The 45,493-nt window shown below is 71.9% G+C and carries 30 protein-coding genes; 23 read left to right on the top strand and 7 right to left on the bottom strand.

Annotated features, from left to right (window positions below):
* The 3 genes from OTB19_RS29310 to OTB19_RS29300 form a co-directional block, all read right to left on the bottom strand.
* A partial coding sequence (locus OTB19_RS29310; RefSeq protein WP_267801549.1) for an amino acid adenylation domain-containing protein occupies positions 1-7,516 on the bottom strand: 7,516 nt, incomplete at its 3' end.
* Positions 7,513-8,754 carry an aromatic ring-hydroxylating oxygenase subunit alpha gene (locus OTB19_RS29305; RefSeq protein ID WP_267801548.1) on the bottom strand — a complete coding sequence of 414 codons (1,242 nt, stop codon included), beginning with the start codon at positions 8,752-8,754 and terminating at the stop codon, positions 7,513-7,515. The genes OTB19_RS29310 and OTB19_RS29305, both read right to left, overlap by 4 nt.
* Positions 8,755-9,181: 427 nt before the next feature.
* Positions 9,182-10,426, bottom strand: coding sequence for an NAD(P)/FAD-dependent oxidoreductase (locus tag OTB19_RS29300; RefSeq protein ID WP_267801547.1), 1,245 nt, complete (start codon positions 10,424-10,426; stop codon positions 9,182-9,184).
* A gap of 869 nt (positions 10,427-11,295) precedes the next feature.
* On the opposite strand from OTB19_RS29300, the gene OTB19_RS29295 reads away from it, so the two are divergent.
* Complete coding sequence (locus OTB19_RS29295) at positions 11,296-11,706, top strand: VOC family protein (RefSeq protein ID WP_267801546.1); 411 nt, start codon at positions 11,296-11,298, stop codon at positions 11,704-11,706.
* Between the two features lie 112 nt (positions 11,707-11,818).
* Here the strand turns inward: OTB19_RS29295 and OTB19_RS29290 are convergent, their stop codons facing one another.
* A complete protein-coding gene (locus OTB19_RS29290) occupies positions 11,819-12,829 on the bottom strand; it encodes a polysaccharide deacetylase family protein (RefSeq protein WP_267801545.1) in 1,011 nt (336 codons plus the stop codon).
* A 203-nt stretch (positions 12,830-13,032) separates the two neighbouring features.
* On the opposite strand from OTB19_RS29290, the gene OTB19_RS29285 reads away from it, so the two are divergent.
* On the top strand, positions 13,033-14,658 hold the full coding sequence (locus OTB19_RS29285) for a putative glycoside hydrolase (RefSeq protein WP_267801544.1): 1,626 nt from the start codon (positions 13,033-13,035) through the stop codon (positions 14,656-14,658).
* An 88-nt stretch (positions 14,659-14,746) separates the two neighbouring features.
* Here the strand turns inward: OTB19_RS29285 and OTB19_RS29280 are convergent, their stop codons facing one another.
* Complete coding sequence (locus OTB19_RS29280) at positions 14,747-15,409, bottom strand: deoxynucleoside kinase (protein WP_267801543.1); 663 nt, start codon at positions 15,407-15,409, stop codon at positions 14,747-14,749.
* Positions 15,410-16,385: 976 nt separating this feature from the next.
* Between OTB19_RS29280 and OTB19_RS29275 the strand changes: the two genes are divergently transcribed.
* The 21 genes from OTB19_RS29275 to OTB19_RS29175 all read left to right on the top strand — a co-directional run bounded on the left by OTB19_RS29275 (position 16,386) and on the right by OTB19_RS29175 (position 44,102).
* Complete coding sequence (locus tag OTB19_RS29275) at positions 16,386-17,915, top strand: sugar transferase (protein WP_420716934.1); 1,530 nt, start codon at positions 16,386-16,388, stop codon at positions 17,913-17,915.
* 73 nt (positions 17,916-17,988) lie between these two features.
* Positions 17,989-19,305: a nucleotide sugar dehydrogenase gene (locus tag OTB19_RS29270; RefSeq protein WP_267801542.1), complete on the top strand. Its 1,317-nt coding sequence runs from the start codon at positions 17,989-17,991 to the stop codon at positions 19,303-19,305.
* Positions 19,295-20,563, top strand: coding sequence for a glycosyltransferase family 4 protein (locus tag OTB19_RS29265; protein ID WP_267801541.1), 1,269 nt, complete (start codon positions 19,295-19,297; stop codon positions 20,561-20,563). The genes OTB19_RS29270 and OTB19_RS29265 overlap by 11 nt, the downstream gene beginning before the upstream one ends.
* Complete coding sequence (locus OTB19_RS29260; protein WP_267801540.1) at positions 20,556-21,923, top strand: Wzz/FepE/Etk N-terminal domain-containing protein; 1,368 nt, start codon at positions 20,556-20,558, stop codon at positions 21,921-21,923. The genes OTB19_RS29265 and OTB19_RS29260 overlap by 8 nt, the downstream gene beginning before the upstream one ends.
* A complete protein-coding gene (locus OTB19_RS29255; protein ID WP_267801539.1) occupies positions 21,920-23,443 on the top strand; it encodes a Wzz/FepE/Etk N-terminal domain-containing protein in 1,524 nt (507 codons plus the stop codon). The genes OTB19_RS29260 and OTB19_RS29255 overlap by 4 nt, the downstream gene beginning before the upstream one ends.
* A gap of 3 nt (positions 23,444-23,446) precedes the next feature.
* On the top strand, positions 23,447-25,381 hold the full coding sequence (gene asnB, locus OTB19_RS29250; protein ID WP_267801538.1) for an asparagine synthase (glutamine-hydrolyzing): 1,935 nt from the start codon (positions 23,447-23,449) through the stop codon (positions 25,379-25,381).
* Positions 25,382-25,397: 16 nt separating this feature from the next.
* Positions 25,398-27,602 carry a bi-domain-containing oxidoreductase gene (locus OTB19_RS29245; protein WP_267801537.1) on the top strand — a complete coding sequence of 735 codons (2,205 nt, stop codon included), beginning with the start codon at positions 25,398-25,400 and terminating at the stop codon, positions 27,600-27,602.
* The gene (locus tag OTB19_RS29240) at positions 27,599-29,551 is read left to right on the top strand and encodes a heparinase II/III family protein (protein ID WP_267801536.1); all 1,953 of its coding nucleotides are present in this window, start codon (positions 27,599-27,601) and stop codon (positions 29,549-29,551) included. Before OTB19_RS29245 ends, OTB19_RS29240 begins: the two co-directional genes overlap by 4 nt.
* Positions 29,552-29,601: 50 nt before the next feature.
* The gene (locus tag OTB19_RS29235) at positions 29,602-31,086 is read left to right on the top strand and encodes a right-handed parallel beta-helix repeat-containing protein (protein WP_420716935.1); all 1,485 of its coding nucleotides are present in this window, start codon (positions 29,602-29,604) and stop codon (positions 31,084-31,086) included.
* A 1-nt stretch (position 31,087) separates the two neighbouring features.
* Positions 31,088-32,422: an O-antigen ligase domain-containing protein gene (locus OTB19_RS29230; protein ID WP_267801534.1), complete on the top strand. Its 1,335-nt coding sequence runs from the start codon at positions 31,088-31,090 to the stop codon at positions 32,420-32,422.
* Between the two features lie 2 nt (positions 32,423-32,424).
* Positions 32,425-33,693, top strand: a complete 1,269-nt coding sequence (locus tag OTB19_RS29225) for a glycosyltransferase (protein WP_267801533.1) — start codon at positions 32,425-32,427, stop codon at positions 33,691-33,693.
* Positions 33,690-34,925, top strand: a complete 1,236-nt coding sequence (locus tag OTB19_RS29220; protein WP_267801532.1) for a class I SAM-dependent methyltransferase — start codon at positions 33,690-33,692, stop codon at positions 34,923-34,925. The genes OTB19_RS29225 and OTB19_RS29220 overlap by 4 nt, the downstream gene beginning before the upstream one ends.
* Positions 34,922-35,752, top strand: coding sequence for a glucose-1-phosphate cytidylyltransferase (locus tag OTB19_RS29215; protein ID WP_267801531.1), 831 nt, complete (start codon positions 34,922-34,924; stop codon positions 35,750-35,752). Before OTB19_RS29220 ends, OTB19_RS29215 begins: the two co-directional genes overlap by 4 nt.
* Positions 35,749-36,396: a PIG-L deacetylase family protein gene (locus OTB19_RS29210; RefSeq protein WP_267801550.1), complete on the top strand. Its 648-nt coding sequence runs from the start codon at positions 35,749-35,751 to the stop codon at positions 36,394-36,396. The genes OTB19_RS29215 and OTB19_RS29210 overlap by 4 nt, the downstream gene beginning before the upstream one ends.
* 3 nt (positions 36,397-36,399) lie before the next feature.
* Positions 36,400-37,425, top strand: a complete 1,026-nt coding sequence (locus tag OTB19_RS29205) for an NAD-dependent epimerase/dehydratase family protein (protein ID WP_267801530.1) — start codon at positions 36,400-36,402, stop codon at positions 37,423-37,425.
* A complete protein-coding gene (locus OTB19_RS29200) occupies positions 37,422-38,696 on the top strand; it encodes a DUF4910 domain-containing protein (RefSeq protein ID WP_420716933.1) in 1,275 nt (424 codons plus the stop codon). Before OTB19_RS29205 ends, OTB19_RS29200 begins: the two co-directional genes overlap by 4 nt.
* A 5-nt stretch (positions 38,697-38,701) precedes the next feature.
* On the top strand, positions 38,702-40,009 hold the full coding sequence (locus tag OTB19_RS29195; RefSeq protein ID WP_267801528.1) for a hypothetical protein: 1,308 nt from the start codon (positions 38,702-38,704) through the stop codon (positions 40,007-40,009).
* Positions 40,006-40,953, top strand: coding sequence for a glycosyltransferase family 2 protein (locus tag OTB19_RS29190; RefSeq protein WP_267801527.1), 948 nt, complete (start codon positions 40,006-40,008; stop codon positions 40,951-40,953). The genes OTB19_RS29195 and OTB19_RS29190 overlap by 4 nt, the downstream gene beginning before the upstream one ends.
* Positions 40,950-42,194 (top strand): polysaccharide pyruvyl transferase family protein, encoded by a 1,245-nt coding sequence (locus OTB19_RS29185; protein WP_267801525.1) that lies wholly within the window; start codon positions 40,950-40,952, stop codon positions 42,192-42,194. The genes OTB19_RS29190 and OTB19_RS29185 overlap by 4 nt, the downstream gene beginning before the upstream one ends.
* Positions 42,191-42,742: a dTDP-4-dehydrorhamnose 3,5-epimerase gene (gene rfbC, locus OTB19_RS29180; RefSeq protein ID WP_267801523.1), complete on the top strand. Its 552-nt coding sequence runs from the start codon at positions 42,191-42,193 to the stop codon at positions 42,740-42,742. Before OTB19_RS29185 ends, rfbC begins: the two co-directional genes overlap by 4 nt.
* Positions 42,743-42,749: 7 nt before the next feature.
* Positions 42,750-44,102 carry a glutamate-1-semialdehyde 2,1-aminomutase gene (locus OTB19_RS29175; RefSeq protein WP_267801522.1) on the top strand — a complete coding sequence of 451 codons (1,353 nt, stop codon included), beginning with the start codon at positions 42,750-42,752 and terminating at the stop codon, positions 44,100-44,102.
* Positions 44,103-44,114: 12 nt separating this feature from the next.
* Here OTB19_RS29175 and OTB19_RS29170 read toward each other — a convergent pair whose 3' ends face one another.
* A complete protein-coding gene (locus OTB19_RS29170; RefSeq protein WP_267801521.1) occupies positions 44,115-44,795 on the bottom strand; it encodes a phosphatase PAP2 family protein in 681 nt (226 codons plus the stop codon).
* Between the two features lie 158 nt (positions 44,796-44,953).
* Positions 44,954-45,493: amino acid ABC transporter ATP-binding protein (locus tag OTB19_RS29165; RefSeq protein WP_267801520.1), on the bottom strand; the 540-nt coding region annotated here is incomplete at its 5' end.

Raw genomic sequence — 45,493 nt, 5'->3', positions numbered from 1 at the left:
CCGCACTGCCCTTGATCACACCCCGGATCCGGTCACCGTCCCGCACCGCGGCCCGGAGCGGCTTCACCACCACCGTCACCACACCCTCACCCGGCACGAACCCGTCCGCCCCCGCATCGAACGGCCGCAGGGCGTTGGACGGGGAGAACGAGCGCAGGCGCGAGCCCAGTTGGAAGTACTGGGGTGACATGGCCAGGTGCACGCCGGCCACGACGGCCTGCTCGCACTCGCCGTCGCGGATGCTGCGCACCGCCGTGTGCAGGGCGACCAGCGACGACGAACACAACGTGTCGATCGTCATGCTCGGCCCGTGCAGATCGAGGAAGTAGCTGACCCGGTTCGCCAGGATCGCGTTGTGGTTGCCCAGGCCCGCCGCCGTCTGCACGACGTCCCCGACGACCGTGTCGCGGTAATGCTGATAGCTGGCGCCCACGAACACGCCGGTGGAGCGTTGAGGTTTCCCCGCCAGACCGGCGTCCTCCAGGGCCCGCCAGGCGGACTGCACGAGGTGGCGCTGCTGGGGATCGATCCATGCCGCCTCCGCCGGTGACAACCGGAAGAACCCGGGGTCGAAGTCGGCCAGCCCTTGGACGAAGCCCGCGCGCCTGAGGTAGACGGTGCCGGGTTCGCCGTCCGTTCCGTAGTACGCGTCGATGTCCCAGCGGGACTCCGGCACCTCGGTCAGGCAGTCCTCGCCCTCCACGAGGACTCGCCACAGCTCCTCGACGCTCTCGGCGTTCGGGAACACTCCGTCGAAGCCGACGACGGCGATGTCGTGCAGGTCCGCGTCGGTGGATGCCGGGTACCCCGGCTGCGCGTCCGTGGGAACCAGGTCCCGGCTCGGTTCAACGACCGGGGCCGGGGCGGGGGCCGAAGTCGCGAGGGGGACGGGCGCCGGGGCGGGCTCCGCGTGTTCCTCGGGGAGGGGCGTCTGCGGTGGCTCGCCCACGTGCGGGGGGCTTGCGTCGGCGGGTGCCGAGGTGACTCCGTACTCGTCCCTCAGTTCGGCGACCAGCCGGTCGACCGTGCCGACCTCCAGGACGAGCGTCACGGGGATGTCCACGCCCAGCTTGACCCGGATGTCCTGGGCCAGCGACACCGCGAGCATCGAGTCGAGCCCCTGCTCCTGGAGCGGACGGTCCGTTTCCAGTGTGTCGACGTCCAGCTCCAGGGCGGCCGCCACCCAGCGGGCCAGCGTCGCGTCGAGACCGCCGGCGGTCGGGCGGCCGGGGGCCGGCGCGGGACGGTGGCCGTTGGACGCCGCGGTGGAGGCCGGGGCCGGGTTCCGCGCCGGGACCGGTGCGGGACGGTGGCCGCCCCGCGCGTCGCCGCCCGCGCCTCCCGGCGATGGTGCCGGGGCCAGCCGCTTCCAGGTGATCCCGCGGGCCTCCAGTACGGGTTCGTCGCCGTCGAGGACCACCAGGCTCGCGGTCAGCAGCCCGGAGTCCGGTCCGCTGTCCCGGTCGCGCCGGGCGTAGACCCGGGCGGTGTCGGGAAGTCGGCCGAGGACGGTGAGCCGCTCGACGGTGAACGGAACGTACAGTCCCTGCGCACCACACGCGGCGAGCGCGATCTGGAAGGCCCCGTCCAGGAGCCGGGCGTCCACGGCGCCGGTGGTCCGCCCGACGCCGCGCAGCACACCGGTGGCCTGCCCGGGGGCCACGGAGAGCGCGGTCACGGTCCGGAAGCCGGCCCCGTAGCCGAGCCCGGCGCGTTCGAAGGCCTCGTACATCGTGGCGAGCGCGACGGGGGTGAAGCCGTCCGCGCCGGACGGAGCGGTGAGGGAGGGTTGTTCGGGCGCGGTCACCACGGTGTTGGCCACCAGCGCTCCGGTGCCGTCGCGAAAGGCGATCGCGTCGTCGTCCCGCTCGGCGGTGAGGGTCGCGGGGGTCTCGACGGCCGCCCGGAAGGTGAGGTCCCGCAGCGCGAACCGGTCGCGGCCGAGCAGTTCGGCGATCTTGCCGGGGTATCCGGCGCCGGGCAGTGTCGGCTTGCCGAGGACCACGTGCTCGGCGGCCTCCGGATGCTCCGTCCACGTGTTCCTCGTCCGGCCGGGCGCGGCCTCGCGCACGGTGGCGTTCGGCGCGGGGGCGTTCGACACCGGGGCGTTCGACTGCTCGGCGGGCTCCAGCCACAGGTACTTCTCGGCGTGCGGCCGGGTCGGGAAGCGCACGCCCGCCAGGCGTCGCGGTCCGGCGGGCAGGTCGGCGCCGCCGACGAACGCGCGGGCCGCCGCGTCGAGCGTCCGGCGGTCGGTGCCGGCGTCGAGGGACTCGTCGTGGGTGCGCGCCGCCCGGGAGGCCACGCCCACGTGGAGGGAGCGGGTGTCGGCCACCCCGGCCAGGAACAGCCTTACCTTGTCCTCCAGTTGCTCCACGCTGTCCGCCACGCAGGCCAGCCGGTGGGCTCCCGCCGGGCGCTGCCGGCTCGCCTCGCTCAGTGCGTCCAGGGAGGGGCAGTAGGAGGAGCGCAGCATCAGCACGAGTCGGTGGGCCAGCGTGCGCAGCGCCTCGTCCGAGCCCGCGGAGAGGACCAGCAGCCGCGGGCCGGTCTCGTCGTGTTCCGGTGCGGTGGCCGGGCCCGCCTCGACGACGACATGGGCGTTCGCGCCGCCGAAGCCGAAGCTGCTGACGCCCGCGACGCGCGGGCCGCTCCCCCACGGCCGGGGCCGGTCGGCCACGAACAGGGGTGAGGTGTCGCAGTCGAAGGACGTGTTGGGGGTGCTGAAGTTCAACGACGGCGGGATGTGGCCCGCTTGGAGCGTCAGGATCGTCTTGATCAGTCCGGCGATGCCCGCGGCCGGCTCCAGGTGGCCGATGTTGGTCTTCACCGAGCCCACGGCGACGGGTTGCCGGCCGGTCGGGCCGCCCAGGACCGCGTGCAGGGCTTCGAGTTCGATGAGGTCGCCGAGCTGGGTGCCGGTGCCGTGCGCCTCGATGTAGCCGATGTCGGCGGCGGTGCGCCCGGAGCCGGCCAGCGCCTTGCGCAGGACCGCTTCCTGAGCCGGCCTGCTGGGGGCCGTGAGGAAGCCGGCGCTGCCCCCGGTGTGGTTGACGGCGGTACCGCGGATGACGGCCAGGACGGGGTCGCCGTCGCGTTCGGCGTCGGCGAGGCGCTTGAGGATGACGGCGCCCGCGCCCTCTCCTCGTACGTAGCCGTCGGCGCCGTCGTCGAAGGCGCGGCACGTCCCTTGCGGGGACAGCATCCCGTTGCGGACGAAGGAGCGCGTCTTGGCCGGGGTGAGGACCAGGTTGGCTGCCCCGACCACGGCGGCGTCCACGTCGCCCGCCCGAAGGTGCATGGCCGCCTGGTGCAGGGCGACGAGGGAGGACGAGCAGGCCGTGTCGACGGCGAAGCTCGGCCCGGACCAGTCGAAGACGTGTGACAGCCGGTTGGCGAGCATGGAGGGGGCGGTGCCCGTCGCCACGTGCGGGTCGTCGTGCCCGATGCTCCGTGCCACCAGCTCCGGGAAGTCGCTCGCGATGGCGCCGACGAAGACGCCGGTGGCGGCGCCGAGGGAAGTGTGGTCGTGGCCGCCGCTCTCCAGTGCCTCCGCCGTCACGCTGAGCAGGATCCGCTGGAGGGGATCCATGCGGCGGGCCTCGCGGTCGGTGAGTCCGAAGCGGGCGGCGTCGAAGTACTCGACACCGTCGACCCAGCCCATCCGTACGTCGTCGGCGCCGGTCTCGGCCCACAGGTGGGCCCAGCCTCGCTTGCCGTCCGGGGCGTGCCCGACGCTGGACACCCCGTCGACGAGGTTCTGCCAGAACTCGTCCGGAGTGGCGGCTCCGGGGAACCTGCACGCCATGCCGATGACGGCCAGGGCGCCGTCGTCGGCGGCCGGCCGGGTGGGCTCCGCGGGCGCCGGCACCGCGGACACGACGGGGGTGGGCCGCGCGGGTACGGTCGCCTCCCGCTCGCTCGTGAGGGGTTCCGTCGCGAGGGGCTCGGGACGCGCCGCCTCCGGGGCGGTCGTGACGGGTCCTTCGGTCTCCGGGCGGCCTTGCAGCGGTACCACTCCCTCCGCGCCCAACAGCCGGGCCAGTTTCACCGGGGTGCCGGAGGCGAAGATCGACGGGGCGGTGATGTCGGCGCCCAGCTCACGGCCGAGGCCGACGGCGGCGGACGTGACGTTGACCGAGTCGCCGCCCAGGTCGAAGAAGTTGGCGTGCACGTCGAAGGCGGGAAGGTCCAGGGTGGCCGCGAACACTCCCGCGATCGACTCGGCGAGCGCTTCCGCGGTCATCGGGGCCGTCGCCGGCTCCGAGGGGTCCACGGACGCCACGGGCTCCACGGTCTCCACGGACTCGCCGGTCGCCACGGACTCCACGGGCGCTGTCTCAGCGGAGACGGACCCGGTGGCGGAGGGGATGATGGTGTCGCGCGTCGGCAGCGGCAGCCGGGCGCGGGCCACCTTGCCGTTGTCGGTCAGCGGCATGGCGTCGAGGTCGACGTAGGCGTCGGGCACCATGTAGCCGGGCAGGGAGGCGCCGACGAACGCGTCGAGTCGGGACTTGGTCGGCGTGTCCTCGCCCACCAGGTAGGCGGTCAGCCTCGGTTCGCCCCGTCCCTCGAACCGTGCCGCGACGACCACGGCGGCGGTGATGCCGTCGAACTTCTCCAACACCCGCTCGATCTCGGCGGGTTCGATGCGGTTGCCGCGCACCTTCACCTGGGCGTCGGTGCGGCCGAGCCACTCGATCGCGCCGTCGGTGTGCAGGCGGACCTCGTCGCCGGTCCGGTAGAGCCGTACGCCGGTCACGGGGTGGACGGTGAACACGTCGTTCGTGAGGTCCGGCCGGCCGGCGTACCCCCGGGCCAGGCCGGTGCCCGACAGGTACAGCTCGCCCGTGGATCCGGCGGCGCACGGCTCCAACCGCCCGTCGAGGACGTGTAGTTCCGTGTGGGGCAGGGGCTCGCCGAGCGGAACGAAGGAGCCCACCGAGGTGACCCGGTGGCACGCGGTCCAGATCGTCGCCTCGGTCGGGCCATACAGGTTCCACAGGGTGCGGGCCGCCGCGTGGAGCCGCTCGGCGGTGGCCGGCGGCAGCGACTCGCCCCCGGACAGGACGGTCAGCCGTTCGTCGGGGGTCCAGCCGGTGCCCAGCAGCAGGCGCCACAGGCTGGGCGTCGCCTGGGCCACGGTCACCTCGGCGGTGAGCTCGGCCAGACGGTACGGGTCTCCCGCGATCTCCCGCGAGGCCAGGACCACGGTCGCACCCGCCGTGAGCGGGAGGAAGAGCTCCAGCAGGGAGATGTCGAAGGCCACGGTGGTGTGCGCGAGCACGGTGTCGTCGGACGACACTCCGAGGCGTTCGCCGATCCCGGTGAGGAAGTTGGCCAGCGCCCCGTGCTCGACCTCCACGCCCTTGGGGTTTCCCGTCGAGCCGCTGGTGAAGAGGAGGTAGGCGAGGTCGGAGGCGGTGACCTTCGGCGGCACGGCCTGCGCCGAACCGTCCGCGTCGGGTAGGCGCCGCGCCGGGCCCAGGGACGCGCCCAGGGCGTGGGTGCGGTCGTCGGTGACGATGAGGTCGCACCGCGAGACCCCCACGTACCGCCGGAGCCGGTCCACGGGGTATCCGGGGTCCAGGGGCAGGAAGGCCGCACCGGCGCGCAGGATTCCGAGCAGGGCCGGGAGCAGCGCGATGTCCCGCTCCATGAGGACGGCGACCACCGAGCCCGACTCGATGCCCTCGTCGTGCAGGCGGGCGGCGACGGCGTCGGCCCAGGCGTCCAGTCCGGCGTAGTCCAGCGTGCGGGCGCCACTGCGGACGGCGGTGGCGCCGGGCCGGTCGGCGGCGACGGCGGCGAACAGGTCCAGGAGCGTTCCGGACGCGGCGGGGGCGTCTGAGGTGTCCGGCAGGGCCGCGGCCGGTGGTGCGTGGTGCTCCTCGATCCGTGCGTCCGGGCTTCCCTCCGCGCGGGGTGCGGGGTGCGGCTCGTCGCCGTGGAGCAGGGCGGTCAGGACCAGGTCCTCGACCTGCTCGGTGAAGTCCAGGGCCGCGTCCGCGTCCATCGCGGTCTCGCGGACGAAGATCGTGGGCGGCCCGTCCTTCAGGCACAGCAGGGCCATCTCGGTGTGCGGTTCGGAGGACGCCTCCTCCCCCGCGTCGCGGTCCAACACCATGACGCGGGTGAAGTCCGGCTCGTCGGAGCCGAGCGGCCGTCCGGCCAGGCCGAGCCGGAGTTCGAGGTCGCCGGCGTAGCCCTGGTGGGCCGCGGCCTCGTCCAGCTTGCCCTGGAGGGAGCGGGTGGTGTCGCCGTCGAAGCGCACGGGGAAGCGTGCGGCGGCGATGCCGTGGGTCCGCTCGGCGAGGACCCGCGCGGACGACGGCGACCAGGCGAAGTCGAAGACCTGCTCGCCGGTGCGCTCGGCGACGACGGTGAGGAAGGCGCGGACGACCGCGATCGCCTCCTCCCGCGAGGCGGGGGTGAACGCCAGCTCGTGGCGGCTGTAGTGGGCCGCCGCGGCGGAGAAGTCGTCGGCGGGCAGCGGGGCGGGGCGCAGCCGCTCCAGCCGTGCGCGCCACCACGGCTCGTGGGGCCGCAGCACCTTCTGGGCGGCGGCGATGTCCGCCAGCCGCTGCTCCGAGGCCGCCGGCAGTGGCGCCCCCGGGGTGATCCCGAGCCGCTGCGCGGCCGCCTGGCCGCTCAGCGCGCTCCCGTCGACGGCGGTCCAGTCGCTCAGCACGAGGTCGGCGTCCGGGGCCGCCAGGGTGATGGCGGACGTGGTCACCGACTGCACGGTGGTCCCGGTACGGGTGTCCTCGCGCGGGATCAGCCTGATCTGCCGGGTGAACACCGCACCCTGCTCGGTGACGAGGGTCGCCACCCCGAGCGGGTTCGGGAAGGAGCCGTAGTCCAGGGCCTTGGAGAGCCGTTCGGCCTCGGCGGCGGACGTGCCGGCGTGGATGATGCCGCCGGACGCCATGCGGTCGGACCGCCGGTAGAACCGCCGCTCGCGGTCGCCCGTGTCGAGCGGCTCGGGCAGGGTGCGCGCCACCACGTGCGGGACGAGGTCGGCGAAGAGCTCGATGCCCACCTCGGCCGTCTCGTACGTCAGGGACAGGGCGGTGGAATGGTCGCGGATCGGGAACCAGCGCTCCAGCAGCACGCCGCCGGCGTCCACGGCCTCCGTCATCCGGTGCCAGGTGGCCGCGTGTCGGGACGCGCCCTCGTACAGCGCCCAGGCCGGGACGTGGCTGCCGGAGTAGCGGGGCAGCGGCCCGTCGTGGAAGTTGATCGCGGCAATCTTCGGCAGGTCGAGGACCGGGGCGGGCAGGATCCGGAAGTTGACCATGCTGAAGAGGTAGTCGAACGGCCGCGCGGAGAGCGTCCGCGCCAGGTCCGCGTGGGGGTCGAGTACGGGGATCCCCTGCGTGTCGGCCCAGGCCGTCACGGCGGGGTCGTCGCTGAGGACGCCCTCGATCCGCACGCCGGAGTCGAGGAGTTGTGCGGCGCACCGGGTGAGGACCCGGGTACCGCCGATGAGGTAGCAGTTGGCTGTCGTGCTCACTCTGCGGCCTTCCCGGACTCGGCGGTGTCCTCGTCGCGGACGGCGGTGGGCTCCCCCTGGGCGGCGGGGTCCTCGCCGTGCGCGAGGGTGGCCGGGGCGGCGGCGCATTCACGGGCGACCCAGGAGTCGATCTGGGAGACGACCTCCTCGTCGAGCGAGAGCTGGCCGGGCGTCCACAGCGGGTTGGACAGGCCGCGGTGCGTGCGCTCGCACATCTCCCAGTCCTCGTAGTTCGCCTTGTCCCACAGGGCGAACACGGCCTCGTGGGAGAAGTCGCTCTTGGCGGTCTCGGAGGGGTGGAAGAGCCAGAAGTGCCGGACGAAGCAGGTGCCAGGGCTCTCGGGCCAGACCCACTGCATCATCACGTAGTCGGCCGTGAACCCGAACAGGAGGTTGGGCAGGATGGTGATCCAGTTGATCTTCATCCGGTCCCCTTCGGGAACCTGCCGCATGGGCGTCCGGCCGCTGCGCCCCGTCATGGAGACGGAGTTGTAGCCGCTGCGGATCGACTGCCACGCCCCGACGATGTCGCCCTTGAGGTCGTAGGTGCCCGCGTCGTCGAAGTCGGTGATGCGGTGCAGGTCCTTGTGCGCGGTCGGGAAGTGCAGGCTCTCGTTGACGTTGTGCGCCACGAGCTTCCAGTTCGAGGCGACCGGGTAGTCCTTCGCCTCGACGCACTCCAGGTCGGCGAGCTCGTAGACCTTCGCGAACTCGCCGAACTCGCCGAGCGAGGCGTCGAGGTCGGGCGCGTCGTCGGAGAGGGCGATGAAGACGACCCCGAACCGGACTTCGGTGCGCACCGGCAGCAGACCGTTCTTCTCCTTCTCGAAGAAGTGGTCCAGGTAGGTGCCGTTGAGGCTCTTCAGCTTGCCGTTCCGGTCGTACACCCAGCAGTGGTAGAGGCACACCAGGCTCTGCCGCTTGCCCGTGGCTTCCTCGACGAGCTTGTACCCGCGGTGCCGGCAGTAGTTGTGGTAGGCCTGGATCCCATTGTCCCCGTGGAGGAGGAGGACGGAGCCGGTGCCGATGTTCAGGGTGCTGTAGGCACCCTTCTCCTTGAGGCGGGAGACGTGGTCCACGGGGAGCCAGCGCCGGCCGTAGATGCGGGACATCTCCTGCCGGTACTGCTCCTCACCGGTGTAGAACTCGTGAGACCTGCCGATGCCGCCTGTCTCGAAGTAGGGCCTTTCCTCGTCCTGGTCACTGATGAGATCGAACATGCTGGACGCACGCGTCATCTGCTGGGCTCCCTCAGAGGGTGAAGCGCATCGAATGCAGTGCCGAAACGCCTGGGGCTCGGGGCCTGTGGGGAAGGCCGCACCGAGCCTCGCCGGGGGCGGGACGGCAGGGTGACTGAACACTGATCGGGAAGAAGCGGCCGGGCCGACAGGGCGCGGCGGTCACGATCGACGGGGCGCGCGGAGGCCCGGTCGGTGAGTGGTCGGGCGACTGCCCTGGGGGTCGGACGGCTACGGGGCGGGCGGCTCGGCGGGTGCTCGGACCGCCGCCGGGGCTGTCCGCGGGCGGGCCCGCCGTCCTCCGTGGGGATCAGCACGGCTGCCCGGGTGGGGTGGCGCGAAGCGCCGGCGCGAGCGCCGGTAACGGCACGCTCGACGCACGGCACTTGACGTTCGTGTCCCGTGGGACTCGATGAGGCGGGGAAAGTCAGCCGGCCGGGTCGTAGATCCGTTCCTCCTGCGGGGTCCCGGCGGCGTCGTAGAGCTGCTCAAGGGCGTCGGGCGCGTAGACCTCGTAGTCCGGGACGACTCCGCCGATCAGGCCGAGCATCTTGTTGGTCCACTCCTGGGTCTGGCCCATCGCGGCCATCGTCGCCCGGAAGAAGGGCGGGAGTTCGGTGAGTTCGCCGAGCGTCGTCGTGAAGTCGTAGACGCCGGCGCTCTCCTCGTCGCGCACCTTGTTGTACTCGGCGAGCGCCTCGTCCATCTGCCGCTCGCCCGTCAGGCCCTGGTGGACGCGCTCCGCGAGGAGTTCGCCGTGCAGGAAGCCGTCGGTGATGCCCCATCCCGTGTAGGGGTCCTTGTGGTAGCCGGCGTCTCCGACCAGGGCCCAGCCGGGACCGTACGCGCGGCGGTAGTAGTTGTCCGGGTAGCGCATCGGCCTGAAGTCCTCTTCGCGCCGTCCCTGGTCGTGCAGTTGCGCCCCCATCTCCGGGGACACGTCGTCGAACACGCCCTGGAAGCCGGCCTCGACGTCCTGGCGGAACTCCTTGAGCTGGCGTCGCGTACAGATGACGGCCAGCATGTTCACGCCGTCGTTCGTCGGCCAGGTGCCGAACCACTTCTCGTTGAACCCGGTCTTGTGGTGCAGACCCCAGTCGTCGAGCCCGCTGTAGTACGAGTAGTAGATGAAGCCTGCCGCGGGGCGCACGTTGTACAGCTCCGCACCCACCTTCTTGGCGACCGTCGAGTGGAAGCCGTCGGCTCCGATGACCACGGTGGCGCGGAACTCCCGCTCCGGACCGTCCCCTTCGCGTCCGCGGATTCCGGTCACACGGCCGTCGGTGAAGACCAGGTCGGATACGGTGAACCCTTCGATGACCTCGGCGCCGGCCCTGCGGGCGGCGTTGACGAGGATCTCGTCCAACACGGTGCGGCGCGGACAGTAGACGGCGTCGACCCCGCCCACGGGATCGGCGAAACCGTTGAGATCGATGCCCCGATAGGAGTAATGCATTTTTCGGAGCGCCGGCGTCTTGGCCGCGATGATCTCGTCGAGCAGACCCCAGTCCTGAAGCTTCAGCAGGCCGGCCTGGTGAATGTAGTGGGTCGACACCGTGTCGCTGGGGAATGAGGCCCGATCCACCACGAGCACCCGGTGCCCCTGTCGAGCCAGCAGCATCGCAACGGGCGATCCTGCACAGCGGCCACCTACAACAATAACGTCGTACATACAACCCTCCGGTCAAATGGTTTGACGTAACTGATGCACCGTTGATCGGCGGCGCAAGCACGATCCGGAGGTTATGGAGACCGGTATATCCAGGTCAAGCCTCGGTAATGTCCCACCGTTGGGCGACCGTTCGGTTTTCGCCAACAGAATCACTCACTCCGCTCGATTTCTGTAGGCAATGCACCTCTTTGACCGATTTGAAGGGGCGAGGATGTGCCATGCATCACAATCCTCATCAGGGCAGAAATCAGCCAGTCCGGTCAAGGTTCGGTCATCACCCATAGCGGAATGCTCTCTTCCTAAACTAATGCACTTGACACGATCCGCAGTTCGGATGATCCGGGAGACCTGACGGACCCTCCGTGGTATTGCGCAATCCCGGAAGCCGTCGGCGTTCTCCGTAACCCATAAAGCCGGCGGCGGCAAGGTGCCGAAGGTCCGCGAATCGGCAATTGCGGCAGGGTCGGCAGCCCCACCCGTCGGAGGCGTCGGGAATCGTCGGATCGTGCGCGCAGTGGCGTCCGCACACACAGAAAGGAGCCCGATCGTGAGGGGCGGCCACATATGCCTCCGCTCCGCGGTCTTCTACGGTGTGACGACACGGACGCGACACGGACACGACACGGAACCTCGCCGCGGGCCGACAGGAGGAACCGACCACCCCACACACGGCACCGGGCCGGGCCGCGCACGCCGACCGGCCGCGACCCGGAGGCGGGGCGGCCTGACAGGGGATGAACGATCGGAGGCCACGCACCTGCCGGTGCGGAGCCCCGGTGACGCGCGGGGCACCGGCAAACGCCCTGTGGGGAGTTCTCGGTCACCTGTCTCGAAGTCCGGCTCATTTGGCCTTGTGACAAGATCGCTTGATGCTACGACTCACCGATTTCATCATCGATTGCCCGGACACGATGAAGCTCGCAGCCTTCTACTCCGAGGTGACGGGGCTCCCGGTCAAGGAGGGCAGTGACGAGAACTGGGCCGGCATCCGGTTCGGTGAGATCGAACTGGCCTTCATCCAGGTGGAGGACTACCGCGCCCCGCAGTGGCCCGACAGCGAGCACCCCAAGCAGTTCCACCTCGACTTCGAAGTCGACGACATCGAGGACGAACAGCGCCGCGTCCTGGCCCTCGGCGCGACCCTGCAGCGGGACTGCATCGGCCCCGACGACTACGGCTTCCGCGTCTACACCGACCCCATCGGCCACCCCTTCTGCCTCTGCCGCAACAAGGGTGTCACCTGGACCGAACAGGGACCCCTCTGGCCCCGGCACAACTAGTACCGCATCAGGCAACGTTCACCCCGTCGATGTGCCGCCCGGCTGCCGTGCCGGGCGGCACTTGGCCGTCAGAACACACCGGCGGAACCGGCCGACCGGCCGCGCGCACCGCTCAGTACGGGCGTGCGCGCTGCGCGAAAGCCGGGGACAGCCGGTTCCGCGAGGCGCTCGGGAAGGCGACGGTGTTCGGGTCCCCGTCGGATACGTACCGGTTCTTCCCCGCGGCGAGCTTGTCCAGCCAGCGCGAGGAGCCGAAGTCGGCGTCCTCACCCTCCGGCCCCGCCGAACGGATCCGCGGGATCGCGCCGGGCGTGAACATGTTCGCGAACGGTGAGACCGAGGGGTTGGCCCCCACGAGGTACACCCCGTCGTAACGGTAGCCCGTTCCCCGCGCGGCGATTCCGGCCGGCTCGGGCATGGCACCGAAGGGCAGGGCGAGTGAGGTGACCCGTGTCCCGGGCGCCGCCTTCTCGATCGCGAGCTGTCCGGCCGAGATCGCCCGCGTGGCACCCGCCTGGTCCAGGGAGCGCAGGTTCTCGTGGCGGTCGGTGTGGTTGGCGACCTCGTGCCCGTGCTCCTTCAGCCAGGTCAGGGCCTTGGCGGTACCGGTCGCCGAGAAGCCGTCCGCGTTGACGAAGAACGTCGCCACCGGCTTGAAGCGGGGGTACTTCCCGGCCGTCTCCGTCAGGATGGCGACGGCCGTGTCCGGTGCCGGGGTGCCGCCGGGCCCGAGCCGTACCTGGCTGTTGGTCGAGTCGTCGAAGGTGAGGACGACCGGGTGCGTGCCGGCGGGGATGTCGATGCGGCCCGTCTGGAAGTCCCGGGCCGTCACGGGCACGTAGTCCTCCCGCGCGAGGCGCTCCATCTCGGCGCGGAAATCGGCCGGGGTGCGGTCGTAGACGCCGGCCGGTTTCTCGGTGAGCTGGTGGTACATCAGCACGGGCACCTGGCCGAGTTCGTCGGCGCCGACCTCCGCCGGCGCCTTCGCGGCGACGGGGCCGACCGCCGCGGACGAGGTGGCCCCGCGGCTTTCGCCGGTGGCCGGTGAGGGCCCTGCGGAGCAGCCGGAGGCGAGCAGGGCGGCGCCCACCAGGGCGCCCAGCGGAACGAGCGGGTGGCGCATGAGAGGCCCCTCCGTGGCGGACGTGTCGCGCCATCCCTACCTCCGGCGGGAGCGCGTCTACCGCACGGCCCCCTGCATGGCGTAGCCGCCACGCCGGGCACGAACGCGGCATTCGTGTGAATTACGGGCGGAACGCGGCGACCGGGACACCGTGTGGCAATGAATGAAGTCAGCATCCGGCCCACGGCACGAAGGACGGCACGATGTCCCCCCAGCACATATCGCGCTCGGCCACCCCCCTCCGCCTCCGCCGCCCGACCCATCGGGTCGCCCTGTTGGCGACGACCGGGGCCCTCGGACTGGCCGGAGCGGCCGTCGGGGCCTGGACCATCCTCGCTCCGGGCCCGGGCCTCCACGGTCTGGGCGACGGCGCCGTCCTCGACGGCCGCAAAGCGGCGCAGGTCAGCGCCTACCTGGCCACCGAGGAGGCCGGCGGCAGGGACGGGCTGCGCGCCACCCTGGACGGCACGGCGGTCCCCGTCACCGCCGAGGGCGCTCGCCTGAAACTCGTCCTCCCGCGCCTCTCCGAGGGCCGACACACCTTGGTGGTGGCGGGCGACAGCAGCTTCCCCTTCGCCTCGTACCGCAAGGTCGTGGGCTTCCGGGTGGACTCCACCGCTCCCGAGCTGGCGGTGGCCGACCCCGACGTCAAGGACGTCGCCGCCCCCGTGACCCTCACCGGCCGTGCGTCCACCGACTCCGAGGTGACCGTCAACGGCAGGAAGGTCCCCGTCGACAAGGCCGGGGCCTTCAAGATCACGGTTGCCAAGGGCACCCCCCTCGCGACGGTCACCGCGGTGGACCGCGCCGGGAACACCACCACCAAGGACGTGTCCGTCCGGGGCCGTCGCCCCATGGTCCGTGCCGCGCACATCACCGCCATCGGATGGGGCGACGACACCCTGCGCGGCAACATCCTCGCCCTCGTTCGCAGCGGCAAACTCAACGCGGTCGAGTTGGACGTCAAGGACGAGGACGGCGAGGTCGGGTACGCCTCCCAGGTGCCGCTGGCCCGCCGGATCGGCGCCGCCAAGGGCTACTACGACGCCCGCAAGGCGATCGCCGAGATCCACGCCGCCGGCGCCCAGGTCATCGGCCGCATCGTGGCCTTCCGCGACCCTCTGCTCGGCGCGGCCGCCTGGAAGTCCGGCCACGGCGAACAGCTCGTCCTGACCCCGACCGGACAGCCCTACGACGGCGGCCACTACGGGGCCCTGTCCTTCACCAACTTCGCCGACCCGACGGTCCGCGCGTACAACCGGGACCTCGCCGTCGAAGCGGCTCGGCTCGGCTTCGACGACATCCTCTACGACTACGTGCGCCGCCCGGACGGCCCCCTGTCCCACATGCGCTTCCCGGGCATCGGCAGCGCCACGCCCGAGCAGTCCATCACCTCGTTCGTCGCCGAAACCCGCACCGCGCTGCGTCCGCACGCCGCCTACCTCGGCGTCTCGGTCTTCGGCATCGCAGCCACCCGGCCCACCGAGATCGCGCAGGACATCGGCGCCCTGGTCAAGGTCACCGACTACATCGCGCCCATGGTCTACCCGTCCCACTGGGGGCCGGGCGAATACGGGGTCGCGCAGCCCGACACCGCTCCGTACGCGATCGTGCAGCGTTCCCTCGCCGACTTCGCCCGCCAGGCGAAGGGCACCCGGACCGAGATCGTCCCGTGGCTCCAGGACTTCTCCATGGGCAGCACCTACGGGCCGGCCGAGGTGGCCGAACAGATCAAGGCCGCGGCGGCCAACAAGATGAACTCCTTCATCCTGTGGAACGCCGGTGCCCGCTACCAGGGCGCGGCGCTCCAGCGGATCGCCGCGCGCTGACGGGGCAGCCCCCGCACGGGCCGACGCCGAGGCGGAACCGGTGGTGTGCGCACCGGCCGCCTCGTCGCGGCCCCCGCGGGGAACTGCGTCAGGCCCGGAGCCTCGCCACCGTCAGCGCGTCCTTGACCTCTCGCACCACGCGGGCCGCGTCCTCGGGGTTGTTCACCACGTCGGTGTGGTTCATGTCGACGACGAGGACCTCGCTGGCCGAGTAGTGCTTGTGCACCCAGTCGTCGTAGCCGGACCACAGTGTCCGGTAGTACGCGACGAGGCCCTCGTCCTGCTCGAAGTCACGGCCCCGCAGCCCGATGCGGTGCAGCACCGTCTCGAAGTCCGCCTTGAGGTAGACCATGAGATCGGGTGCCTTGCGGTAGGGCAGGCCGTCGATCTCGCGCATCATCTCGTCGAGCAGCCCCTCGTACACCCGCATCTCGAGGGAGCTGATCCGGCCGAGGTCGTGATTCACCTTGGCGAAGTACCAGTCCTCGTAGATGGACCGGTCGAGGACGTTGTCGCCCTGCTTGTACGCCTCCTTGATCGAGGCGAACCGGGTCTGCAGGAAGTAGAGCTGGAGGAGGAAGGGGTAGCGCTTGGCCTGGATCTCCTCGGGGCTCGCCGTGTAGAAGAGCGGAAGGATCGGATTGTCTTCCACGCTCTCGTAGAAGACGTCGCTGCCCAGCTCCTTGGCGAGCAGCTCGGCCACGCTCGTCTTGCCGATACCGATCATGCCTCCGACGCAGATCACCGGCATACCTCACTTCTCCCTGGGGGTCTTCTGTTCACGGGCGGGGGGTTGTGCACCCCACACCACTGAAGCGCGTGTCGGCGGTCGCTCGATTCCCCAAGACCTTCTCGACCAGCATCCTGTGGTTCCCGTCCGTACCAGGGCCCCCACGCACGCCGCGCACCACGACCGACCGGACCCGACCGTTCCGAGGTGCCGCGGACCGCGACGAGCCACCGCCGCGCGGCCGCCTTGAAGCATAAATGACAACCCGACCCATTCCGGCCAGTGCGCCGGCGGCCACCTCGCCCCGCGCTCGCCGGAGCGCGCCCCGGACGCCGTCCCGGGCCGGTGCGCGTCCTCCACGTACGGCGCCGGCGGCCGGGCAGCTCCGTTACGGGCCCTCGGCGGATGCGAACAGCAGTACCGAAACACCGCGGGCGCCGGGCTGTCGACAGCCCGGAGAACTCCCGTCAGCACAGGTCACACGGCACGTCCTCGTCTCCGGGGAACCGCCGGACCTTCACCGTTCGAGGGTCAACCTTCAAAGCCTGAGCACAAGTTGCATACATTCCCCTCTTCAGGCGGCCCGCCATGCTCTAGATTGACCGTGCTTCGCATCCTTGGACACGAAGCACCACACAGTGATCTACAGCTCTGACGTCATGGACCGCCGGCATTCACGTACCCGGCGTCCGACGTGAGTGATCGATTCGTGGAGCCCGAGGGGGGAGCCTTGGGCCGGGGGCAATCGTCAACGGGTTCCCGCACGCCTCGGGGCCCTGACAGGACATGCGTATCCACTGTCGGCCGGGTGGGCTTCTGCCACCCGTGCCGCAGGGGCCAGGCATGCCATGCGGGGGGCCGAGTCCCCCCGGGGAAAGCACAGCGCGGCGCGGGGGGCGGGGGCCTCCCGATGGGGACGAACGGCGCGGCACGGGAGGTGGGGCCTCCCGGGGGGACGAACAGCGCGGGGGGCGCGGGCCTCCCGGGGGGAGGAACCGTGTGGAACGAACACGTGGAGTCCACGGGCGACCTGGGGGGAACCGTGCAGCAGGGCGATGGGGAGTTGGTCGGCCCGTTATTATCGGCGCCCGGGCGCGCGGCGAACGGAGTGATCAGCCGGCCCGCGATCGACTGGGCGCAGCGGTACCGCCATACGGTGATCATCAGCGACACCGTGGCCACCGCCTTCGTGGTGGTGGCGATAGGCGGCTTCTTCGGGGTCAGGGACGCCGCCAACTGGCACGAGAAGTGGAGAATCCTCGCCTTCGGCACCGAGCTCTTGGTGCTGGGAGCGCTTGCGGTGACCCGGTCCTGGGCGCCGGCCGTACTCGGGCAGGGCGCCGAGGAGTTCCGCCGACTGGGACGCTCACTGTTCACGGCGGCCGTCGTACTGGCCCTCGGCGGGATCGCCCTCACCTCGCACAACATCAAGCTCTGGATCTTCGTCGCGATACCGGCGATCGCGCTCGTCACCATGACCGAGCGGTACCTGCTGCGCCTGTGGCTGCACAAACAGCGCAAGGAAGGGCGGTGCCTGCGACCGGTGCTCGCCGCCGGAAGCCCGGCCACCGTGCGCGACCTGATCGCCCGAACCCGCAAGTTTCCGCACCTCGGGTGGCGGGTGGAGGCCGTGTGCACGCCGGACGGCTTCTGGCTCGACGGTGACCACCTGGACGGAGTGCCCGTCGTCGGCCGACTGACGGACGTCGCGGGCCACGTCCACCGTGACGGCTACCGTGTCGTCGCGGTCACCCCGGACCCGCACTGGTCCCCGGACCGGCTGCAACGACTGGCCTGGAACCTCGAAGGCAGCGATGCCGAGATGGTCGTGGCCCCCGTGCTGATGGAAGTGGCCGGCCCGCGGCTGCACGTCGACGCGGTCCTCGGGATCCCGCTCCTGCGGGTCAGCATGCCGATCTTCACCGGGGCCCGCCGGGCGGTCAAAGAGGTCGTCGACCGACTGGGCGCGCTGGTGTTGCTGATGCTGTTCACACCCCTGATGGCGCTCGTCGCACTGCTCGTCCTGACGGACAGCCGCGGCGGGGTGTTCTACCGGCAGCGCAGGGTCGGCAAGGACGGTCGCGAGTTCACCATGGTCAAGTTCCGCACCATGGTCTCCGGGGCCGACAGGGCACGTGCCGCGCTGGCCGAGCTCAACGAGGGCGCCGGCCTCCTGTTCAAACTCCGCCGGGATCCACGGGTGACCCGGGTGGGATCGATGCTGCGCCGGTACTCGATCGACGAGCTCCCGCAGCTCTTCAACGTGCTCACCGGATCGATGTCGCTCGTCGGTCCGCGGCCTCCGTTGCCGGAGGAGTCCGCCGCCTACGGCCCGGACATCCGGCGGCGCCTGCTGGTCAAGCCCGGGCTCACCGGACTGTGGCAGATCAGCGGACGCAGCGACCTGCCGTGGGAGGAGGCGGTCCGGCTGGACCTGCGGTACGTGGAGGACTGGTCGCTCGCCCTCGACACGGTGATTTTGTGGAAGACGCTGCGCGCGGTGGTTCAGGGGCAGGGCGCCTACTGATGCGCGGTGAACGTTGTCCGGTCGGCTCACGTACGGCAGGCCAAAAGGGCCTGCCTGGGGGGAGGAACGGGTTATGAGGGTCAGCGTCTTAGGGCTCGGCTACGTCGGCTGCGTGTCGGCCGCGTGCCTGGCCAGCCTGGGGCACGAGGTCATCGGGGTGGACGTGAACCAGGCGAAGGTCGACCTGGTCAACGCCGGCAAGGCCCCGGTGGTCGAAGAGCGGATCAGCGAGCTCATCGCCGAGGTCGTGGGGTCCGGGGCGTTGCGCGCCACCAGCGACGTCCGCGAGGCGATCATGGGCAGTGACGTGTCGCTGGTGTGCGTGGGCACGCCGTCGGAGCCCAACGGCAGCCTGTGCACCACGTACCTGGAGCGGGTCACCGAGCAGATCGGTGCCGCGGTGGCCGAGCGGGGTGGGCGGCAGACCATCGTGTTCCGCAGCACCATGCTGCCGGGCACCTGCCTGAACCTGCTGGTACCGATCCTGGAGAAGTACATCGGCGGCACCGCCGGCGTGGACATCGGGATCGCGGTCAACCCGGAGTTCCTGCGCGAGGGCACGAGCGTGCAGGACTTCTTCGACCCGCCCAAGACCGTCATCGGCGAACTCGACCCGGCGAGCGGCGACGTGGTGGAGGCGTTGTACGACGGACTGCCCGGTGAGGTGTTCCGGGTGCCGATCCCGACGGCCGAGGCGATCAAGTACGCGGACAACGCGTTCCACGGCCTCAAGATCGGCTTCGCGAACGAGCTGGGCGCCGTGTGCCACGCCCTGGGAGTGGACACCCACCAGGTGGTGGACGTGTTCCTCGCCGACCGCAAGCTGAACATCAGCCCCGCCTACCTGCGGCCCGGATTCGCCTTCGGCGGCTCCTGCCTGCCCAAGGACCTGCGCAGCCTGCTCCACGCGGCACGAAGCGCCGACATCTCGGTGCCCATCCTCGCCCACGTGCTGCCCTCCAACTCCGAACACCTTCAGCGCGCAGTGGAGTTGGTCGCGCGCACCGGCAAGCGTCGGGTGGGCCTGTTCGGGCTGTCCTTCAAACCCGGCACCGACGACCTCCGCGAGAGCCCGCTCGTCGAGCTGGCGGAGAGACTCTTCGGCAAGGGTTACGACCTGCGGATCTACGACCCCAATGTGAACCTCTCCCGGCTGCTCGGCGCCAACCGCGAGTACATCGAGACGCGGCTGCCCCACCTCGCGCAACTGCTCGCCGAATCCATCGGTGAGGTGCTGGAGCATGCCGAGGTGTGCCTGGTCGGAACCAGGGATCCGGCCGTGTTGTCGGCGCTGCCCCATGGCGACGGCACTCTGATCGTCGATCTCGTCCGCCTCCCCGACGCCGAGGCGCGTCGGGCCGAACCGGGGTACATGGGCCTTGCTTGGTAACGCGACCGGCCGCGGCGGGGCGACCCGTCGCGCGCTGGTCCTCGTGGAGAACCTGTCGGTGCCGTTCGACCGGCGTGTGTGGCAGGAGTGCACGACGCTGCGCGACGCGGGCTGGACGGTGCACGTGATCTGTCCCCAAGGGACCAGCCGGGACACGGAGTCGGAGGTCGAGATCGACGGGGTGCGGATCCACCGCTACCCGTTGCGCGCGGCCACCGGAGGGCCGGCCGGCTACCTCCAGGAGTACGGATCGGCGTTGTGGCACACGGTCCGGCTGGCCCGCAAGGTCGGCCCGGTCGACGTGGTCCACGCCTGCAATCCGCCGGACCTGCTGTTCCTGCCGGCGCTGTGGCTGAAGCGGCGCGGGGCGCGGTTCGTCTTCGACCAGCACGACCTGGTACCCGAGTTGTACCTCTCCCGGTTCGACCGCGGCCAGGACCTGCTGTACCGCGCCGTGCTCGCGCTGGAACGGCGGACCTACCGGGCCGCCGACATCGTGCTCGCCACGAACGAGAGCTACCGGGACGTCGCCATGCGCCGTGGCGGTCGGCGGGCCGAGGACGTGTTCGTGGTGCGCAGCGCACCCGACACCGACCGGTTCCGGCCGGTGCCACCCGAGCCGGAGCTGAAGCGCGGCAAGCCCCATCTGCTGTGTTACCTCGGCGTCATGGGGCCGCAGGACGGCGTCGACTACGCCTTGCGGGCCCTCGCGAAGCTGCGCGACGAGCTCGGGCGGACCGACTGGCACGCGGTGTTCGTCGGCGCCGGCGACAGCTTCGACGCGATGGTGGAGCTGTCCCGGCGGCTCGGCCTCTCGGAGCAGGTGCAGTTCACCGGGCGCATCCCGGACGCCGACCTGGTGCGCTACCTGTCCACCGCGGACGTGTGTCTGTCCCCCGATCCGCTCAATCCACTCAACGACGTGTCGACCATGAACAAGGTCCTGGAGTACATGGTGATGGGTCGGCCGATCGTCTCGTTCGACCTCCGTGAGGCGCGGGTCTCCGCCGGGGAGGCCGCCGTCTACGCGCCGGCCAACGACGAGGCCGAGTTCGCCAGGCTCATCGCGCTGCTGTTGGACGATCCGGAGAAGCGGGCCCACATGGGCAAGATCGGCCAGGAGCGGATCAACGGGCCGCTCTCCTGGCGGAACTCGCAAGCCTCGTTGCTCGCCGCCTACGCCGCAGCCCGCCCTGACGCCGCCGAGGTGTCGACGGGCGACCCGGACCGGGCGGGAGGAGGCCGCACCGTTGAGTGATGACACGATACGCCTGGTCACGATGGGGCGGATCATCCGTCGCCGCCGGCGACTCCTCACCCTCCTCGTCGTGGTGGGTGCGCTCGTCGGCTACGGCACCTCGTTGCTGTTCCCTCCGCAGTACACGACGTCGGCATCGGTCCTGCTGCCGGGGGCGTGGCAGGAGCGCGAGCTGCTGACCCAGGCGGAGATCGCGACCAGTTCGGTGGTGCTCGACCGCGCTGCCGCCACCCTCGGCTGGACCGAGGTCAGCGGCAACGAGCTGCGCGACCGGGTGAGCGCCACCACCGCCGACGGGAACATCATCACGATCTCGGGCACCTCGGACACCCCGGAGCGCGCACAGCGGCTCTCCGACGAGGTGGCCCGGCAGTTCGTCACGTTCGCCGCACGGATCGCGGGCGCCGGCGCCGATCCCGAGGCGGCGGCGCGGCCCGAGGCGCTGCGGCAGATGGTGATGCAGACCAGCCGCCGCATCACCGAGCTCGCCGACGCGGCCGATCCGGGGAAGTCCGTGGAGAGCGTGCAGACCCGTACCGAACTCGCGAAACTGCGTACCGCGCTGCAAGAGGCCGTCAAGAAACTGGAACAGGCCGACCCGGCCGCCGACAAGGCCACCATGGTCGTCATGGGGCCGTCGGCCCGGCCCACCGGCGAGGCACCGCCGACGAGGGTGCAGCTCGTCGGCGGCGGGGCGCTGCTGTTCTTCCTGCTCGCGGTCATCGGTCATCTCGCCACCGCACGGATGAGTCGCCGGCTGCGCACCGAGGCGGAGATCGCCGCGGCGCTGGGCTCGACGCTGCTGGGTACGGTCGACGTACCCGGCGATCGGCTCGTGCACCGGTCGGAGGGCCGTGGCCCGCGGGCCGTGATCCGGCGGCTGCTCGGCCTCGAAGCCCGGTGGGACGTACCGGCCCCGCGGGCCTCCGGGGACGAGGCCGGCCGGCGCGTCCGCTACCGGCGGGTGTGCGCCCGCCTGCGGGAGCGACTGCCACTCCCCCGGCCGCTGTTGGTCATCGTTCCGGAAGGCGACGAGACCGCCCTCGGGGCGGCCGGGCAACTCGTCGTCGAGGCCGAGGGCGAACCGCCGTTGCGGGTGGTGGAGGTGTCGGTGTCCCGGCCGCTGGTGCCCGAGCGTGACGACGAGTCCGGTGCCGTGGTCGTGCTGAGCGCGGGCCACTGGACCGCGGCTGAACTCGCCGACATCGCCGGGGCGTGTGCGGATGCCCGGCAGGAGGTCGTCGGCGTCGTCCTCGCCGGCATGGTCCGGGCCCGTCCGGAGAAGTCCGCCGGCGATCCCGCGCAGGACACCACGCCGGCGTCCGCGGTGGGCGTCGACGCGTCGGGAGGTTCGGCGTGAGCACGCCCGCGCCGTCGCATCCGTCGGCCGCCGCTCCCCTGCTGGACCTCCAGGCACTGGTGGTCGCGGTGCGCAGGCGCCGCCGCCTCTGGTCCTGCATGGCGCTGTTGGGGCTGCTCGTCGGGGCGGCGGTGGCGGTCCTCATGCCCCCGCCGCGGACCGCGGTGACCACGGTGCTGGTGGCCCACCAGGCGGACCAGCCGAACGACCCCGGAACGCTGATCCGCACCGACGTCGGACTGCTGCACACCACGCGGATCGCCGGCAAGGCCCTGCAAGCCCTCGGATCCCCGGAGAAACCGGAGGACTTCATGCGGGACTACGGGGGTGTCGGCCTGTCCAACAACCTGCTCCAGATCACCGTGACGGGTGCCGGCGACGTGGAGGCGACGGCCCGGGCGAAGGCGCTGGCCGACGCGTTCGTCGCGGACCACGTGCGGCGCATCCGGGAGGCCGCGGACGCCGAGGCCAATACCCTGCTGGACCAGCGTGACCGCATGCAGGACGAACTCGCCCAGGTCAACAAGGCCATCGGGGACTCGTCGCCGCAGAGCGGGCCGAAGGCGTCGGCGAACATGGAGTCCCTCTTCACCCGCCGGGCCGAACTCGGTTCGCGGATCACCGACTTCGGCCGGCGGGCGGCGGAGGCGCGCATCGGCGCGCCCCGGCTCATCGCCGGCACGCAGATCGTGGACGACGCGCGCGCGGTGCGGCACTCCCTGCCCAGGACCGCCGTCACCAACGCGGGGGTCGGGCTCGTCCTCGGACTCGTCCTCGGGCTCGCGGTGGCCGCGGTCGGCGCCGTGGTGGCGGACCGTCCCGTGCTGCGCCGGGAGATCGCGGCGAACCTCGGCGCCTCGGTCGTCGCGGAGCTGCGTCGCACGCACCGACGGTCGGCCGGGCCGTGGCAGGGCCGACGGTCCCGGGCTGCGCGGACACGGCTCACCACGACCCTGGCCCGCACCGTGCGCGGCTCCGCGGAACCGGTGTCGCTGCTGGATCTGGGCTGTGCGCGCACCACGAGCGTGATCGCCCTGGACCTCGCCGCCGCACTGGCGGAGGAGGGACCGGTGGTGATCGTCGACGGCCTGCCGGGCCGGCGGCTCGCCCACCACCAGCCGAAGCCGGGAGACCCCACCGTGGTCGACGGCGAGAGTGCCGCGAGCCCGTCCCGGCAGGAGCGTCGGCTCGGCGTCGGCTCGGTGGCGCCCGGCGCGGCGTGGACCGACCTCCAGTACCTCGGCACGCGGACGGTGCTCGTCGTGCGGGCCGGGCACGGCAGCGCCGCATGGCTGCACACCGTGGCCCGGCAGCTCGCGGACCTGGGCATCGCGGTGATCGGCGTGGTGGTGATCGACCCCGATCCGCGTGATCGGACCGACGGCACGCTGTGGGACGGGGCGCACACCGCGCTGCGCGGCCACAACGAGCCGACGGCCCGCCGGAACGGGACGGACCGGCCTCGGCCGGAGGGGCCGTCATGGGCACGAGTCCCGGACATCGACCAGGAAGCGCGGTAGGACATGTGTGGCATCGCAGGCACGTACCGGTGGCCGGACGGGAAGGTCGTGACCGACCGGCTCACCGACACCCTCGCCCACCGCGGTCCGGACGGGGCCGGCCGGTACAGCCACCACGCCGGTGACGGGGAAGTGCACCTCGGGCATCGTCGGCTCGCCATCATCGACCTGTCCGAGACCGGCGCCCAGCCGATGGTCTCGGGCGGACTCGTCCTGACGTACAACGGCGAGCTGTACAACGCGCCCGAGCTGCGCGCCGAACTGGCGGCCATCGGGGTGCGCTTCCGGGGGACGTCCGACACCGAGGTGCTGCTGGAGGCGTGGCGGCGCTGGGGCACGGACTGCCTGCCGCGGCTGCGCGGCATGTTCGCGTTCGGGATCTTCGACGAGCGAACCGGTGACCTGGTGCTCGCCCGCGACCAGCTCGGCGTCAAGCCGTTGTTCCTGCTCCAGCGTGGTGGGGGTCTGGTGTTCGCCTCCGAACTCAAGGCGCTCGCCGCCGCCACCGGCGGGTCCCTTCAGGTGGACCATGCGGCGCTGGTGGCCTCGCTGCTGTACTACTGGGTGCCGGACTCGCGCTGCGCGTTGCGCGAGGCGGAGAAGCTGCCGCCGGGGAGCTGGCTCCGCTGCCGGCCCGACGGCCGGGTGGAGCGGGGCAGGTACTGGAACCTCCGGGACGTCGCCGCCGAGGGTCAGGAGCGGGCCCGGAGCGGCGAGCGCCCGGACGTCGCCGCCGTCGTCGAGGAGTCGACCCGCCGCCACCTGCTCTCCGACGTACCCGTGGCGACCTTCCTCTCCGGCGGTCTCGACTCCAGCTACCTGACCGCGCTGGCGGCCCGCGACCGCCCCGGGATCTCCGCCTACACGATCGGGTTCCGCGCCGAGGACGCCAAGTTCGAGGCGATGCCGGACGACCTCCGCTACGCCCGGCGGGTGGCCGAGCGGTTCGGCGTCGACCTGCACGAGATCGAGATCGCCCCGAACGTGCTCGACCTGCTGCCGCGGATGACCCATCACCTGGACGAGCCGATCGGCGACCCCGCCGCGATCAACACCTTCCTGATCTGCCAGGCCGCCCGGGAGGCCGGGGTCAAGGTGATGCTCTCGGGGATGGGCGCCGACGAGCTGTTCGCCGGCTACCGCAAGCACCTGGCCAACCTGCTCGCGCTGCGCTACCAGCGCGTCCCGCGGCCCCTGCGGCGCGCTCTGTCCGGTGCCGTGGACCGGCTGCCGGTGGCCACGGCCCGGCGGGGGTACCGGTCGGTGCGGTTCGCGAAGCGTTTCCTCTCCTTCGCCGATCTACCGGAGGAGACCGCGTTCCGGCGGAGCTACACCATGTACGACCGGGACGAGTTGCTCGCCCTGATCGATCCGGACCTCGCCGGGACGGTCGACGACGTACTGACCGAGCACGCGGACGTCTACCGGGACAACGACCTCGACGACTTCGTGAACCGCATGTGCCTGGGCGACGCCCGGATGTTCCTGCCGGGCCTGAACCTCGCTTACACGGACCGCTCCAGCATGGCCGCGTCGACCGAGGTGCGGGTGCCGTACGTGGACGTCGAGGTGGTCAAGGCGGCGTTCGCCGTGCCCGGCGATCGCAAGATCGTCGGACGGCAGGGCAAGGCCGTCCTGAAGGAGGCGGCCGGTTCGATCCTGCCCCGGGAGATCGTGTACCGGCCCAAGGGCCTGTTCAGCGCCCCGCTGCGGGCCTGGATGAGCCGGGACCTGGCACCGCTGGTACGCGAGGTGGTGCACGACGGCGTGCTCGTCAATTCCGGGTTCCTGCGCCGCGACGCGCTGGCGCGCATGGTCGCCGAGGACGCCTCCGGGCAGCGGGACTTCTCCAAGCATCTGTGGCACGTGCTGACCCTTGAGTACTGGTACCGCGGCGCGACCTCTGGCTCCGGCCAGGGCCCTGACTTGACGGCTTAGAACAACAGGAGTTCCGGTGAAACAGGTTGTGCAGAACTACAAGAGCGGCGAACTGGCACTGCTCGACGTGCCGGAGCCGGGGTGCAAGCCGGACGGGGTGCTGGTCAGGACCGCCTACTCGCTGATATCCACCGGCACCGAGCTGATGAAGGTGTCCGAGGCCGGCATGTCGATGGTGGGCAAGGCCCGGTCCCGACCGGACCAGGTGGCCAAGGTCATGCAGAGCGTGGCCACGAACGGGGTGCCCGCCACCTACCGCAAGGTGATGGGCCGGCTGGACTCCTACACGCCGCTGGGGTACTCGCTGTGCGGGGTGGTCGAGCAGGTCGGCGCCGGGATCGACGACGTGAAGGTCGGCGACCTCGTGGCCTGCGCCGGCAACGAGCACGCGCTGCACGCCGAGCTGAACTGGGTGCCGAAGAACCTCTACACCCCCGTGCCGGACGGCCTCGCGCCGCGCCACGCGGCCTTCGGCACCGTCGGGTCGATCGCGATGCAGGGCGTGCGCCAGGGCGAGCCGCAGCTCGGCGAGGTGGCGCTGGTCATCGGCCTCGGGCTGATCGGGCAGCTGGTGGTGCAGCTCCTCGCCGCCTCGGGGGTCCGCGTCGTCGGGGCCGACCCGGACCCGGTGCGTTGCGAGCTCGCCGAGCGCCTGGGTGCCGCGGCGTGCGGTGACCCCGCGTCCGCGGCCGTGGAAGCCGCCGTCGCCGAGCTGACCGGCGGTCACGGCGTGGACCAGGTGTACCTGGCCGCCGGCGGCGGCAGCAACCAGCCCGTGGAGCTGGCCGCGCGGCTCTGCCGGGACCGCGGCCGGGTCGTCGACATCGGCAAGTGCCGGCTGGACCTGCCGTGGAACGCGTACTACGAGAAGGAGCTCGACGTCCGGTTCTCCCGCTCGTACGGCCCCGGGCGCTACGACCCGGCGTACGAGCTCGAAGGGCGGGACTACCCGATCGGCTACGTGCGCTGGACCGAGCGCCGCAACCTGGCGTGCTTCCTCGACCTCCTCGCCCGCGGCCGCGTCGACGTGGAGCCCCTGGTGTCCCACATCGCCGACTTCGACGACGCCGTCGAGACGTACGGGCGTCTGAAGGACGGTGAGCTGAAGGCCGTGGCCGTGCTGTTCCGCTACCCCGAGCAGAAGGAGGAGGCGGGCGAGACGCCGGCCCTGGCGGTGTCCGTCCCCGCGGTGCGACGCGGCGGCGCGGCGTCCACCCCGGCCCGTCCCGTCAAGGCGCCGGTGCGGATGGCCTTCGTCGGCGCGGGGAACTACGCGACGTCGATGCTGCTGCCGCACCTGGCAGGGCGCGAGGGCGTCGAGTTGTCCACGGTCGTCACCACGACGGCGCTGTCCGCGGCGAACGCGCAGCGGAAGTTCGGCTTCGCGCGGGCGACCACCGATCTCGACGCCGTGCTCGGCGACGGGTCCGTCGACGCGGTGGTCGTCGCCACCCGCCACAGCTCGCACGCCGAGCTGACCCGCAGGGCGCTGTCGGCGGGCAAGGCGGTGTTCGTGGAGAAACCCCTGGCCCTCGCCGAGGAGGAGCTGGCCGGTGTGCTCGCGGCGGTGGAGGAGTCCGGAAACGACCGGCTGCAAGTGGGCTTCAACCGCCGGTTCGCGCCGCTCCTGCGGGAGGCCGGGAAGCGGTTCGGTGCCCGGACCGGTCCGGCGAGCCTGCGCTACCTGATCAACGCCGGCCGGTTGCAGCACGGCAGTTGGTACCTCCGACAGGGCACCGAGGGAACGCGGTTCGTCGGCGAGGGCGGGCACTTCATCGACACGGCGAGCTGGCTGCTGGGGGCCGACCCGGTCTCGGTGTACGCGGTCGCCACGTCCGGCAACGAGGACCTCCAGGTCGTGCTGCGCTACCCGGACGGGTCGACCGCCTCCATCAGCTACGTCACCACCGGCTCGCCGGGCTTCCCCAAGGAGACGCTGGACCTCGTCGCGGACGGCAAGGTCCTGCGGCTCGACGACTTCGTGCGGGCGTCGGTGTACACGGACGGCAGGGGCGGACCCAAGCGGTGGGTCAGTTCGCGACTGCCCAAGGCGCGGGACAAGGGCCAGTCCGCCGAACTGGCCGCGTTCGTCAAGGCCGTGCGGACCGGCGGGCCGATGCCGGTGTCCCTGGAGTCGTTGGTCGCCACCACGACGGCCACCCTCGCCGTGCAGGCCGGCCTGGCCGGCGGGGCGCCGGTCACGTTGACGGGGGCGCGATGACCACGAGCGCGGGCTGGTACCTGCGCCGGCTGTCGCGGATGGGACCGCGCGAGGTCGGCGACCGGGTGGGCGACACGCTGCGCAGGCGCCGGTGGCGGTCCGCGCCGCCGGACCGCCCGGTCGTGACCGGCGCCCGGTTCACCGCGGCGCTGCCCGCCGGGACGTTCGACGCGGTGCCGGCGGACGCCGCGAAGCGGCTCGTCGCCGACGCCGACCGCCTGATGGCCGGGCACGCCGAATACTTCGGGGTGGAACGCGACGACCTGATCGACCCCGACTGGTGCCTCGACCCGAAGACCGGACGCCGGGCCCCGTGGGACTACGCCTTCGACGTGCCCTACCGGGACGAGGACGCGGTCGGGGACATCAAGCAGATCTGGGAACTGTCCCGGCACCAGTACCTCACCGTGCTCGCCGCCGCCTACGCGATCACCGAGGACGAGCGGTACGCCGAGCGGGTGGCCGAGCACCTGAGGGCGTGGTGGGCTGCCAACACGCCGCTGCGCGGGGTGCATTGGATCAGCGGCATCGAGCTGGGGATCCGGCTGCTGTCCTGGGTGTGGGTGCGCCGGCTGCTCGACGGCTGGCCGGGCGCGGCCGGGCTGTTCGAGGGCAACCCGGTGGCACTGGACCAGATCTGGCACCACCAGCGTTGGTTGGCCGCCTTCCCCAGCCGGGGGTCCTCGGCGAACAACCACGTCATCGCCGAGGCCGCCGGGCAGTTCGCCGCGGCCTGCGCGTTCGGCTGGTTCCCCTCCTCGGCGCGTTGGCGGGACGAGGCGTTGCGGTCGTTGGACCGGCATCTGCGGGCCAACACCTTCGGCTCCGGCCTCAACCGCGAGTCGGCCACCGAGTACCACGGCCTGGTGCTGGAGCTGGGGCTGGCCGCGATGGCCGAGGCGGACGCCTGCGGCGTGCCGGTCCCCGCGACGACGCGGCTGGTGCTGCTGCGGATGACCGACGCGCTCGCGGCCGTCGTCGACGGCCGGCTTCGGCCACCGCGCCAGGGAGACGCGGACGACGGGCACGGTCTGGTCGTGGACGGCGCGGGCACCGACCGGTGGGCGTCGCTGCTGGCCACGGGGGACGCCGTGTTCGGGCGGCTCGCCTGGTGGCCGACGGTGACCGGCACCGATGTGCGCACCCCGCTGCTGGCCGCGCTCGTCCGGCCCGGTGCGCCGGCCGTGACCCGCCCGGCGAGCAGGCCGGCCCACTTCGCCGACGCGGGGATGACGATCCTGCGCGGTCCGGGCGAGATCTGGTGCCGCTGCGACGGTGGTCCGCACGGGTTCCTGTCCATCGCCGCGCACGCCCACGCGGACGCGCTGTCCGTGGAGGTCCGGCACGACGGGGTCGACGTGCTCGCCGACCCGGGGACGTTCTGCTACCACGGTCAGCCCGAGTGGCGGCGGTACTTCCGGTCGACCGTCGCCCACAACACACTGGAGTTGGACGGCGCTGACCAGTCCGTCTCCGGCGGCCCGTTCCTGTGGACCCGGCACGCCCGCAGCCGCGTCCTGGTCGCGGACACGTCCGACACTTCCGCCGGGGGGACGGCCCGCTGGTGCGCCGAGCACGACGGCTACGAGGGCTCCGTGCACCGCCGCCGGGTGGAGCTGACCGCCGCGACCCGGGAACTGCGGGTGATCGACGAGGTGCGCGGACCGCGCCGGGCCGCGCGGTTGGCGTTCCACCTCGGGCCGGTGATCGCCGCGGACCTGGTGGGGAACCGGGCGGAACTCACCTGGACCCGGGACGGCGAGGACCGCCGCGCCGTGCTCGACCTGCCCGGGCAGCTGTCCTGGCGGGCGCATCGCGGCGAGACGGACCCTCCGCTGGGCTGGTACTCCGACGGCTTCGGGCGCAAGGAACCCACCACCACGCTGATCGGCACCGGTTTCGTCGACGGCTCGGAAGGGTTCACCACCGTACTCGGGTTCCGCGACTAGGAGGACGCGTGGTGATCAAGAAGCGGCACTGGGCGCTGCCGACGGCAACGATGGTGCTGCTCCTGCCGGCGACCGGGTGCCTGGGCGCATCCGACGCACCGGGCCCGTCGGCGGAGCCGACCGTCACCCCGACCACGTCCGTGGCCCGGGTGTGCGCCACGCCCGCCCCGGGGCCCGCGCAGGCTCCGGCGGGGGCGGTGACCGTCGATCCCTCGGTGGTCGGTGACCTGGCCGCGAAGACCAGGAGCAGCCCCCCGAAGACGACGTTCTGGCTCCTGCCGGGAACGCACACGCTCGAAGCCGACCGTTACGCCCAGGTCCTGCCGAAGGAGGGGAACAGCTACGTCGGGGCGCCGGGCGCGGTGCTCGACGGCCGCAAGACCAACCAGTACGCGTTCGGTGGCCCCGCCGGGAACGTCACCATCCGCCGGCTGACCGTGCAGGGGTTCGTCGCGCCGCAGAACGAGGGCGTGGTCAACCACGACTCTGCCGACGGGTGGGTGATCGAGCACGCGACGATCCAGAACAACTCGGGCGCCGGGCTGATGGCCGGTGCCCGCCAGCGGATCCGCGGCAACTGCCTGCGCGACAACGGGCAGTACGGAGTGACCGCGTACAAGTCCGGTGGCCCTCTCGGCGACCTGGTGGTCGAGGGCAACGAGATCGTGGGCAACAACGTCGACGGCTGGGAACGGCGGCAGCCGGGCTGCGGCTGTACCGGAGGGATCAAGTTCTGGGCCGTCAACGGCGCAGACATACGCGGCAATTGGGTGCACGACAACCGGGGTACCGGGATGTGGGCGGACACCAACAACAACGACTTCCGCATCGAGGACAACGTGGTCGAGGCCAACGACGGTGCCGCGCTGATCTACGAGACCAGCTACAACGCGGTCATCCGCAAGAACACCATCAGGCGGAACAACTGGGTCGAGGGCCGCAAGAAGGCCGACGACGGCGACGCCTTCCCGTTCGCGACCGTCTACCTGTCCGAGTCCGGCGGCGAACCCCGGGTCCCGGCCCGCACGGACAAGATCGAGATCTTCGACAACGTGCTGGAGAACAACTGGTCCGGGATCACCCTCTGGGAGAACGCCGACCGGTTCTGCAACAGCCCCGCCAACACCTCGTCCGGTGACTGCACGTTGCTGGTGAAGGACACCGAACGCTGCGCCCAGCCGACCATCGCCACCGCTCCGCTCTACTCCGACTGCCGGTGGAAGACCCGGCGGGTGGACATCCACGACAACCGTTTCGTGCTGGACACGTCCGTCGTCGGGTGCACGGTGAAGTGCGGCCGCATGGCGGTGCTGGCCAACTACGGCACCTACCCCGACTGGTCGCCGTACAAGGGCGAACCGGTGGCCGAGGCGATCACCCACGAGCAGGAGAACCGCTGGCACGACAACGTCTACGTCGGACCGTGGAGCTTCGTCGCCCACGACCCGAGCCGGGAACTCGACTTCGGACAGTGGCAGGGCGCACCGTACCGACAGGACGCCCGCAGCACCTTCCAGCCGCAGGCGGGTGGTTGAGATGCGCCGGGACCTGACGCACGACGGGCCGACGCACGACGGGCTGCCCGGCGACGGGCTGCCGGGCGGGCCGGACACCGAGCACACGCGGTCCGCCGCCGCACCGCCCCCTCCCGGCGCACCGAGGATCGTCGGGATCGCCTGGGGGCTGCTGATCCTCAACACGCTCGGCTCCGCCGGCGCGCAGACCATCGTCCCGCTGCCCCGCTCCCTCATCCAGATGGTCACCATGGGCTCGCTGGTCGCCGCGTTCGCGCTGGCGCTCGCCGTCAATCTCCGGTTACGGGTCCGGGCGAGCTCCTTCCTGTTCCTGCTCACGCTGTTGCTGGTGCCGAGCGTGATCTCCAGCGGGCACCTGGAGTCCGGGTTCGGGGCGCTGTTCCGCTGCACCCGGCTGGCTCTCTTCGTCGGCACGTTGTGGCTGCTCAGCCGCTGGTGGGACGGCGACCACACGTTCGTCCGGCACCACATCCGGATGTACTTCGCGGTGCTCGCGTCGGTGGCCGCCGGTCTGCTCGTCTCACCGGGCGCGGCGATGCCCGAGCTCTACGGCGGGCGGCTGGTCGGCGCGCTGTGGCCGCTCACCCCGCCGCAGATCGGACAGTACGCCGCGGTGATCATCGGGCTGACCGTGTTGCTGCTCCTGGGTCGGCGGACCGACCGGGGCAACGCGGCGTTGGTCATCGTGCCGGCGCTCGTCCTGCTCGCGCTGACCCATACCCGGACGGCCACCCTCGGCCTGCTGATCGGGCTGGTGCTGGCCATCGGCTCGCTCGTCCTGACCAGCGCCGCCGCCCGCCGGTTCTTCGCCTGGTCGGTGCTGCTCTCCGTCGTGGCCGCGGTGGGGTTCAACTCCGCGCTCCAGGCGTGGTTTCTGCGCGGGCAGAGCCAGGAGAACTTCTCCAACCTCACCGGTCGGGCCAAGGTCTGGAATGCCCTGCTGGCGGCCCCCAGGACGGCGTCGGAGCAGATGTTCGGCGCGGGCCTGGGCGACAAGTCGTTCGGAGGGCTGCCGATCGACAACAGCTGGCTTGCCGTCTACAACGAGCAGGGCCTGACCGGTGTCGCGCTCGTGGGGGCGATCGTGATCGTGCTGGGCGGCGTCGCGTTGCTCCGGCCGCCGTCCATCCAGCGGGCGTGCGCGCTCTTCCTGATCAGCTACTGCGCCATCGCGTCGTACACCGAGGCCGGGCTCGGCGACGCCTCGCCGTACCTGCTGCATCTGACCGTGGCCGCCTCGCTGCTGGCCTCACCCGCCGCGGCCAATCCCCCGCCGGCGCCGGAAGTCCCTCGACGACGCACACCCCAGTGGGCCCGGAAATCGGAGGTGATCTGAGCATGCACGTCCTCGTGGTGCACAACCGCTACGCCTCGGCGCAGCCGAGCGGTGAGAACAAGGTCGTCGACCAGGAGGTGGGGCTGCTGCGCGAGGCCGGCCACCGGGTCGAGGTGTTCGAGCGGCGCAGTGACGACATCGCCGCCCGGTCCCTGGTGTCCAAGGCCGCGCTGCCGTTCCTCGTGCCGTGGAATCCGGCGGTCCGCGCGGAGCTCGCCGCCCGGCTCCGCGGCGAGCGGCCGGACGTGGTGCACGTCCACAACGTCTTCCCGCTCCTGTCGCCGGCGGTGCTGGCCGCCTGCGCCGACGCCGGTGTGCCCGCCGTCGCCACCCTGCACAACTACACCCAGGTCTGTCCGCCCGGCACGCTCCAGCGGGACGGCCGGCCGTGTACCGAGTGTGTCGGGGCGGCGCCGCTGCCGGCCGTCCGGCACGGCTGCTACCGGGACTCCCGGCTGGCGACGGTGCCGCTCGCGGTCAGCCTGTCGGTCAACCGGCGGCGGTGGTGGACCGGTGTGGAGCGGTTCTTCTGCATCTCCGGGGCGCAGCGCGACGTCCTGGTGCGGGCCGGCATGCCGGCCGATCGGCTTGCGGTGAAACACAACTTCGTGCCCGAACCGGGCACGGTCAGAACGGGCGCCGGCGAGCACCTGCTCTATCTCGGCCGGCTCGCGGAGGCCAAGGGCGTACGGCTGCTCATGGCCGCCTGGGACGAGATCGCCGCCGGCGGCGGTGTGGGCGTGCCGCTCGTGGTCGCCGGCACGGGGCCGCTGGAGCGGGAGGTGGCCGCCTGGGCGGCGGGCCGGGACGACGTGCGGTACGTCGGCCTGTACGACGAGGCCCAGTGCCGGCAGGCCATCGCCCGGTCGGTCGCCGTGGTGGCTCCGTCGACGTGGCTGGAGGCGTTCGGCCTGGTGGTCGTGGAGGCGATGGCGGCGGGGGTCCCGGCCGTTGCCGCCGGTCACGGCGCCTTCGTCGAACTCGTCGAGGACGGGGTGAGCGGTCTGCTCCACCGGCCGGGTGAGCCCGCCTCGCTCGCGGCCTGCATGCGCAAGGTCGCGGCCGAGCCGGACCGCAACCGGGAGATGGGGCGGGCCGCCCGGCGCCGCTACGAACAGGGGTTCAGCCCGGCCGTCGGCCTGGAGCGCCTGGTGGAGGGGTACCGCACCGCGATCGCGGTGCGGTCCGGTGGCGGGCACGGCGCGCCGCCGGTCGGAAATGGAGGCCCGCCGCGGGAGACCCGCGCGGGCAGGGATGGGGGCAGTAGATGACAGGATGCCGACTCTGCGGCTCGGCGACGCTGGCGAGCGTCGTCGACCTGGGGGCGACCCCGCCGTGCGAGAGTTTTCTCGCCGCGGACGAACTGGACCGGCCGGAGCCGGCCTACCCGCTGCACCTGCGGGTCTGCACCGACTGCTGGCTCGCGCAGATCCCTCCGCTGATCACGCCGGAGGAGACCTTCACGCAGTACGCGTACTTCTCCTCCTACTCGACGTCCTGGGTGGAGCACGCGCGCGTCTTCGTCGCCGACGCCGTGCGGCGCCTTGCCCTCGGCCCCGACGCCTTCGTGGTCGAGGTCGCGAGCAACGACGGTTACCTGCTGCGGCACATGGTGGACCTGGGGGTCCGCTGCCTCGGCATCGAGCCGTCGGTGAACGTCGGCGCCGCGGCGCGGGAGGCGGGTGTGCCCACGCTCACGGAGTTCCTGGACCCGGCCACCGGTACGGCCGTCCGCGCCGAGCACGGCCCGGCGGACCTGGTCGTGGCCAACAACGTGTACGCGCACATCCCCGACGTGGTCGGGTTCACCCGGGGGCTGCGCGCCCTGGTCGCCGACGACGGCTGGGTCTCCATCGAGGTGCAGCACCTGCTGACCCTGATCGAGGAGAACCAGTACGACACGATCTACCACGAGCACTTCCAGTACTACACGGTCGCGTCCGCGATCCGGGCGCTGGCGAGCGGCGGACTCTCCCTCGTGGACGTCGAGTTGCTGCCCACGCACGGCGGCTCCATCCGGCTGTGGGCCCGGCCGACCGAGGTGGCCGGCGAGCCGAGCCGGCGCGTGGCCGACGTGCTGGACCGGGAGAAGGCCGCCGGGTTGCAGGACCTGTCCGGGTACACGGAGTTCTCCGATCGGGTGGCCAAGGTCCGCCGGAACCTGCTGCGGTTCCTCATCGGGGCGGCCGAGCGCGGCGAGACGGTCGTCGGCTACGGCGCCCCCGGCAAGGGCAACACCCTGCTCAACCACTGCGGGATCCGCCCCGATCTGCTCCGGTACACGGTCGACCGCAACCCGTACAAGCACGGCAGGTTCACCCCGGGCACCCGGATCCCGATCCTGTCGCCCGAGCAGATCGGCATCGACCGACCGGACTACGTGCTCGTCCTCCCGTGGAACCTGCGGGACGAGCTGGTCGAGCAACTTTCCTTCGTGCACGCCTGGGGCGGCCGTCTGGTCTTCCCCATCCCGGAACTGAGCATCGTGGAGGTCAAGCCGTGAAGGTCGTACTGTTCTGCGGCGGTTACGGGCTGCGCATGCGCAGCGGAACCTCCGACGACGTGCCCAAGCCGATGGCCATGGTCGGTCCCCGGCCGCTGATCTGGCACGTCATGCGCTACTACGCGTACTTCGGGCACACGGAGTTCATCCTGTGCCTGGGGTACGGGGCGCACCACATCAAGGACTTCTTCCTCAACTACGAGGAGACGACGTCCAACGACTTCGTGCTGCGGGGCGGGCGGACCGAGCTGTTGTCCACCGACATCGCCTCCTGGACGATCACGTTCGTACAGACGGGCATCGAGTCCCCGATCGGGGAGCGGCTGCGCCGGGTGCGGCACCACCTGGACGGCGACGAGATGTTCCTCGCCAACTACGCCGACGTGCTCACCGACGCCCCGCTGCCGGAGATGATCGACTCCTTCTCGCGGCGCGACGCCGGTGCGTCGATGATGGTGGTGCCGCCGCAGTCCTCGTTCCACTGTGTGGAGCTGGGCGAGAACGGACTGGTGGGGGGCATCACCGCGGTGAGCGACATGCCGCTGTGGGAGAACGGCGGCTACTTCGTGCTCCGCCAGGAGGTCTTCGACCACATACCGGAGAACGGTGACCTGGTCGCCGACGGATGTGCCCGGCTGGCGAAGCAGGGACGCCTGGTGGCGCACCGGCACCGCGGTTTCTGGAAGCCCACCGACACCGTGAAGGAGCGGGCCGCGCTCGACGCCGCCTACGCCGTCGGTGACCGCCCGTGGGCCGTGTGGGAACGGGACGGCGCGGCGGCGAGCGCGTCCGGCGACAGGGGCGGCGCCGGGGCGTGGACCGCGTGATCCGGCTCGGGACCGGGCGTCTGGCCCGGATCGTCGCGGTGGGCGCGCACTGCGACGACGTCGCGATCGGCGCCGGCGGGACCCTGCTGACGCTGTGCCGGGCGCGGCCGGGCCTGCGCGTCGACGTGCTGGTGCTGTCCGGCGGTGGCGGCGAGCGGGAGCAGGAGGAGCAGGCCGCGCTCGCCGCCTTCTGCCCGGGCGCCGACCTGCGGCTGACCGTGCTGAAGCTGCCGGACGGGCGGCTGCCCTCGCACTGGGGCGAGGCGAAGGCCGCGGTGGAGGAGCTGCGCGGTCAGACGGAACCGGATCTGGTGCTCGCGCCGCGTACCGATGACGCGCACCAGGATCACCGCGGGCTGGCGAAGCTGATGACCACCGCGTACCGCGACCACCTCGTCCTCGGCTACGAGATCGTCAAGTGGGACGGCGATCTGGGCCGTCCGGCGGCGTACCAGCCGCTGTCGCCGGAGATCGCCGAACAGAAGGTGCGGCTGTTGCAGGAGCACTACCCCTCGCAGCAGCACCGGCCCTGGTACGACCGGGAGGCCTTCCTCGGGCTGGCCCGGATCCGGGGCATCGAAAGCAACGCGCGCTACGCCGAGGCGTTCGCCGTCACCAAACTCACTCTCGACCTGGGGGAATGAACCTTGCGCGTACTGCTGACCGGACACCAGGGCTATCTGGGCACCGTGATGGCCCCGGTCCTCGCCGCCGCCGGGCACGAGGTCGTCGGTCTCGACGCCGGCCTGTTCGCCGACTGCGTGCTGGGCCCGATGCCCGCGGACCCGCCGGGGACGCGGGTGGACCTGCGCGACGTCACGGCCGACCACGTGGCCGGGGTGGACGCCGTGATCCATCTGGCCGCGCTGTCCAACGACCCGCTGGGATCGCTGGCGCCGGAGCTCACCTACGACATCAACCACCACGCCTCCGTGCGGCTGGCCGAGTTGGCCCGCGACGCCGGGGTGCGGCGCTTCCTGTACGCGTCGACCTGCTCCGTCTACGGCGCCGCCGGCGGGGACGACCTGGTGACCGAGGACGCCCCGCTGCGCCCGGTGACGCCGTACGCGGAGTCCAAGGTGCGGGTGGAGGACGACCTGCACGCGCTGTCCGACGGCGACTTCAGCCCGGTGTTCATGCGCAATGCCACCGCTTTCGGCTACTCGCCCCGGCTGCGCGCCGACATCGTGCTGAACAACCTGGTGGGCCACGCGCTGCTTTCCGGTGAGGTGCTGGTGCTCTCCGACGGCACTCCCTGGCGCCCGCTGGTGCACGCCGCCGACATCGCGCGGGCCTTCGCGGCCGCGCTGACCGCGCCGCGCGAGGCGGTGCACGACCGGGCGTTCAACATCGGCAGCGAGACCAACAACGTCACGGTCGCCGAGATCGCCGAGCAGGTCGCCGAGGCGGTGTCCGGCTCGAAGGTGGTGATCACCGGGGAGACGGGTGCCGATCCGCGGTCGTACCGGGTGGACTTCGCCCGGTTCCGCGCCGCCGTGCCCGGCTTCGACTGCGAGTGGACGGTGAAGCGGGGCGCGCTCGAACTCGCCGACGCCTACCGCGAACACGGTCTGACCCGGGAGGACTTCGAGCGGCGTTTCACCCGGCTGGCCGTGCTGCGGGCCGCGTCCGAGGCCGGCGCCGTCGACGACACCCTGCGGTGGCGCCGATGACCACGGCCGGCGAGGAGATGCACGCGCTGGTGGAGCGGCTGTACCCGCTGTGCCGGAGCATCACCGGCGACGGCGTGCGCGCCACCCTGGACATCGTCGGCGAGTACATCCCGCTCCAGGTGCACGAGGTGCCGACCGGGACGCAGGTGCTCGACTGGACGGTGCCGCAGGAGTGGAACATCCGGGACGCGTACGTCGCCGACGCCTCCGGCCGCCGGGTCGTCGACTTCGCCGCGTCCACCCTGCACGTGCTCGGCTACAGCGTGCCGGTGTCGGCGACGATGCCGCTGTCCGAGCTGCGTGAACACCTGCACACCCTTCCGGAGCAACCGAGTTGGGTGCCGTACCGCACCAGCTACTACACACCGGATTGGGGGTTCTGCCTGGCCCAGGAGACCCTGGACGCGCTGCCGGACGGCGACTACGAGGTGCGCGTCGACTCCACGCTCGCGGACGGACACCTCACCTACGCCGAGTACGTGGTCCCCGGGCAGGTCGCCGACGAGGTGATCGTCTCCTGCCACGTGTGCCACCCGTCGTTGGCCAACGACAACCTGGCGGGCATCGCGGTGGCGACCTTCCTGGCGCGGGCGCTCTCGGAGCGGACGCCCCACTACACCTACCGGTTCCTCTTCGCGCCCGGCACCATCGGGGCGATCACCTGGCTGGCCCGCAACGCGGAGCGCATCGAACGGGTCAAGCACGGGCTGGTGTTGGCCTGCGCCGGCGACTCGGGCCGGCTGACGTACAAGCAGAGCCGGCGCGGCGACGCGGAGATCGACCGGGTGATGCGGCATGTGCTGACCGCCTCCGAACGCCCGCACCACGTGGCCGAGTTCACTCCGTACGGCTACGACGAGCGGCAGTTCTGCTCGCCGGGGTTCGATCTCGGCGTGGGTTCGCTCAGCCGGACCCCGTACGCGGGCTACCCCGAGTACCACACCTCGGCGGACAACCCGGACTTCGTCTCACCGGAGGCGATGGCGGACACGCTCGCCGTCTGCCGGGAGGCGTTCGCCGTGCTCGACCGCAACCGGCGGTACCTCAACCTCAGCCCGTACGGCGAGCCGCAGTTGGGGCGGCGCGGGTTGTACGAGTCGCTGGGCGGCCGCAGCGACGCGAAGCAGGCCCAGATGGCCATGCTGTGGGTGCTCAGCCTCTCCGACGGGGAGCACGGCCTGCTGGACGTCTGCGAGCGGTCCGGGTTGCCGTTCGACACCGTCGCCGCGGCGGCCGACGCCCTGTGCGGCGCCGGACTGATCAAGGCGTGACACCGATGACCACCGAGGGGGGGAAGACGACACCGGCGGTCGGGGGCGAGGACGCCCGGCGGACCGCCAAGCGGGCCATCGTCGGCCGGCTGTCCTGGGGGCTGGCCGATCAGGCGGCCTCCAGCATGACCAACTTCGCGGTGGGCATCTACGTGGCACGCTCGCTGGGGCTGAGCGCGTTCGGCGTGTTCAGCCTGGCCTGGCTGACCTACGGCGTGGTGCTCAACGTCGCGCGCGGGCTGGCCACCGACCCGCTCGTGGTGCGCTTCAGCGGCGCGTCGGAAGCCTCCTGGCGGGCGGCGGCGGCCCGCTCGTCGGGGGCCGCGCTCGGCGTCGGCATCGTCCTCGGCGCGGTGTGTCTGGCCGTCGGGCTCGGCCTGGGCGGCGGCGTGGGTTCCGCGTTCGCCTGCCTCGGCGTCGTGCTGCCGGCGCTGTTGCTCCAGGACGCCTGGCGGTTCGCGTTCTTCGCCGCCGGCACCGGCCACAAGGCCTTCGCCAACGACCTCGTGTGGGGCGTCGCGCTCGTCCCGGCCATGGTCGTGGCGGCCCGTGTGGGCAGTGTGGCCGCTTTCGTGCTCGCCTGGGGCGCGTCCGCCGCGGTGGCCGCGGCGTACGGCTGCCTCCAGTCCGGCATGCGGCCCCGGCCGGCCCGGGCCCGCGGGTGGCTTCGTGAGCAGCGCGATCTCGGCTACCGGTACCTGGTCGAGAACGTCAGTCTCAGCGGCGCGAGCCAGCTGCGGGCGTACGGGCTCGGCGCGATCGTCGGGGTCGGCGCGGTGGGTGCCGTCCGGGGCGCGGAACTGCTGCTCGGCCCGTTCCTCGCCCTGCTGATGGGACTGTCGCTGGTCACTGTCGCCGAGGCGGCGCGGGTACTGCGGCAGGCCCCCCACCGGCTGGGCCCGTTCTGTGTCGCCCTGGGCGGCGGGCAGGCCGCCGCCGCGCTGCTCTGGGGTGCGGCGCTGTTGCTGGTGCCGGACCGGCTCGGCGAGTTCGTGCTCGGCGGTGTCTGGCCGTCAGCCTCGCAACTCATCGTGCCGGCCACGCTCGGCGTCGCGGGCGCCGGCCTCGGCAGCGGCGCGGCGGCCGGGCTGCGCGCGCTCGCCGCGGCGCGGCGCAGTCTGCGCTGCCAACTGTTCGCCTCCGCCTGCTATGTCGGCGGCGGGCTCGGCGGGGCCGCCGTGGCCGGCACGGTCGGCTCGGCCTGGGGCGTCGCCGCCGCGACCGTCTGCGGCTCGGCCGTGTGGTGGCTGCAACTGCGGTCCGCCCTGCGCGAGCGCCACCACGACCACCTTCGCGAAGTGAGGACATCATGACCGCCCAACCCCGGCTGAGCATCGGCCTGCCCGTCTACAACGGCGAGGAGTACCTGGCGCAGTCGCTCGACGCCCTGCTCGGCCAGACCTACGAGGACTTCGAGCTGGTCATCTCCGACAACGCCTCGACCGACGGGACCGGGGACATCTGCCGCCGGTACGCGGCCCGGGACTCACGCGTCCGGTACCTCAGGCTGCCCCGGAACATCGGAGCGGCACCGAACCACAACCACGTGTTCACCGAGTGCCGCGGCGAGCTGTTCAAGTGGGCCTCGCACGACGACCTGTACGCCCGGGACCTGTTGCGGCGCTGTGTGGAGGCGCTGGACGAGAGGCCGGACGTGATCCTCGCGCACAGCGGCCAGGCGGTCATCGACGGCGACGGCACGGTGACGGTCCCGTACGAGTACGGGCTCGCCACCGACTCCCCCCACGCGTCGGAGCGCTTCCGCAGTCTGCTGTTCGAGCCCGGTGGCGACGACTTCTACGGGGTGATGCGGGCGGACGTGCTGCGCCGGGTGAAGCCGCACGACAGCTACCACCACGCGGACCGCACGTTCGTCGCCGAGATCACCCTGCACGGGCCCTTCCACCAGGTGCCGGAGCTGTTGTACTTCCGCCGCGACCATCCCACCCGCGCCGAGCGGGCGAACCCTTCCAAGCGTTCCCGGTGCGTCAACCTGGACCCGCGCCGGGCGGGCCCGCTGCACCCCACGCCCCGGCTGCTCGCCGAGTACGTCTGGGGCTTCGCCTCGGCGATCCGGCGGGCGCCGTTGTCCCCGGCCGACCGGCGCGCGTGCCGGCGCCACCTGGCCGCGTGGATGACCAGCCGGGTCCGGCCGGGCGCCGGCGAGCGGGTCGAGGACCGCGCCCCGGTCGACCCGTCCCTGCTCACCGTCTCCGTCGACGCCCTCGTCGCCGGCCGCGAGGGGAGGCGGGCATGACCTCGGCGGACGGAATCCCGGTGCGCGTGGGGGTGTTCGGCCTCCTCGGGTCCGGCAACCTCGGCAACGACGGCTCGCTCGAAGCCGTCCTCGGCTACCTGCGCGCCGAGCACCCGGGGGCGGTCGTGGACGCGCTGTGCGGCGGACCCGAGGTCGTCTCGGCCCGGTACGGCATTCCGGCGACCCGGCTGCACTGGTACCGCGGGGAGTACCGGACCGCGTCGCGGGCGGGCGCCGTCGCGGCGAAGGGCCTGGGCAAACTCGTCGACGTCTTCCGCACCGCCGCCTGGGTGCGCCGGCACGACGTGGTGATCGTGCCGGGCATGGGCGTCCTGGAGGCCACCCTGCCGCTGCGGCCGTGGGGCTTCCCGTACTCGCTGTTCCTGCTGTGCGCGTCCGGCCGGTTGTCCGGCACCCGGGTCGCGCTGGTCGGCGTCGGGGCCGGCGCGATCGGCAACCGGCCGACCCGCACCCTCGTGCGCTGGTCGGCGCGGCTGGCCGGCTACCGGTCGTACCGGGACGCCCCGTCGCGCGACGCGATGCGGGCGATGGGCGTGGACACCACGCGCGACGAGGTCTACCCGGACCTGGCGTTCGCCCTGCCGACGCCGCGGGCGGGCGCGCCTTCGGACACGCCGGGCCCGGTCGCCGTGGGTGTCATGGACTTCCACGGCGGCGACGACGACCGCGCCCGGGCCGAGGAGATCCACCGGCGCTACCTCGACGGGACGACCCGCTTCGTCCGCGCGCTGGTCGAGGACGGCAGGCCGGTCCGGCTGCTCACCGGCGACGCGTGCGACGCGCCGGTGGTCGCCGCGATCCTCGACGCGGTGGACTCACCACTGGTCACCGCTGCCGAGGCGGCCTCGCTGGCCGACCTGATGAAGGAGACGGCGGCTGCCGACGCCGTGGTGGCGACCCGCTATCACAACCTGATCTGCGCGCTGAAGGTCGGCACGCCGACGCTCGCGCTGAGCTACGCGGCGAAGAGCGACGCGCTCATGGCGCGGATGGGGCTGGAGGCGTACTGCCACCCGGCTCGTGACGTCGACGCCGACCGGCTGCTCGAACAGTTCCGGGAGCTGGAGAAGAGGTCGGCGGAGCTGCGCCGGATCCTCACCGAGCGGAACGCGGTCGCCGTCCGGCAACTCGACCGGCAGTTCACCGCCTTGACCGCGGCCGTCTTCCCGGCGGCCGCCCACGCCCACGCCCACGCCCACGCCCTGCGGGAGACTCCATGAAGGCGACCGAGGTCCCGGCGATCGCCGGCGCCCACCTGTTCGAACCGACCCCGTACTCCGACGAGCGCGGTTTCTTCTGCCGGACCTTCGACGCCGACCTGGTCCGCTCGGTGGGCCTCGACCCGGACGCCTTCATCCAGGACAGCGTGTCCCGCTCGGTCCGGGGCGTGCTGCGCGGCCTGCACCTGCGCTCCGGCGCGGGCGAGGCCAAGCTGGTGCGGTGCTCGTACGGGCAGATCTTCGACGTCGTCGTGGACCTGCGGCCCGACTCCCCCACCTACCGAAACCGGGCCTTCTTCGAGCTGTCCGGCGAGACGCAGGCGACGCTGTACATCCCTGCGGGATGCGCGCACGGCTTCCAGGCACTGACCGAGACCGCCGACACCTCGTACCGGATCGACCGCCCCCACGATCCGGCCGAGGACGTGACGATCGCCTTCGACGACCCGGAGCTGGCCATCCCCTGGCCGCTGCCGGTCACATCGATGTCCCGGCGGGACCGGGAGGCGCCGAGCCTCGCCGAGGTCCTCAAGCACCAGGAAGGTTGAGGTCGGCGTGCACACCGAAGAGACCGAAGGCACGGAAGACACCGAAGAGTTCGTCCTGCCCCGCTCGCGGCTGGCCAACGAGCGGCTGCACGCCATGATCCCCGGAGGCGCGCACACCTACGCCAAGGGCGACGACCAGTACCCCGAGAACCTGGCGCCCGTCATCAGTCACGGCCGCGGTGCCCACGTGTGGGATGTCGACGGCAACCGCTACATCGAGTACGGATCGGGCCTGCGGTCGGTCAGCCTCGGCCACGCCCACCCCCGCGTGATCGAGGCGGTACGGCGGGAACTCGACCGCGGCAGCAACTTCGTCCGGCCGTCCATCGTCGAGGTCCGGGCCGCGGAACGGTTCCTGGCCACGGTGCCGACGGCCGAGATGGTGAAGTTCGCGAAGAACGGCTCCGATGCCACCACCGCCGCGGTCCGTCTCGCCCGCGCCGTCACCGGCCGCCCGCGGGTCGCGATCTGCGGCGACCATCCGTTCTTCTCCTCCGACGACTGGTTCATCGGCACCACGCCGATGTCAGCGGGCATTCCGGCGGCGACCACCGAACTCACCGTGGCGTTCCCCTACGGGGACCTGGCCTCCACGGAGGAGCTGCTCACCCGGTACCAGGACGAGGTCGCCTGCCTGATCCTCGAACCAGCCGGGCACACCGAGCCGCCGCCCGGGTACCTCGCCGGCCTGCGCGAGCTGGCCGACCGGCACGGCTGCGTACTGGTCTTCGACGAGATGATCACCGGCTTCCGCTGGTCCGAGGCGGGCGCCCAGGGCCTGTACGGCGTCGTCCCCGACCTCTCCACGTTCGGCAAGGCGCTGGGCAACGGCTTCGCCGTCTCGGCGCTGGCCGGGCGCCGCGACCTGATGGAGCGGGGCGGACTGCGTCACTCCGGCGACCGGGTGTTCCTGTTGTCCACCACGCACGGTGCGGAAACGCACGCGCTGGCCGCCGCGATGGCCGTGCAGACCACCTATGCCGAGGAGGGTGTCACCGCACGGCTGCACGCCCTCGGTGAGCAGCTGGCCGCCGGGGTCCGCGAGGCCGCGGCCGCGATGGGCGTCGGCGACCACGTCGTCGTCAAGGGCCGCGCCAGCAACCTGGTCTTCGCCACACTCGACGAGAACCTGCGGCCGTCGCAGCGCTACCGCACCCTGTTCCTGCGCCGGCTCCTCGCGGGCGGGGTGCTGGCCCCGTCGTTCGTGGTGAGCAGCGCGCTCGACGACGCCGACATCGATCACACCGTCGACGTGGTGGCGCAGGCGTGTGCGGTGTACCGGAAGGCGCTGGACGCCACCGACCCCACCCCCTGGATGGCCGGGCGACCGGTGAAACCCGTGTTCCGCCGCCTGGCGTGATGTGATGTCACGTCAGTGTGTTTGCCGCTGAACGGCATTGGTCGTCCGGTCGGCCCTTCGGTCGGCCGTCCGGTCGACCAGCCACGCGGTCGCCGGTACCAGCGCCAGCGCGGTGCACCAGCCGCCGAGGACGTCGGTCGGGTAGTGCGCGCCCAGGGCGACCTGCGCCCACCCCATGACGGCGCCGGCGACCAGCGCCGCGGCGAGGACGAGCAGGGTGCCGGCCGTCCGGCCGAGGCCGAGGCGGCCGGTCGCGAGCAGCGCGAGGGCGAGGGCGAGCGCGGTGAGGAAGGCGGTGTGCCCGCTCGGATAGGACAGGTACCCGCCGTTGATGGTGCGTCCCACCAGGTGCTTGAGCAGCGTCGTGGTCACCACCGTCACGCCGGCACCGGCGACGACGAGCACCGCCGTGCGGGGGCTGCGGAGCAGCAGGCAGCCCGCGACCACGGCCGCGACCACCACCGCCGCTCCGGCGGGCTCCCCCAGGAAGTCCGTGGCCAGTGCGACGCGCCTCCACGGCGGCCGCACCCCGTACACCGCCTCATGGATCCAGGCGTCCACGGTGCCGGGCTCGCTGTGGCCCGCGTACAGGAACCCGAGCACGACGACCACCAGTGCGGCAAGGGCCGCGATCAGCCCGATCCACGCGCGGGGCGCCGGGGGCAACGCCGCGGGCGCCGGCCGGCCGGGCACACGCCCACCGCGCGGGTCCGCTCCGGCCGGACGATCCAACGCGAGCCCTCCGTCATGTCCGCCCCACCCTCAGGCCGACCAACTGCCCTGCGGACAGAGGCTCCTGGCCTGTACGACTCCACGACACCCTAGTCAATCATCCGGGCGCGCCACACACGTCACTGCGCGCGGTCGAGCACCCGGGTGAGGAAGCGTTGCGTGGCCTGCTCCCGGGGGGCGGTGAGGACTTGCTCCGCGGTGCCCTGTTCCACGATCACCCCGTCCTCCAGGAAACAGACCTGGTCCGCGACCTGCCGGGCGAAGCCCATCTCGTGCGTGGCCATGAGGATGGTCAGGCCGCGCTGCTTGAGGTCCGCGACCACGTCCAGCACCTCGCCCACCAGTTCGGGGTCGAGCGCCGAGGTGATCTCGTCGAAGAGGAGCAGCTCCGGCTCGGTGGCCAGTGCCCGGGCGATCGCGGCGCGCTGTTGCTGGCCGCCGGACAGCCGGTCGGGGTGTTCGTGTGCCTTGTCCGCGAGTCCCAGCCGCGCCAGCAGCTCGCGGGCCGACTCCTCGGCCCGTTTGCGCGGGACGCCGACCCTGATGGTTAATTCGGTCAGGCTGTCAGGGCGAGTTCGAGGCGGGCGAGGTGGGTGGTTCTGGTCCGGTCGATGGGGTGGCCGTTCCACCAGGCGTGGAGTCGGATCAGGTTGAGGGCG

Origin of the sequence: Streptomyces sp. H27-H5, assembly GCF_026627505.1 — a bacterium.
Taxonomy (GTDB): domain Bacteria; phylum Actinomycetota; class Actinomycetes; order Streptomycetales; family Streptomycetaceae; genus Streptomyces.
This window is presented reverse-complemented; position numbering and strand designations above follow the sequence as displayed.

What these genes read in the sequence shown, in the direction of transcription:
- OTB19_RS29285 (WP_267801544.1), top strand. Translation starts at nt 13,033, where the DNA reads ATGTCCCCCCAGCACATATCGCGCTCGGCCACCCCCCTCCGCCTCCGC.
- OTB19_RS29200 (WP_420716933.1), top strand. Translation starts at nt 37,422, where the DNA reads ATGACCACGGCCGGCGAGGAGATGCACGCGCTGGTGGAGCGGCTGTAC.
- OTB19_RS29280 (WP_267801543.1), bottom strand. Translation starts at nt 15,409, where the DNA reads ATGCCGGTGATCTGCGTCGGAGGCATGATCGGTATCGGCAAGACGAGC.
- OTB19_RS29230 (WP_267801534.1), top strand. Translation starts at nt 31,088, where the DNA reads ATGCGCCGGGACCTGACGCACGACGGGCCGACGCACGACGGGCTGCCC.
- OTB19_RS29240 (WP_267801536.1), top strand. Translation starts at nt 27,599, where the DNA reads ATGACCACGAGCGCGGGCTGGTACCTGCGCCGGCTGTCGCGGATGGGA.
- OTB19_RS29235 (WP_420716935.1), top strand. Translation starts at nt 29,602, where the DNA reads ATGGTGCTGCTCCTGCCGGCGACCGGGTGCCTGGGCGCATCCGACGCA.
- rfbC (WP_267801523.1), top strand. Translation starts at nt 42,191, where the DNA reads ATGAAGGCGACCGAGGTCCCGGCGATCGCCGGCGCCCACCTGTTCGAA.
- OTB19_RS29185 (WP_267801525.1), top strand. Translation starts at nt 40,950, where the DNA reads ATGACCTCGGCGGACGGAATCCCGGTGCGCGTGGGGGTGTTCGGCCTC.
- OTB19_RS29295 (WP_267801546.1), top strand. Translation starts at nt 11,296, where the DNA reads ATGCTACGACTCACCGATTTCATCATCGATTGCCCGGACACGATGAAG.
- OTB19_RS29270 (WP_267801542.1), top strand. Translation starts at nt 17,989, where the DNA reads ATGAGGGTCAGCGTCTTAGGGCTCGGCTACGTCGGCTGCGTGTCGGCC.
- OTB19_RS29305 (WP_267801548.1), bottom strand. Translation starts at nt 8,754, where the DNA reads ATGACGCGTGCGTCCAGCATGTTCGATCTCATCAGTGACCAGGACGAG.
- OTB19_RS29225 (WP_267801533.1), top strand. Translation starts at nt 32,425, where the DNA reads ATGCACGTCCTCGTGGTGCACAACCGCTACGCCTCGGCGCAGCCGAGC.
- OTB19_RS29190 (WP_267801527.1), top strand. Translation starts at nt 40,006, where the DNA reads ATGACCGCCCAACCCCGGCTGAGCATCGGCCTGCCCGTCTACAACGGC.
- OTB19_RS29220 (WP_267801532.1), top strand. Translation starts at nt 33,690, where the DNA reads ATGACAGGATGCCGACTCTGCGGCTCGGCGACGCTGGCGAGCGTCGTC.
- OTB19_RS29195 (WP_267801528.1), top strand. Translation starts at nt 38,702, where the DNA reads ATGACCACCGAGGGGGGGAAGACGACACCGGCGGTCGGGGGCGAGGAC.
- asnB (WP_267801538.1), top strand. Translation starts at nt 23,447, where the DNA reads ATGTGTGGCATCGCAGGCACGTACCGGTGGCCGGACGGGAAGGTCGTG.
- OTB19_RS29290 (WP_267801545.1), bottom strand. Translation starts at nt 12,829, where the DNA reads ATGCGCCACCCGCTCGTTCCGCTGGGCGCCCTGGTGGGCGCCGCCCTG.
- OTB19_RS29300 (WP_267801547.1), bottom strand. Translation starts at nt 10,426, where the DNA reads ATGTACGACGTTATTGTTGTAGGTGGCCGCTGTGCAGGATCGCCCGTT.